This is a genomic window from Vibrio sp. 2130-1, from assembly GCF_033339515.1.
In genome coordinates this window covers 72,118-129,788 of sequence record NZ_JAWOUT010000001.1, presented here as the reverse complement: position 1 = coordinate 129,788, position 57,671 = coordinate 72,118, and the positions used below count along the sequence as shown (strand labels likewise).

General features: G+C 44.4%; 53 protein-coding genes and 1 tRNA gene (1 of these 54 running past the window's edge). 27 read left to right on the top strand and 27 right to left on the bottom strand.

Features of this window, described 5'->3' with window-relative positions:
* Nucleotides 1-471, top strand: the 3' portion of a protein-coding gene (locus R7Q09_RS00610) for an SDR family oxidoreductase (RefSeq protein ID WP_005380732.1). It extends 273 nt beyond the left edge of the window; 471 of the gene's 744 nt are visible here — the last part of the coding sequence; its start codon lies beyond the left edge, outside the window; the stop codon is at nucleotides 469-471.
* 143 nt (nucleotides 472-614) lie between these two features.
* Here the strand turns inward: R7Q09_RS00610 and adhE are convergent, their stop codons facing one another.
* Nucleotides 615-3,317, bottom strand: coding sequence for a bifunctional acetaldehyde-CoA/alcohol dehydrogenase (adhE, locus tag R7Q09_RS00605; RefSeq protein ID WP_005380731.1), 2,703 nt, complete (start codon nucleotides 3,315-3,317; stop codon nucleotides 615-617).
* Between the two features lie 650 nt (nucleotides 3,318-3,967).
* Here adhE and R7Q09_RS00600 point away from each other — a divergent pair.
* Complete coding sequence (locus R7Q09_RS00600) at nucleotides 3,968-4,606, top strand: YchE family NAAT transporter (protein WP_005380729.1); 639 nt, start codon at nucleotides 3,968-3,970, stop codon at nucleotides 4,604-4,606.
* Nucleotides 4,607-4,641: 35 nt separating this feature from the next.
* Entirely contained in the window at nucleotides 4,642-5,505 is an 864-nt protein-coding gene (locus R7Q09_RS00595; RefSeq protein ID WP_005380728.1) for an ion transporter, read from the top strand.
* Between the two features lie 57 nt (nucleotides 5,506-5,562).
* On the opposite strand, the gene asd is transcribed toward R7Q09_RS00595, so the two are convergent.
* Nucleotides 5,563-6,678 carry an aspartate-semialdehyde dehydrogenase gene (asd, locus tag R7Q09_RS00590; RefSeq protein WP_005380727.1) on the bottom strand — a complete coding sequence of 372 codons (1,116 nt, stop codon included), beginning with the start codon at nucleotides 6,676-6,678 and terminating at the stop codon, nucleotides 5,563-5,565.
* A gap of 431 nt (nucleotides 6,679-7,109) precedes the next feature.
* On the opposite strand from asd, the gene nhaC reads away from it, so the two are divergent.
* Nucleotides 7,110-8,543: a Na+/H+ antiporter NhaC gene (gene nhaC / locus R7Q09_RS00585; protein ID WP_005380726.1), complete on the top strand. Its 1,434-nt coding sequence runs from the start codon at nucleotides 7,110-7,112 to the stop codon at nucleotides 8,541-8,543.
* A 90-nt stretch (nucleotides 8,544-8,633) separates the two neighbouring features.
* Here nhaC and R7Q09_RS00580 read toward each other — a convergent pair whose 3' ends face one another.
* The 3 genes from R7Q09_RS00580 to yejK all read right to left on the bottom strand — a co-directional run bounded on the left by R7Q09_RS00580 (nucleotide 8,634) and on the right by yejK (nucleotide 12,311).
* Nucleotides 8,634-9,797 (bottom strand): chemotaxis protein, encoded by a 1,164-nt coding sequence (locus R7Q09_RS00580; protein ID WP_318070787.1) that lies wholly within the window; start codon nucleotides 9,795-9,797, stop codon nucleotides 8,634-8,636.
* A 104-nt stretch (nucleotides 9,798-9,901) separates the two neighbouring features.
* The gene (locus tag R7Q09_RS00575; RefSeq protein ID WP_262655159.1) at nucleotides 9,902-11,230 is read right to left on the bottom strand and encodes an Hpt domain-containing protein; all 1,329 of its coding nucleotides are present in this window, start codon (nucleotides 11,228-11,230) and stop codon (nucleotides 9,902-9,904) included.
* An 82-nt stretch (nucleotides 11,231-11,312) separates the two neighbouring features.
* Nucleotides 11,313-12,311 (bottom strand): nucleoid-associated protein YejK, encoded by a 999-nt coding sequence (gene yejK / locus R7Q09_RS00570; RefSeq protein ID WP_005380723.1) that lies wholly within the window; start codon nucleotides 12,309-12,311, stop codon nucleotides 11,313-11,315.
* An 85-nt stretch (nucleotides 12,312-12,396) separates the two neighbouring features.
* Here yejK and R7Q09_RS00565 point away from each other — a divergent pair, with 85 nt between their 5' ends.
* The 3 genes from R7Q09_RS00565 (at nucleotide 12,397) to R7Q09_RS00555 (ending at nucleotide 14,700) form a co-directional block, all read left to right on the top strand.
* Nucleotides 12,397-12,624 carry a YejL family protein gene (locus tag R7Q09_RS00565; protein ID WP_005380722.1) on the top strand — a complete coding sequence of 76 codons (228 nt, stop codon included), beginning with the start codon at nucleotides 12,397-12,399 and terminating at the stop codon, nucleotides 12,622-12,624.
* 22 nt (nucleotides 12,625-12,646) lie between these two features.
* Nucleotides 12,647-14,455, top strand: coding sequence for a DUF3413 domain-containing protein (locus R7Q09_RS00560; protein ID WP_005380721.1), 1,809 nt, complete (start codon nucleotides 12,647-12,649; stop codon nucleotides 14,453-14,455).
* A 154-nt stretch (nucleotides 14,456-14,609) separates the two neighbouring features.
* A tRNA-Ser gene (locus R7Q09_RS00555) sits at nucleotides 14,610-14,700 on the top strand.
* A 194-nt stretch (nucleotides 14,701-14,894) separates the two neighbouring features.
* On the opposite strand, the gene R7Q09_RS00550 is transcribed toward R7Q09_RS00555, so the two are convergent.
* A complete protein-coding gene (locus R7Q09_RS00550) occupies nucleotides 14,895-15,818 on the bottom strand; it encodes a histone deacetylase (RefSeq protein ID WP_238970013.1) in 924 nt (307 codons plus the stop codon).
* A gap of 271 nt (nucleotides 15,819-16,089) precedes the next feature.
* On the opposite strand from R7Q09_RS00550, the gene R7Q09_RS00545 reads away from it, so the two are divergent.
* Both R7Q09_RS00545 and R7Q09_RS00540 read left to right on the top strand, forming a co-directional pair.
* Nucleotides 16,090-16,779 (top strand): SDR family oxidoreductase, encoded by a 690-nt coding sequence (locus R7Q09_RS00545; RefSeq protein WP_238970014.1) that lies wholly within the window; start codon nucleotides 16,090-16,092, stop codon nucleotides 16,777-16,779.
* 183 nt (nucleotides 16,780-16,962) lie between these two features.
* Nucleotides 16,963-17,169 (top strand): hypothetical protein, encoded by a 207-nt coding sequence (locus tag R7Q09_RS00540; RefSeq protein WP_005380717.1) that lies wholly within the window; start codon nucleotides 16,963-16,965, stop codon nucleotides 17,167-17,169.
* 44 nt (nucleotides 17,170-17,213) lie between these two features.
* Here the strand turns inward: R7Q09_RS00540 and R7Q09_RS00535 are convergent, their stop codons facing one another.
* Both R7Q09_RS00535 and R7Q09_RS00530 read right to left on the bottom strand, forming a co-directional pair.
* A complete protein-coding gene (locus R7Q09_RS00535; protein ID WP_137282282.1) occupies nucleotides 17,214-19,181 on the bottom strand; it encodes a DNA topoisomerase III in 1,968 nt (655 codons plus the stop codon).
* Nucleotides 19,182-19,284: 103 nt separating this feature from the next.
* Entirely contained in the window at nucleotides 19,285-19,833 is a 549-nt protein-coding gene (locus R7Q09_RS00530; protein ID WP_005380711.1) for an NAD(P)H nitroreductase, read from the bottom strand.
* Nucleotides 19,834-20,006: 173 nt separating this feature from the next.
* On the opposite strand from R7Q09_RS00530, the gene R7Q09_RS00525 reads away from it, so the two are divergent.
* Entirely contained in the window at nucleotides 20,007-21,323 is a 1,317-nt protein-coding gene (locus R7Q09_RS00525; RefSeq protein WP_025767195.1) for an MFS transporter, read from the top strand.
* 59 nt (nucleotides 21,324-21,382) lie between these two features.
* On the opposite strand, the gene R7Q09_RS00520 is transcribed toward R7Q09_RS00525, so the two are convergent.
* The gene (locus R7Q09_RS00520) at nucleotides 21,383-23,395 is read right to left on the bottom strand and encodes an NADPH-dependent 2,4-dienoyl-CoA reductase (RefSeq protein ID WP_005380708.1); all 2,013 of its coding nucleotides are present in this window, start codon (nucleotides 23,393-23,395) and stop codon (nucleotides 21,383-21,385) included.
* A 224-nt stretch (nucleotides 23,396-23,619) separates the two neighbouring features.
* On the opposite strand from R7Q09_RS00520, the gene sppA reads away from it, so the two are divergent.
* Together sppA and ansA are read left to right on the top strand one after the other, a co-directional pair.
* Nucleotides 23,620-25,470, top strand: a complete 1,851-nt coding sequence (gene sppA / locus R7Q09_RS00515; RefSeq protein ID WP_238970015.1) for a signal peptide peptidase SppA — start codon at nucleotides 23,620-23,622, stop codon at nucleotides 25,468-25,470.
* Nucleotides 25,471-25,634: 164 nt separating this feature from the next.
* Complete coding sequence (ansA, locus tag R7Q09_RS00510; RefSeq protein ID WP_318070786.1) at nucleotides 25,635-26,648, top strand: asparaginase; 1,014 nt, start codon at nucleotides 25,635-25,637, stop codon at nucleotides 26,646-26,648.
* A gap of 95 nt (nucleotides 26,649-26,743) precedes the next feature.
* On the opposite strand, the gene R7Q09_RS00505 is transcribed toward ansA, so the two are convergent.
* On the bottom strand, nucleotides 26,744-27,028 hold the full coding sequence (locus tag R7Q09_RS00505) for a YeaC family protein (protein ID WP_005380700.1): 285 nt from the start codon (nucleotides 27,026-27,028) through the stop codon (nucleotides 26,744-26,746).
* Between the two features lie 101 nt (nucleotides 27,029-27,129).
* Between R7Q09_RS00505 and R7Q09_RS00500 the strand changes: the two genes are divergently transcribed.
* On the top strand, nucleotides 27,130-27,951 hold the full coding sequence (locus tag R7Q09_RS00500; RefSeq protein ID WP_042522503.1) for a DUF2989 domain-containing protein: 822 nt from the start codon (nucleotides 27,130-27,132) through the stop codon (nucleotides 27,949-27,951).
* 117 nt (nucleotides 27,952-28,068) lie between these two features.
* Here the strand turns inward: R7Q09_RS00500 and msrB are convergent, their stop codons facing one another.
* Nucleotides 28,069-28,476 carry a peptide-methionine (R)-S-oxide reductase MsrB gene (msrB, locus tag R7Q09_RS00495; RefSeq protein WP_042522504.1) on the bottom strand — a complete coding sequence of 136 codons (408 nt, stop codon included), beginning with the start codon at nucleotides 28,474-28,476 and terminating at the stop codon, nucleotides 28,069-28,071.
* Between the two features lie 337 nt (nucleotides 28,477-28,813).
* Here msrB and gap point away from each other — a divergent pair, with 337 nt between their 5' ends.
* From gap to R7Q09_RS00445, 10 genes are all read left to right on the top strand, one after another.
* Nucleotides 28,814-29,809, top strand: a complete 996-nt coding sequence (gap, locus tag R7Q09_RS00490; protein ID WP_005380697.1) for a type I glyceraldehyde-3-phosphate dehydrogenase — start codon at nucleotides 28,814-28,816, stop codon at nucleotides 29,807-29,809.
* 156 nt (nucleotides 29,810-29,965) lie between these two features.
* Nucleotides 29,966-30,850, top strand: coding sequence for a D-hexose-6-phosphate mutarotase (locus tag R7Q09_RS00485; RefSeq protein WP_033907352.1), 885 nt, complete (start codon nucleotides 29,966-29,968; stop codon nucleotides 30,848-30,850).
* Between the two features lie 198 nt (nucleotides 30,851-31,048).
* Complete coding sequence (locus tag R7Q09_RS00480) at nucleotides 31,049-33,085, top strand: methyl-accepting chemotaxis protein (RefSeq protein ID WP_225495499.1); 2,037 nt, start codon at nucleotides 31,049-31,051, stop codon at nucleotides 33,083-33,085.
* 96 nt (nucleotides 33,086-33,181) lie between these two features.
* Complete coding sequence (gene rlmA, locus R7Q09_RS00475) at nucleotides 33,182-34,009, top strand: 23S rRNA (guanine(745)-N(1))-methyltransferase (protein ID WP_206959624.1); 828 nt, start codon at nucleotides 33,182-33,184, stop codon at nucleotides 34,007-34,009.
* Nucleotides 34,010-34,107: 98 nt separating this feature from the next.
* Nucleotides 34,108-35,055 (top strand): ChaN family lipoprotein, encoded by a 948-nt coding sequence (locus R7Q09_RS00470; RefSeq protein WP_213973454.1) that lies wholly within the window; start codon nucleotides 34,108-34,110, stop codon nucleotides 35,053-35,055.
* A gap of 251 nt (nucleotides 35,056-35,306) precedes the next feature.
* Nucleotides 35,307-35,666, top strand: a complete 360-nt coding sequence (locus R7Q09_RS00465; RefSeq protein ID WP_005380688.1) for a hypothetical protein — start codon at nucleotides 35,307-35,309, stop codon at nucleotides 35,664-35,666.
* A 397-nt stretch (nucleotides 35,667-36,063) separates the two neighbouring features.
* Nucleotides 36,064-37,641, top strand: coding sequence for an alkaline phosphatase (locus R7Q09_RS00460; protein WP_258628329.1), 1,578 nt, complete (start codon nucleotides 36,064-36,066; stop codon nucleotides 37,639-37,641).
* 136 nt (nucleotides 37,642-37,777) lie between these two features.
* Nucleotides 37,778-38,077, top strand: a complete 300-nt coding sequence (locus R7Q09_RS00455; RefSeq protein ID WP_171345867.1) for a ribbon-helix-helix domain-containing protein — start codon at nucleotides 37,778-37,780, stop codon at nucleotides 38,075-38,077.
* Nucleotides 38,078-38,217: 140 nt separating this feature from the next.
* Nucleotides 38,218-38,613: a VOC family protein gene (locus R7Q09_RS00450; RefSeq protein WP_005380685.1), complete on the top strand. Its 396-nt coding sequence runs from the start codon at nucleotides 38,218-38,220 to the stop codon at nucleotides 38,611-38,613.
* 17 nt (nucleotides 38,614-38,630) lie between these two features.
* Nucleotides 38,631-38,915, top strand: coding sequence for a putative quinol monooxygenase (locus tag R7Q09_RS00445; RefSeq protein WP_053306679.1), 285 nt, complete (start codon nucleotides 38,631-38,633; stop codon nucleotides 38,913-38,915).
* Between the two features lie 69 nt (nucleotides 38,916-38,984).
* Here R7Q09_RS00445 and R7Q09_RS00440 read toward each other — a convergent pair whose 3' ends face one another.
* Nucleotides 38,985-40,664, bottom strand: coding sequence for a mechanosensitive ion channel family protein (locus R7Q09_RS00440; protein ID WP_005380681.1), 1,680 nt, complete (start codon nucleotides 40,662-40,664; stop codon nucleotides 38,985-38,987).
* A 191-nt stretch (nucleotides 40,665-40,855) separates the two neighbouring features.
* Nucleotides 40,856-41,296 (bottom strand): YcgN family cysteine cluster protein, encoded by a 441-nt coding sequence (locus tag R7Q09_RS00435; RefSeq protein ID WP_005384948.1) that lies wholly within the window; start codon nucleotides 41,294-41,296, stop codon nucleotides 40,856-40,858.
* 188 nt (nucleotides 41,297-41,484) lie between these two features.
* Here R7Q09_RS00435 and R7Q09_RS00430 point away from each other — a divergent pair, with 188 nt between their 5' ends.
* From R7Q09_RS00430 to aqpZ, 3 genes are all read left to right on the top strand, one after another.
* Nucleotides 41,485-41,733, top strand: coding sequence for a GlsB/YeaQ/YmgE family stress response membrane protein (locus tag R7Q09_RS00430; protein ID WP_005380625.1), 249 nt, complete (start codon nucleotides 41,485-41,487; stop codon nucleotides 41,731-41,733).
* Nucleotides 41,734-41,870: 137 nt separating this feature from the next.
* A complete protein-coding gene (locus R7Q09_RS00425; protein ID WP_017820793.1) occupies nucleotides 41,871-42,119 on the top strand; it encodes a YkgJ family cysteine cluster protein in 249 nt (82 codons plus the stop codon).
* 229 nt (nucleotides 42,120-42,348) lie between these two features.
* Entirely contained in the window at nucleotides 42,349-43,047 is a 699-nt protein-coding gene (gene aqpZ, locus R7Q09_RS00420) for an aquaporin Z (protein WP_171344348.1), read from the top strand.
* 51 nt (nucleotides 43,048-43,098) lie between these two features.
* Here the strand turns inward: aqpZ and recR are convergent, their stop codons facing one another.
* From recR to R7Q09_RS00385, 7 genes are all read right to left on the bottom strand, one after another.
* Nucleotides 43,099-43,698: a recombination mediator RecR gene (gene recR / locus R7Q09_RS00415; protein WP_017820795.1), complete on the bottom strand. Its 600-nt coding sequence runs from the start codon at nucleotides 43,696-43,698 to the stop codon at nucleotides 43,099-43,101.
* Between the two features lie 30 nt (nucleotides 43,699-43,728).
* The gene (locus R7Q09_RS00410; protein WP_005380618.1) at nucleotides 43,729-44,058 is read right to left on the bottom strand and encodes a YbaB/EbfC family nucleoid-associated protein; all 330 of its coding nucleotides are present in this window, start codon (nucleotides 44,056-44,058) and stop codon (nucleotides 43,729-43,731) included.
* An 82-nt stretch (nucleotides 44,059-44,140) separates the two neighbouring features.
* The gene (gene dnaX / locus R7Q09_RS00405; protein WP_017820796.1) at nucleotides 44,141-46,246 is read right to left on the bottom strand and encodes a DNA polymerase III subunit gamma/tau; all 2,106 of its coding nucleotides are present in this window, start codon (nucleotides 46,244-46,246) and stop codon (nucleotides 44,141-44,143) included.
* A gap of 8 nt (nucleotides 46,247-46,254) precedes the next feature.
* Complete coding sequence (gene apt, locus R7Q09_RS00400) at nucleotides 46,255-46,800, bottom strand: adenine phosphoribosyltransferase (protein WP_005380615.1); 546 nt, start codon at nucleotides 46,798-46,800, stop codon at nucleotides 46,255-46,257.
* Between the two features lie 162 nt (nucleotides 46,801-46,962).
* The gene (locus tag R7Q09_RS00395; RefSeq protein ID WP_080276930.1) at nucleotides 46,963-47,349 is read right to left on the bottom strand and encodes a YbaN family protein; all 387 of its coding nucleotides are present in this window, start codon (nucleotides 47,347-47,349) and stop codon (nucleotides 46,963-46,965) included.
* A gap of 33 nt (nucleotides 47,350-47,382) precedes the next feature.
* Nucleotides 47,383-47,514: a hypothetical protein gene (locus tag R7Q09_RS00390; RefSeq protein ID WP_005380608.1), complete on the bottom strand. Its 132-nt coding sequence runs from the start codon at nucleotides 47,512-47,514 to the stop codon at nucleotides 47,383-47,385.
* A gap of 223 nt (nucleotides 47,515-47,737) precedes the next feature.
* Nucleotides 47,738-48,844 carry a response regulator gene (locus tag R7Q09_RS00385; protein ID WP_005380606.1) on the bottom strand — a complete coding sequence of 369 codons (1,107 nt, stop codon included), beginning with the start codon at nucleotides 48,842-48,844 and terminating at the stop codon, nucleotides 47,738-47,740.
* 289 nt (nucleotides 48,845-49,133) lie between these two features.
* Here R7Q09_RS00385 and R7Q09_RS00380 point away from each other — a divergent pair, with 289 nt between their 5' ends.
* Nucleotides 49,134-50,009, top strand: a complete 876-nt coding sequence (locus R7Q09_RS00380) for a LysR family transcriptional regulator (protein ID WP_005384959.1) — start codon at nucleotides 49,134-49,136, stop codon at nucleotides 50,007-50,009.
* 66 nt (nucleotides 50,010-50,075) lie between these two features.
* Here the strand turns inward: R7Q09_RS00380 and purF are convergent, their stop codons facing one another.
* The 7 genes from purF to R7Q09_RS00345 all read right to left on the bottom strand — a co-directional run.
* Nucleotides 50,076-51,590: an amidophosphoribosyltransferase gene (gene purF / locus R7Q09_RS00375; RefSeq protein WP_213966707.1), complete on the bottom strand. Its 1,515-nt coding sequence runs from the start codon at nucleotides 51,588-51,590 to the stop codon at nucleotides 50,076-50,078.
* Nucleotides 51,591-51,626: 36 nt separating this feature from the next.
* The gene (locus R7Q09_RS00370) at nucleotides 51,627-52,118 is read right to left on the bottom strand and encodes a CvpA family protein (protein WP_005380590.1); all 492 of its coding nucleotides are present in this window, start codon (nucleotides 52,116-52,118) and stop codon (nucleotides 51,627-51,629) included.
* 61 nt (nucleotides 52,119-52,179) lie between these two features.
* Complete coding sequence (locus tag R7Q09_RS00365; protein ID WP_274342315.1) at nucleotides 52,180-52,773, bottom strand: SPOR domain-containing protein; 594 nt, start codon at nucleotides 52,771-52,773, stop codon at nucleotides 52,180-52,182.
* Between the two features lie 14 nt (nucleotides 52,774-52,787).
* On the bottom strand, nucleotides 52,788-54,050 hold the full coding sequence (gene folC, locus R7Q09_RS00360; protein ID WP_005380586.1) for a bifunctional tetrahydrofolate synthase/dihydrofolate synthase: 1,263 nt from the start codon (nucleotides 54,048-54,050) through the stop codon (nucleotides 52,788-52,790).
* Between the two features lie 46 nt (nucleotides 54,051-54,096).
* Nucleotides 54,097-55,023, bottom strand: coding sequence for an acetyl-CoA carboxylase, carboxyltransferase subunit beta (gene accD / locus R7Q09_RS00355; protein WP_005380583.1), 927 nt, complete (start codon nucleotides 55,021-55,023; stop codon nucleotides 54,097-54,099).
* Nucleotides 55,024-55,220: 197 nt separating this feature from the next.
* Nucleotides 55,221-56,015 carry a tRNA pseudouridine(38-40) synthase TruA gene (truA, locus tag R7Q09_RS00350; RefSeq protein ID WP_005380566.1) on the bottom strand — a complete coding sequence of 265 codons (795 nt, stop codon included), beginning with the start codon at nucleotides 56,013-56,015 and terminating at the stop codon, nucleotides 55,221-55,223.
* A gap of 142 nt (nucleotides 56,016-56,157) precedes the next feature.
* The coding region (locus tag R7Q09_RS00345) for a FimV/HubP family polar landmark protein (RefSeq protein ID WP_318070785.1) at nucleotides 56,158-57,671 on the bottom strand (1,514 nt) is incomplete at its 5' end.

The window sequence follows — 57,671 nt, the reverse complement described above, 5'->3', positions numbered from 1 at the left end:
TTGTTTGACCAGATAGAATCACAGCTACGTGCGACACCAGATGTGATTGTTAATTGCTGGACCAGCTCTCCTATGCCTGGCTTAATGGCGCCAGAACCAATGAGTACTTACATTGATCACTTGTCGTCTGCGGCACGCTTCCTTTATACCTACGGCCAAGTAGGAGCAGAGCGCTTTCGAGCCAGAAACAAGAAAGGCGTCATTGTTAACGTCATTTCTCATGACAACCATGAAGACTTTACGGGAGTTGAAAGCATGGCGGCGTTGGTGTCAGGTTTTACTCACAGCTGGGCAAAAGAACTCACACCATTCAACATTCGAGTGGGCGGCGTTATTCCCTCGGTAAATCATACAAAAGAAGAGCTCAACGAGAGACACTGGGCTGAGATCCAAGACGAACTAGTCCGCAACACAGCATACATCGTCGCGAATGAATACTTCAGTGGCCGAGTAGTTGCGACCGAAGTGTAAGCATACACAGCAACTCTGTTTTCCCAAGCCAGATGTAACTCCTGCACCAAAATAAAAAAAGCCCCAGTCATTTGACTGGGGCTTTAACCTTTTCCCGATTAAGGTTCCGTGCTAGCGAAAACCTTGCTCACTCGATTTTTTAATTACGCGTCAGCTTTTTCTTTCTTTGCTTTAGGTGCTGCTTTTGCTGCTTCTTGGTCTGCTTTCTTCTTGATAACAGTTGTACCTTCGAAAGTTTCGCCTTCAACAAATGCTTTACCGTAGTAAGAAGCCATCAACACATCTTTAAGTTCGCTGATTAGAGGGTAACGTGGGTTCGCACCAGTACATTGGTCATCGAACGCTTCTACCGCTAGCTCATCCAGTTTCGCTACGAAATCTGATTCAGCAACACCTGCCGCTTGGATAGACATTGGGATGTCTAGGTTAACTTTTAGTTCATCCAACCATGCTAGTAGACGTTCAATCTTCTGAGCAGTACGGTCACCTTCTTGGCTTAGGCCTAGGTGGTCAGCAACTTCAGCGTAACGACGACGTGCTTGTGGACGGTCGTATTGAGAGAACGCAGTTTGTTTAGTTGGATTGTCGTTCGCGTTGTAACGTACCACGTTAGAGATAAGTAGTGCGTTAGCTAGGCCGTGTGGCAAGTGGAACTCAGCACCCAGTTTGTGAGCCATTGAGTGACAAACACCTAGGAATGCGTTCGCAAATGCAACACCAGCGATAGTAGCTGCGTTGTGTACTTTCTCACGAGCGATTGGGTCATTTGCACCGTTCGCATAGCTTGATGGTAGGTACTCTTTTAGCATCTTAAGTGCTTGAAGAGCTTGGCCATCTGAGTATTCGTTAGCAAGAACTGATACGTAAGCTTCTAGAGCGTGAGTTACTGCATCGTAACCACCAAATGCTGTTAGAGACTTAGGCATGTTCATTACTAGGTTCGCATCAACGATTGCCATGTTTGGCGTGATTTCGTAGTCAGCTAGTGGGTATTTAGCACCAGTCTTGTCGTCAGTAACAACCGCGAATGGAGTAACTTCTGAACCAGTACCTGAAGTTGTAGTGATACATACAAGCTCAGCTTTTTTACCCATTTTAGGGAACTTGTAGATACGTTTACGGATGTCCATAAAGCGCATTGCTAGTTCTTCAAAGTGAGTTTCTGGGTGCTCGTACATTACCCACATGATTTTCGCTGCATCCATTGGTGAACCACCGCCTAGCGCTAGGATAACGTCAGGTTGGTAGCTAGCCATTTGAGCCGCACCTTTTTCTACTACAGACAGTGTTGGGTCAGCTTCAACATCGAAGAATGTTTGAACTTCCATGCCTTGAGCTTTCAGTAGGCTTACTACGTCATCTGCGTAACCGTTGTTGAATAGGAAACGGTCAGTTACTAGGAATGCACGTTTCTTGCCTTCTAGGTCGCCAAGCGCGATTGGAAGGCTACCACGACGGAAGTAGATTGACTTAGGTAGTTTATGCCACAACATGTTTTCAGCTCGCTTCGCTACAGTTTTCTTGTTGATTAGGTGTTTAGGACCTACGTTCTCAGAGATAGAGTTACCACCCCAAGAACCACAACCTAGCGTTAGAGATGGCGCAACGTTGAAGTTGTACAAGTCACCGATACCGCCGTGAGTAGTCGGGATGTTGATTAGGATACGAGCTGTCTTCATCTTGTCACCGAAGTAACGGATACGGTCAGCGTTAGTATCTTGGTTAGTGTAAAGACCAGATGTGTGGCCGATACCACCAATCTCAACCATAGTTACCGCTTGAGCAACCGCGTCTTCGAAGTTGTCAGCACGGAATAGACCTAGAGTTGGAGATAGTTTCTCGTGAGCGAATGCGTCATCGTGAGATACTTTGCCCAGACCTTCACCAACAAGAACTTTAGTGTCTGCTGGAACTTTAACGCCTGCCATTTCAGCGATTGCTGCTGCTGGCTGACCTACGATTTTCGCGTTTAGCGCGCCATCGATAAGAAGCACTTTACGAACTTTATCAGCTTCTGCTTTACTTAGGACATAAGCTTTGTGAGAAGCAAAACGCTCTTTCACTTCGTCGTATACTTCATCAACTACGATTGCAGCTTGCTCAGAAGCACATACTACACCGTTGTCGAAAGTCTTAGACATAAGGATAGAAGCAACAGCACGTTTGATGTCTGCTGTTTCATCGATAACAACCGGAACGTTACCTGCACCTACACCGATTGCTGGCTTACCAGAAGAGTAAGCGGCTTTAACCATGCCTGGACCACCAGTTGCAAGGATAAGAGCGATGTCATCGTGTTTCATTAGAGCGTTTGAAAGCTCAACAGAAGGCTGGTCGATCCAACCGATGATGTCTTTTGGTGCGCCTGCTGCTACTGCTGCATCTAGAACGAGTTTAGCTGCATCGTTAGTTGAGTTTTTCGCACGTGGGTGTGGTGAGAAGATGATACCGTTACGAGTCTTCAAAGAGATTAGAGATTTGAAGATCGCTGTAGAAGTTGGGTTAGTCGTTGGTACGATACCGCAGATGATGCCTACAGGCTCAGCGATAGTCATAGTACCTAGGTTGTCATCCTCTTCTAAGATGCCACACGTTTGTTCGTCTTTGTATTTGTTGTAGATAAACTCAGAAGCGAAGTGGTTCTTGATTACTTTATCTTCAACAATACCCATACCAGATTCTTCTACCGCTTGTTGAGCTAGCGGGATACGGGCCTGGTTAGCTGCAAGCGATGCTGCACGAAAGATTTTATCTACTTGCTCTTGAGAGTAAGTAGCGAACTCTTCTTGCGCTTTCTTAACGCGAGCAACCATTGCATCTAGTTCAGCCATATTAGTTACAGGCATAGGGAATCTCCTAAAATTAACAAATATTAAAAACTTTTTACTAAGGCTATTACTTATCGTTTTTACTGTTTATCAGTAACTTAGAAAACAAACGTCTTAGTAAATTGCTTTCAGGACTGAGTATAATATTTCAGAGTGTGAAAAAAATTGACTTGGATCAGTTCTCACCACCTAAATACTACCAAAGTGGTGCCTCATCACACCAAAATGACATAAATCACTGATAAACAAATAAATTAACTTTCATTTTTTATTGAGTAAAAAAGAAGCAAATGGACAAATAAATAAAAGAAACTACAACAACCTGTAAAAAAGTTTCATTTTTGACCAACAAAATTACATGTAGGCCCAATTCTGTGTGCTACTGAGAGTATATCGAACCGAATACATCTCTCTACAAACCACCTTGGTTTTTATCAAAAATGTGCGAATGTTAACGTTTATGTAAAACAGTGCAATTTATCAGCAACTTTATACGTAACATTTCCTTTCCAGATTAGATACAGTTTATTAAAGAATTAGTTTTTCTCACTTAAATGGCAGGGAATGCGTTAGTTTTTTTCATTTCTTACAACCTAACTTTTGCCTTACATTACGCCCAAATTACCCCTTCTCCTTTTCACTAATGTGAACTTTGATGAGTACGCAACATGCAAACTTTTGAACTTGCTATCTTCTTGCAGTTTTTTCTCGGTTTGGTCGCCGCAGTAAACCCTGTTGGTATCATGCCTGTGTTTGTGTCACTAACCGGGCATATGACACCAGACGAAAAGCGCAATACGGCAACAACAGCAAATGTGGCTGTTGCGATCATCCTGATCATTTCGCTTTTTGCTGGTCAGTTACTGTTAGACATGTTCAGTATTTCTCTGGATTCGTTTCGTGTCGCTGGCGGGTTGCTATTACTTAGCATCGCATTCTCGATGATGAGCGGTAAACTGGGGGAAGATAAGCAGAACAAACAAGAGAAAACGGAATACGTCAGTCGTGAACAGATTGGTGTGGTCCCTCTTGCAATGCCTTTAATGGCAGGTCCTGGTGCAATCAGTTCGACTATTGTTTATGGTGCACGCTACCCAAGCATGTTCGATACCGTGGGCATTAGTATTACGATTGGTTTGTTCTGCCTTTGTTCATGGCTATTATTCCGTTCTGCCCCATTGATCGTACGATTTTTAGGTCAAACTGGAATCAACGTCATTACTCGTATCATGGGTTTGATATTGGGCGCGCTTGGCATAGAGTTTATTGCGAATGGCTTACGCAACTTATTTCCAGGATTAGCCTGAGTTTCTATAAAATTGTATGATAGAGCGATTCAACAATGGATCGCTTTGTCATGACGACTGACTCTCTTAAACATACTCTATATGTCACCATTTTTGGTACTCATACCAAAGCTGGTAAAACGTTCGATATTGCTCTCATTATCGCGATCATCAGTTCGTTAATCGTACTGGTGTTAGATTCGATACCCTCCGTTCGGGCCGAGTGGGAAAAAGAGCTGAAGTTTATTGAATACACATTTACTGGCCTATTCACGATTGAATACCTTCTAAGGCTTTATTGCTCCCCCAAACCTGCCGCCTACGCAAAGAGTTTTTATGGTGTCGTCGATTTACTTGCGATTTTGCCCACTTATTTAGCACTCTTCTTCCCATCCGCTTCGTTTATGGGTGTGATCAGGGCGCTGCGAGTGATGCGAATATTCCGCATACTCAAGTTAGTCCGATACCTCCAAGAGTCCAATATCCTCTTACGTTCACTGCTTATGGCGCGCAGAAAGATTTTTATCTTCTTTAGTTCCGTCGCCATTATGGTAACGATTTTCGGCTCGTTGATTTTTATCATTGAAGGACCTGAAAACGGATTTACTAGCATTCCTAAGAGTATTTATTGGGCGATCGTGACCATCACAACGGTTGGGTATGGTGACTTGGTCCCTCAAACAGACCTAGGTAAAGGGCTTGCATCACTCACCATGTTACTGGGTTATTCCATTTTGGCGGTACCTACAGGTATTTTCACTGCCGAACTGCACCAAGAGATGCAATCGCACAAAGTATTGGTGAAATGCCCAAACTGCTCCCACGCAGGGCACGACTCTGACGCAATTTACTGTAAACATTGTGGTAGTGAACTGGCCGATCCAGACAAAAGAGTCGTTCGAACGGAAGACGACGCATGAAAAAAGAGCTCCCTACGGAGCTCTTTTATTTTGTCATCAAATAAAGGATTGATGTGATTATGCTTTCTCAGACAGAATAATTCTCAGAGTACGACGCAATGGCTCCGCAGCACCCCAAAGCAGTTGGTCACCAACAGTGAAAGCATTTAGGAAATCATCACCCATTGCCATCTTACGTAGACGACCCACTGGTACAGACATTGTGCCCGTAACTTTTGCCGGCGTTAGCTCTTGAGCAGTGATGTCACGGTCGTTAGGAATCACTTTCACCCAATCGTTATGAGTGGCGATGATTTCTTCGATTTCGTCCATTGGTACATTTTGTTTAAGCTTGATAGTAAGTGCTTGAGAGTGACAACGCATCGCGCCAATACGCACACAAGTACCGTCAATTGGAACAGGTGAACTTTGAGAACCCAAAATTTTATTCGCCTCAGCGCCCGCTTTCCACTCTTCTTTACTCTGACCATTATCGCGCTTCACATCGATCCATGGGATCAACGAACCAGCTAGTGGCACACCGAATTTATCGGTAGGGAAAGAGCCGCTGCGCATTGTATCCGCGACTTTCTTATCAATATCTAGGATAGAGCTTGATGGGTTTGCAAGTTCAGAGCTCACAGAGTCATTGATAACGCCCATTTGCGAGATCAATTCACGCATATTTTGCGCACCAGCACCAGATGCGGCTTGGTAAGTCATTGCGCTTGTCCACTCAACAAGGCCTTTCTCAAATAGACCACCTAGCCCCATTAGCATTAAACTAACCGTACAGTTACCACCGACAAATGTGTTCGTGCCACCGTGGATGCCTTGTTGGATTTGCTTTAAGTTCACTGGATCAAGTGTGATGATCGAATCTTCAGCCATACGTAGCGTAGAGGCCGCGTCAATCCAGTAGCCTTTCCAACCAGCCTGACGAAGTGCAGGGAAAACTTTTTCTGTATAGCTACCACCTTGACAGGTGATTACCGCATCAAGCTGTTTTAAGCTTTCAATATCATACGCGTCTTGCAGTAAGCCTGCGTCTTTTCCTAAGTTAGGAGCAGGAATACCAACTTGAGAAGTACTGTAGAATACTGGTTCGATTAGGTCGAAGTCTTTCTCTTCAACCATACGCTGCATAAGGACTGAACCAACCATACCGCGCCAACCAACTAAACCAACTCTCATCGTATTAACTCTCCATGTATTAAAAAACCTACCCCATAGTTAATTTTTCACAGCAAAATCTCAACCCCTATTTTGTAAATAAGCGCGTTTTTTAACCTTTTCCTCTGAAAAACCGGGTTACACGAGATTTTTTAGTGTTTGGTTTGCGGTTTTAACCATTTTTCAAGTAGGGAAAGTACTTTAGCCCCCTAATTGGTCTTACCACTCAGTGAGAAAATAACACATGAAGCACAATAATTTCACATTACACAACATTTAAAACCAAAAAAGTTAAAACAAACTAACAGTTAATTTCACAAGCAAACGTTTTTACCGACGAACATCAAGATAAAACACCAAATGTTCGAAATATAATTTTTGTTAATGTATGTTATGCGCGATTACAACAAGGAGCGCCTTCCTCTATTGCTCCAAGATTGACAGAGGCACATATGAAGCAAGTTACACCACGCCTACCAAGCTTGATACAGGTATTTATCTCGCTCGGTTTATTTCTCCTGCTGGCATTTTCGTTCACAGCCAAGCTAGACCTACCGATTCAGCTAGCGCTATACATCGGTTGGTTCATTGTCATGATATTGGGCATAAAGCTTGGCCATCAGTATAAAGATCTGGAAAAAGCAGCACTAAATGGCATTTCCAATGGACTTGGAGCCGTTTTAATCCTTTTGGCCGTTGGCGCGCTTGTAGGTACTTGGATCTCTGGTGGTATTGTTCCAACCATTATTTACTACGGCCTTAAAGCAATCCACCCTTCCATCTTTTTGCTCGCGACCATGATCATCTGTTCATTGACTGCGCTAGCGACTGGCACATCTTGGGGAGCTGCTGGCACAGCAGGTATTGCAATGATGGGTATCGGTCAAGGTCTTGGTGTTCCTGCGCCAATCACTGCAGGTGCCGTACTTTCAGGCTGTTACTTTGGTGACAAAATGTCGCCTCTATCGGATTCAGTAATCCTTGCTTCATCTATGTCTAACGTTGAAGTGATGGAACATATTAAAGGCATGTTGCCGATAGCACTCATTAGCTACATTATTACAGGCATTATGTTTACTGCATTTGGCTTCCACTACGCAGGTCAAGTTGACATGAGCCAGGTAGACTCTGTCATTAAAGCGATGGAACAGCAGTTCTACATCACCCCTTACTCATTTGTTCCTGTGATCATCGTATTGTCACTTCTAGCGATGCGTATGCCTTCATTCCCAGTGATCAGTTTTGGTTCTCTGCTAGGTATTATTTGGGCAGTGATGATCCAAGATGTCGATTTCCTAACCGCGTTCAACACGGCTTGGGCTCCGTTTGCAATCTCATCTGGCGTAGATTTCATTGACTCAATCCTTAACCGTGGCGGCATGTCTTCAATGCTTGGGTCGGTAGCGGTTATCGTATTCGGCCTTGGTTTTGGCGGTCTACTAGATAAAGTAGGCGTGCTAGAGACTATCGCGAAGCTGTTTGAAAAACGCGTTCAAAGTGCAGGTTCATTGGCAACAAGCACAATTGGTACGGCCTTTATGGGCAACGTATTTGGTTCAGCGATGTACGTTTCACTTATTCTGACCCCAAAAATCTGTGCGAAGAACTATGACCGTCTAGGCTACAAACGTAAGAATTTGTCTCGTAACGCAGAATTTGGCGGCACGCTAACCTCAGGTATGGTCCCTTGGAGTGACAACGGTATCTACATGGCCAGTATTTTGGGTGTTGCTACACTGTCTTATGCCCCGTTCATGTGGCTGAGTTTTGTATGTATCATCGTAACGATCTTCACTTCTTACATGGGTTGGTTTGTTGATAAGTGCGAACCAACAGCAGAAGCAGTTGAAGAAGCTGAAGGCGAATTAAAGCAGCAAACCGCTTAACTTCGCAGAGATAGGAAGAACCTCCCTTCCGAATTCAATACTAAAAAAGAGCGCTTTAAAGCGCTCTTTTTTTATTTCCAAAACAAATCGTTAGCTTTGTTTGACTGGCGTTTTCACGGCTGCACGCTTCCCAAACCAATAGCCCAATCCAAGCGGTGCAAAGAATATAACGGCAATGAACAGAATAAAGTAGATGATGGTACTTTTGACAAGTTCAATCAGCTTAGTCATGGCGAGATTCACAACCTCTTGCGACACTCGATCCATATCTTGAGCAAACTTCTCGCGCTCATGGGTAATGATCTGTGCGATTTCTTGGCGCTCTCTGGCAACCATCAGCTCTATAGCTTGGCGTTCTTCACCCAACTGAGATAAACGCGCCTCCGTCCTTTGATCGATATCGTCAACCAAAGGTTGTAACTCCAGCGCCATTTGTTCTGCCAAATAACGCATGTACTCTGGGTTGTTATCGATAAAATCCCTCATCGAATCAGCGGTAACTTGCAAACTATTGAGCGCCGCATTGACTTTTTCGATGCTGGCAGAGCTATTCAAGGCCAACAACTGCGCTTTCCACGTCATTATTTTTGGTGTCTGTTCTGATACCAGACTTAGACGATCAGAGACATCCCCAAGTGCTTCTGGCATCGTGCCTAACGTTGTAACGGCTTCCTCTTCGCTAATTTGGTTTGCATCTAACCACTTACGGTAAGCCGGAGTCCTAATCATGCTTAAATCAGCGAATTGATGCTGCTTGGCGAACTCTGCAACAAACGTTTGTGTCTTGATGTATGCTTCTTTCTTCAATAAAGATTGAGCCAGTTTATCTACCTCTTTCGCTAAATAAACGGAAACTAACTTGGCCTCATCAGACGCAAAGAGCTCATTACCAGAAGCGGTAGTAAAGAACTGTTCCATTTGTAGCGTGAAAGTCCATGTATCAATCAGTGCAGCCATTGGGGACACTTGATACGCAGAAGCTTGGATGCCTTCTTCAGCATTTATCTTCCAAAGTAAAATATAAGATTGATGAACTTTATCATGAGGCTCATATTGTTCGTGTAGTGCATCTGCTGCTTGCTCAACCTGAGCAAAAAACTGCTGCGCATACTCACGAGTCAAAAGACGCATATTGAGCTCTTGTTTGGTAAGAGGGACGGTTTGACTCTCGATCTTGACTTCGAGCAGGGAGCACCCTGAAAGCATCATAACCAGCCCTATCAACATCATTGAAGACATTCGGCGAACGGACATGAAAACACCTTTAACAAATTGTATAGAACGGGAATAAAGCGAACTAAGTCATATAGTTCGAGCCTTTATTACCTCAACTCTTATGACATTAAGTCAGAGCAATATCAATCTGTTAGCGCTTCTGTTATCTTTTCACTATTGAGAACATTATTAGCAAAAAGTATGGTTTGTTTTAGGACATCATCTAAACATGCCAACTTCTCTTCCGGCACTTTTTGCCCTTGTTTAATCAACAGTTCAATATCACCCGAAATACAGTGCAATGGCATTGCACCTAAACTCCCTGAGACCCCTTTAAGACTGTGTGCGGCTCTTTGCGCTTGCTCTTTATCCTCTTCTAACAGCTGATACATTTTAGTGCCATCGCCAGAGTGATCCTGAATAAAGACCTCCAGTAACATCCGCACAGCGCCCTCGTCACCAGACAGAGAATCTAACATTTTATTGATATCTATGTACGGCTCACGTTCCACTACTTCCACTTGTGATGAATTCACCTCATTACAACTTTCTTCGTTCATTTGGACGTTTTGAAAATTTTCAGACTGAGCTGAGGGAACAGCGTTAGCTCCATTTTCATCATCGCCAACTTGCTCTGACTTTTTATCATCGGTTCTGGGTAGTGGTATCGGTTGAGTCGTTTTTGGGGAGAAGGCTCCCCATGAAATGAGGAAAAGGAGCAAACCACTGATTACAGACAACCAAACAATAAAAGTCATTAGCTTCTGTTCCAACTGATCATTTATCGAAGTTAACTGGTTCGGGAAATCTGGATTAAGCAGTTGATTGGATAAATAACTGCCCTGTGCCTGAGCAGATAGTGCGCTTGAGGTTTGAGCAAGCTGGCGCTGAAGAGCACTTCGCTCTTCGGGAGAGAGCGTCTCTGATTCAATAAAAAGTCGGTCTAAGTCACGGTAAGTATCGCTATTCGTTGCAGAGTCACTAAAGACAGACTCAAAAACAAGCGCACCTAAGCGATAGTACATTGCCTGAATTTGCTCAGAGTTTTCTGTTCGAGCACGGCTGCTTCGTAACTGTTCTGCTAACGAAACCAATTCACTGTCACTTCTCACAAAAGCTCGAGCACTTTCTAAAAATCGGTCGGTCGTATAAAGCAATTGAGTGATATCTGGTGTGATTTTCCCTTCAGAAAACTCACTTTCAAGCTGTAAGCGAACTGCATAAGCCAACTGAAGTTTCAGTGAAATTTGGTCGACGTGTTTAACACGGTAAGGCAGATCGAAGTTAAAAAAGTGCCTGACTTCTTCAACTTTACTTCCTAACTCATTTACAGTCGAAATCGTTTGAATCGTTTGTTTGGCTTGCAGCCAAATGCCAAGTGCTAAAACACACCACAAAACGAACCAGAACCAAACAAACCGCCGTATTCCTTCTTTTAGCTTCAGCAACACTTGCCCCTCGCATATCTCCATTAATTACAAGCATATACTATGGATGTTTCTTATTCACATAAAAAAAGAGAGCCGTTTGCTCTCTTTATTTAACGATATGATTTTAATTGCGACTTAACTGATCTTTTAGATTTGGAGGCGTCCCTTTAATCGTTAAGGTATCCGTCTCTGGATCATAAAAAATACGCTCGCCAAGTAAGAGACTATCGAAGCTAATATTCAAACCACCACCAGCTCCAACAAATTTAGTCAGTTTGCGAACCGTCGCACGATCACCTGGGAAAGACTCTTCAAGCTCGTACCCTTGCTCTTTGGTGAAATCCATAAAGCTCGTGCCATCTTGGCTTTGAGGAAGCTCTCCGGAAAGCTCTGAGATTTGAACCTCATCACCGGATTTAATTTGCTCATTGCAGTAGTCGTAAACTTGTTTCTTGTACTCGTTCACTTCTTGCTTTTCTAGCTTCGAGTCAGCACAAAAATCATCCACCGCCTGCATCAACACTAAGTTTTGTTGTTTAGTATCTAAGCCAATATCCGCTTGCAGAAAATCTAGGAAGAAGTCCGCCACTTTACGGCCAACGCGTCCTTTAATGTATTGCAGATAACGATTGGATTCCTTGTCGGTCTCGTAGCTCGACAGGTCGATGCGTGCGGCAATATCCATTTTGGTGATATCAAGGTAATCTGTCGCACTGATGTCCAAACCTTCGGTCACTTTTAAACTCTGATTCATTGGTAAGATACCGATGAACAAGTAGTCCGTTGCTAAACTCTGATACTCAGCGAAAACCAAGATACCTTCATCCGCAAATGGGTACTTAATCAACTCTTCTTTCAAGCGATTTGCACTAATTTGTGAGAAGTCGTAAAAATCTCGCTCTCCTTTGCGCATTTCTTGAAGCCAAAATTGAAATTCGCTGTCTGACTGGAAAGCGCCAAAACCTTTACCAGCTTTAGAATGGAATACTCGGTGAAGCTCAGCGACTAAGTTTTCTGTAGATGCATCGTTCTCTAATGATGCTGGACGAAAGTTTACAACCAGCTCGTCCTGATCGTTTTTGCACAGTTGATGCAGAATAACGTTTGAAAGATGAAGACTCATAGTGATTTTATCTTGCTACAAGGTTTTAGTTGATGGGCATTGTAGGTTATCATAAGCCGCTTTTACTATCATTATTAGAGTCTTTATGCCGATTACATCTAAATATACTGACGAGCAAGTAGAAAAAATTCTTGCTGAAGTAGCAACAGTTCTTGAAAAACATGCTGCTTCTCCTGAGTTGACGCTAATGATTGCCGGAAATATCGCAACCAATGTCTTAAATCAACGTGTTGCAGCTTCACAACGCAAAGCGATTGCTGAAAAATTTGCTCAGGCGCTAATGTCTTCTTTAGAAACACCAAAAACACACTAATCACGGACAATAGAACACATACATGGTAGACAGCGGAAACTCATACGGCGAACGTGTATCTCGACTAGTTGGTTGGGGTCACTGGTTTGCATTCTTCAATATCGTTGCATCGATGTTGATAGGCACACGCTACATTGTTCAGTCTCCTTGGCCCGAGACGTTACTTGGTCAGTTTTATCTGGCGGTTTCTTGGGTTGGTCACTTTGGCTTTCTAGTTTTCGCACTTTACTTGCTTGTTCTATTCCCGTTGACGTTTATCCTGCCATCGCGGAAATTGTTCCGTTTGGTGGCAGTGATTTTCGCAACCGTTGGGCAAACCATATTATTAATTGATACCCAAGCGTATCAGTCGATCAATTTGCACTTAACTCCCGTCGTCTGGGAGTTACTATTCAGCGAAGACAAAAGTGCACTCAGCACTGACCTACAACATTTATTTGTTGTGATGCCGCTGATCTTCCTTATTCAACTCGCACTATCCGAATGGGTATGGCGAAAACAGCGCAAACTATCTCATAAGCACGTAGGACGCCCTCTCGCGGCCGTCTTTTTCCTCAGCTTTATGACCAGCCATTTGGTTTACATTTGGGCAGATGCGTATTTTTACAACCCAATTACTAGCCAGCGTTCAAACTTCCCGTTGTCTTACCCGATGACAGCGAAGAGTTTTATGGAAAAACATGGTCTACTTGACCGTGAGGAATACCTAAAACGTTTAGCAGAAAACGAAGGCAACGTAGAGTTAGTCAACTACCCTCTTGAAAAGCTTGAGTTTAACCGCCGAGTTAATAAGCTCAATGTGTTGATGATCAGCATAAACAATTTACGAGCGGATGCGCTGAACCAAGAAGAGATGCCTAACCTCTATGAGTTTGCTGAAAACAATCAGAACTTCCGTAATCATTACAGCTCAAGTAATGATACATACGGGGCCTTTGGTTTGTTCTATGGCTTACCGACCAGTTATGCATCAAGCATCAAGGCGCAAGGTGCTTCCCCAGTATTGCTCGATGTACTGAAAGATCAGGGCTACAACTTTGGTTTATTCAGTGGCAGTGGGTTTGAAGATGATCTCTACTCAGAAATTATTTTCCGCGACTTGAACTTAGCGGAAGACCTAGATGGCACGCAAGCTCATACCGATAAACAATCTATCGCAAACTGGAATACATGGTTAGCAGAGAAAGCAAGTCAGCCATGGTTTAGTTACATCGAAGTCACCACCGTTGATAATTTTGAATCGATTCCTTCAAATAATGACGAAGAAATGCCCGCAAGTGAGCGATTCAAGAAAGCTTATGAATATGCAGTGAAGTCGGCGGATAGAACTATCGCCGGTATTATTGATGAACTAGAAACGACGGGACAACTGACAAACACCATCGTAATCATCACTTCTAATCACGGTAGTGAATTTAACGAAACCAATACGAACAGCTGGGGAGCAAACAGCAACTACAGCCGTTATCAATTACAAGTTCCGATGGTGATCCATTGGCCTGGAATGCTAGCTGGCGAATTTAATCACAGCACAAGTCACTTGGACCTCTCAGTTACACTGTTGCAAGATATGCTCGGCGTATCTTCCAACCCATATGATTACAGTAGTGGTCGCAACCTATTCGATGAAAGTCGTCGTCGCTGGATCTTGGCGGGCGATACTCGCGAGCTTGCCTTAATTACTAGCTCACAAACCACAGTGATCGATAAGTTTGGCAACTACAAGCTGTATGACAAAAACTACAAACGACTTCGAGATGATGCACCGAAGTTGCCAGTTTTGATGCAAGGTTTAACTGAGTTACAGCGTTTTTATTCTAAAAACGATTAATACCTAGCAATCCATATACTATTCAAACTCCCCTTTTTGGGGAGTTTTTGTTTATTTAAACAACACAAACCACAAATTTGCGCAGTAAACATCCAATCAGTTCAACTAGGGGTTTACAACATTTTCAAAGCCTTATATTATGCGCCTCAACAACGGAGAGATGGCTGAGTGGTTGAAAGCACCGGTCTTGAAAACCGGCATACGTTAATAGCGTATCTAGGGTTCAAATCCCTATCTCTCCGCCACTTTTAGAAAAAGCCCGCTAAGAAATTAGCGGGCTTTTTCGCATCTCCAGACTTAAAAAGATTTGTACAAATCACTTATCACTTCTTGAACGCAACTAAGCACTCCGCCACACTCAGAAAGAACCCACAAAAAATTAATGCCCTTTTCGTTCGTTCCAGTGTTGAATCAATTTGATATTTACGTCTAGTTGTATCTACTCATCAATAAAGACTTCTTTAGCGGCATTGATAAGCTGCAAATGAATTGGGACGAGGTCAGCATGATTCGTTCGATATCCACCTCCAACGACAGCTGCGACAGGGATACCTCGAGATTTCACTGTTTGCATTAAAAATCTATCACGTTCTAAAATCCCTTGCGTCGACACATCAAAATATCCAAGCTCATCGTCTTGATGTATATCGACACCAGCATCGTAGATAACCAAATCAGGGCGATGAAGATTAAGTGCCATATCGACCACTTCTTTAAACGCCATTAAAAAATCCTCATCACCTGTTCCTCGCACCAAAGGCACATCGAGGTCAGACTGAGGCTTCCTCGCTGGGAAGTTTTTATCACAGTGGAAAGAAAGCGTGATGATATCTGGCTCATCGTCACATAAAGTTGCTGTTCCATCCCCATGGTGAACATCACTATCAATGATCAATACTTTATCGACATGCTCGACTTCGAGCGCTTGCCTGGCCGCGATCACTAAGTCATTAAATAAACAAAAACCACTGCCAAACTCTTTGTGTGCGTGGTGATACCCACCACTCAAATGAATGGCCACACCGTACTCAAGTGCCTTTTTTGCGGTCAGAGCCGTGCCCGCTGCTGAAGTTAGCGTTCTGGTAATGAGAGACTCACTCCAAGGAAAACCTATTCGGCGCATCTTCGCAGCTGGCATGTTTCCACTAACAAGTAACTCGACGTATTCCTCGTCATGAACACGTTTTACTTCCCCAACAGTTAATGCTTCGGGCTGGAAAAACTGCGCGTGCTCTTTCCAGTTATCTTTCTCTATATGCACCAATACCGATTCATAGAGGTACTGGTATTTCATAATTGGGTAACGATGCCCCTCTGGCAACTCAAGTTGAGAATAAATCGGGTGGTAGATAAGTGGCAGCATGAGAAATTCTTAATAACAATGGTAACGAAATAGTATCAACTTCAAGGGTTGAATAAAATGCAATTTAATTGATAATGATTTTCAATATCAATTAAATTTAATATACATATGAATTCTACTTTCTTTGCTATTCTCGGCGCACTGTTTGGCTCTCTTTGTGCTCTGTCCCTATTTTCATCTCTCGTTGTTGGTGCGTGGTGGTTGGTTGATTTTATTGTGCTTAGCTAACACAATGACTTTCAACTGAAATCAAAAAAACATAGGTGTTTGTATGAGTCAAACCGTCTTTATTACCGGAGCAAATCGCGGCATTGGCCTTAGCTTAACTGAGCTGTACCTGAAGCAAGGCCACCAAGTACATGCTACTAGCCGTTCCTTAGAGAACAGTTCAGAACTACAAACTCTAGCCTCACAATTCAGCAATCTGGTTTTGCACGAACTGGATGTCACTCACTACGAACAAGTCGCTAAGCTTGCCGATAAACTCCCTGCCATCGACTTACTCATCAATAATGCAGGATATTACGGCCCCAAGGGATATGGCTTTGGAAACACTGACGTAGAAGCATGGCGTAAAGTCTTCGAAGTAAACACCATTGCTCCGTTAAAACTGGTTGAGTACTGTTACCCTCGCTTACAACAAGGCAAGATGAAAAAGATTGCTTGTATCTCATCAAAAGTCGGCAGTATGACCGAAAATACGTCCGGCGGCGGCTATGTTTATCGCTCATCGAAAGCGGCGCTTAACTCGGTTGTGAAAAGCTTGAGTAATGATTTAACACCTGAAGGATTTACCGTTTTAGCGCTTCACCCTGGTTGGGTAAAAACGGCGATGGGCGGGCCAAATGCTTTGATAGATACGCAAACCTCCGCGCAAGGCCTAGCGAACGTGATAGAGCTGAGCACACCGCAGCTTTCAGGTCGATTTATTAACTACGATGGTACTGAGTTACCTTGGTAGCAGCATTAAGACACAACCATCACTAAACCAAATACCATCAAAGCCAGGCTTCATAATCGTGACTTGGTTGGCAAACATAATGTTCATCAGTGATCCACCAGCATAATTCGCGCAATCTAACTTGAATTTATCTACATCCAATCCAGACTTAGGAAAAAGTAGAACAAATAAGGAGAAAGCACGATGGCAGCAGATAGGGATTTGGTTAATTTTAGCGAAGAGCACGAACTAAATTACTGCTTGAGAAGTGCTGGTAAACGCCAAACTCAAGCGAATCGAGATACATTAGTTGACTTGGGCAACCAGGTGAAAGAGGTACTGGACAAACGCGTGTTAACTCAAGGTGAAGTAAGAGGTGCGATCCAAAACCACGGTGATCTGTTCGAGTAATCTATTTTCAAGCATGCGCGGAGTTTAATTACGCCGCGCTTGTCCTATGCCTGCTTACCTTTGGTTGCACGAGATTTAGTCGCGCCACCATTCTTTGAATAACTGCGCTTTTTACGTTTAAACGCAGGACGTTCCACCTTGGGTAGATGACGTAATGAATCAGGGATAGGGCCTGCTTTTACTTGTGCCATCAAGCTATCAATGCGTTGTTCCAGTGCTTGCATGAACGGCTGATATGCTTGATTTCTCTCTGCCATACCTTGTAACTGGTGCTCCCAATGAGCCGTCATATCAGGGTATGTTGAATCTTCTGGCAAGGCATGAATGAGACCTCTTCCCGCAGGAGAACTGAGAATTGACTTACCTTGACGCGTAAGCAGTTGGCGTTTGAACAGCGTGTCCAAAATACCAGCGCGAGTCGCTTCCGTGCCTAGCCCATCAGTGTCACGAAGGATTTTTTTCAGTTCTTTATCCGCAACGTAACGGGCGATCCCGGTCATCGCTTGCAACAACGATGCCTCGGTAAAATGCTTTGGTGGCTCGGTTTTTCGGTCTTTTATTTCCCCTTCACGACAAGTTAACACGGTGCCTTCGGGTAGCGGTGGCACGGCATCAATACCTTCATCTTCCTTGTCAGTTTTGCCCATTAGCGCTTTCCAACCCGGCGAAACTAACTGACGACCTTTCGCGACAAACGTACCACCAGCGATATCGAAAACCAATTTCGCTTCTGCGTAAACCGCCGCCGGATAGAACTGCATGAGGTACTGGCGCGCAATCAATTGATACACCTTCATCTCATTGCCGGAAAGCGCATTCACATTAGCTTGCTTCGGTGTAGGGATAATCGCATGGTGCGCATCCACTTTTTTATCGTTCCAGGCTTTGGACTTTAATGTTAAGTCTGCTCCCTGAACCGCACCTTGCAACTCTTTTGCGTTGTTCGCAATAGCAGTTGTCACCGTCCCTGCTTGTGAGTAGTGTTCCATCGGTAAATAGCGACAATCTGAACGCGGGTAAGTGATCAGCTTGTGCTTTTCATACAATGCCTGACAAGTATCTAGTACTTGTTGCGCACTCATACCATAGCGCTTCGCTGCATCGATCTGTAAAGCAGATAATGAATAAGGTAATGGTGCTGATTGCTTGGTTTGCTTTTGTTCCGACTCCGTCACTTTCGCGGGTTGATTTGCAATACGGTTTGCAACGTTTTCCACTAACTTACGGTTTAACACTCGCCCTTCTTCATCCTGCCAAGGCTTGCATGCCTCACTTGGCTTCCAACGAGCACGAATATCAAAAGTACCATTGGCATCTTGATATGGGATCAGAGCATGTAGGGTAAAATAGTCCTTCGGGACAAAGTTTTCGATTTCTTCATCACGACGCACCACTAAGCCAAGAACTGGCGTTTGCACTCGCCCTACCGAGAGAACACCTTGATACCCTGCTTTTTGACCAAGCAAGGTATAAGCACGAGACATGTTCATGCCATACAACCAATCAGCCCGAGAGCGAGCCAATGCAGAAACTGAAAGTGGGATAAACTCGCGATTACTGCGCATAGAACTGAGAGCACGTTTCACCGCAGGTAAGTTCAAGTCGGAAATCAGCAAACGCTGTGTGGATTCCTTCTTGGTTTTAGATAACTTGCAATAGTCCAGAACTTCATCAACTAACAGCTGACCCTCTCGATCTGGGTCTCCTGCATGAATGACTTCTTTAGCTTCTTTGAGCAATTTACGAATCACTGTTAATTGCTTACTTGCACTTTTCCTCGGTCTGAGCTGCCATTGCTGCGGAACAATTGGTAAATCTGCCATATTCCACTTTTTGTAACGCTCATCGTAAGCGTCGGGTTCGACCTGTTCGAGTAAGTGGCCGATACACCAAGTAACGATATCCCCGTTCCCACAGCGGATGAATCCTTGATCTTTCTTTTGAGGGTTTGGCAGTGCAGCGGCAATCGCACGGCCTAAACTTGGTTTTTCAGCAATAAACAGACGAGACATAACGTTTTGGAAATAAATATAATTAGGGCCACATTATCGAATGTAGCCCTAATAAATCAAGAAAAACTGTATAAATAAACAGTCAGTATATTCGAGTTTTCAGTTATAGAAACTCAACAAACTGAGAAAGATCACGCTCAGGAACTTTCATCGGTGTACAACCAGGCGTGCCTAAGTACAAGAAACCAACAATCTCATCGTCACCTTCTAAACCAAATGCTTGATGAACTTCTGGATGGAACATCCACTTACCTGAGCGCCAAAACCCTTGAAAGCCTTGCGCTACGGCTGCCATTTGCATCGCTTGTACAGCACATCCCGCAGATAAGTGTTGCTCTAGTGCTGGTACTTTCTCATGTTCTGTTACTTTAGCAATAACAGTGATCACCATTGGTGCGCGAAATGGGGCATTCTTTACCTTTTCTACCACCGCTTCATCACTATTTTCAGCTTCTGCCGCTTTTACCAAGATATCTGACAGTTTTTTCAAACCATCGCCCTGTGCGATAACGAAACGCCAAGGGGTTAATCCCGCATGGTCAGGCGCACGAAGGCCTGCACGAATGATGTTCTCAAGTGCTTTACCTTCTGGTGCAGGCGCGGATAACTTCGCGATAGATCGGCGATTGAGCAAAAGATCGAGAGCGTCCATGAAAGAATCCTTATTGAATATCGTTGTTATTTTGTTTACGCCACTTTAGCACAATCTGCTCCTGCGAATAACAACCGGTTTTCTGGGGGCTTGATAACGTGCTTCACTTAACATCAAACTGGGTTTAATGTTAATTTATTCGCGAAATGAATAAGTTGAACATAGGCAGGTTGATGAACAAGGACAAACAAAACAGCATTTACGAAAAGATCGTTAATGACGAAGATGCCCGTGCCTGTAAGGCGATTCCTGAATCAGCTTGTCATCAAGTTCCCGGCAACTTTCTTAAAATCATTCTCGCTCAGTTTTTAACGAAGGTCGGCGATGCGTTAATCAACCCTAAAGTCACGTTGCCGTGGATACTACAAAGTCTCGGGGCTCCGGTTTACTTAATTGGTTGGCTGGTTCCTATTCGTGAGTCAGGATCCCTTATCCCACAACTTAGCATCGCGCACTACATCCGACGCATTCCAGTAAGAAAATGGGTCTGGGTAATTGGCAGCATCTTGCAGGCTCTTTCCATATTTGCAATCGGATTGGTCGCATTAACTCTAACAGGAGCAGCTGCGGGTTATGGTGTGATTGCATGTCTTGTGATCTTCAGCCTCTCACGCGGTTTAAATTCCGTCGCATCAAAAGATGTATTGGGCAAAACCATCCCTAAAAACCAACGAGGTCAAGTCAACGGCTGGTCTTCAAGCGCTGCTGGCCTGGTTACGCTGCTTTTCGCTAGCCTTCTGGCACTAGCCTGGTTATGGGACGTAGAGCCGACAGAGCGCTTTTACGGTCTGAGTTTAGGCTTAGCGGGCGTCATATGGCTCATCGCGGCATTCGTCTATGCGCGAATTAATGAGTATGCCGGTGAGGTAGACGGTGGTCGAAATGGCGTCCTCGAAGCATTTAAACAACTCGCGTTACTTAAGACAGACGTGACCTTTCGTCGATTCGTTATCACGCGGACACTATTTTTATGTTCTGCGCTGAGTGCACCGTACTACGTTGTGCTGGCACAGCAATCTCTGGGTGGACAGCTCTGGGTGCTAGCTCTCTTTATGTTTGCGAGTGGCTTAGCCTCCTTTGTGTCAGGTCCTTTCTGGGGAAGAATGTCCGATCGCTCTAGCCGCAGTGTGATGGTCATAGGCGCAATGATGAGCGCGCTACTTGGTGTTGTGTTATTTGTTTACGATACATGGGTCACCGCTAGCCAAAGCTTCCTATTCGTGATTCCTCTGCTTTACTTTTGTGTTTGTATTGCCCACGACGGAATACGAGTCGGACGAAAAACCTATTTAGTTGATATCGCAGAAGGTGACAAACGGACGAGCTATGTAGCCGTGAGTAACACAGTGGTTGGGATAATGCTGCTTCTAATGAGCTCTCTTGGTGTTATGTCGAACTTCTTGAGCCTTTCAGCTGTGGTGTTAGTGTTCTCTTTTATTACTTTTGCTGGCGTGGTAATGGCCAAACAACTGCCAGATATCAGTGACTAGTTCTATACAAAAAAGCTGCGCTCAAAGCGCAGCTTTTATGGTAAACACACATTAAAAGGCTAGAGTTTTACCGCCAATTTAACACCTTGACGAATCGCACGCACAGCATCAAGTTCACCCGCATGGTCAGCTCCGCCAATGATATGAATCTTCTCTCCAAGTTCAGACCATTTATCTTCAAACGGACGTACAGACTCTTGCCCAGCACAAATGATAACTTTGTCTGCATTAAGTACCTGCGCGCTTCCGTCTACATGAATGTGCAAACCTTGATCATCAATTTTATCGTAAGACACACCACCGACTAAATGTACGCCCCGTTTTTCAAGGGTACGTTTATGGATCCAACCTGTCGTTTTACCCGGACCTTTACCTACACGACCTTTACGACGCTGAAGTACCCAGACTTCTTTATCGCTGACCGCATCAGGGTAAGGGTATAAACCACCCGGCTGAGACATCTCCTTGTCGATTCCCCATTCATGCAACCAGTCATCCAACGTTTGTCCAACTGGCTCTGTGAGCATGGTCGCGACATCTACGCCAATGCCACCAGCACCAACGATAGCCACTTTCTCACCGACTGGCGTTTTGTCTCGAATGAGAGTTTGATAGTCGACGACTTTCTCTGGGTTATCAATTCCATCAATATTGACTTTACGTGGCTCAACACCCGATGCCATCACTATCTCATCGTACTCTGTGAGTAAGTCATAGTTCGCTTCCGTCGATAAGTGCAGATTCACGCCTGTTTCATCAATACGGTTAGCGAAATATCGTATCGTCTCTCGAAACTCTTCCTTACCAGGGATCTGCATCGCAAGACGGAACTGACCACCGATGCGGTCGTTCTTTTCGAACAAATCAACCTTATGGCCACGTTCAGCCAGTGTGGTCGCACAAGCCAAGCCCGCAGGTCCAGCACCAACAACTGCAATGTTTTTCTTTTTAAAGGCTGGTTCAACAACAATTTCGGTTTCATAGCACGCTAGAGGGTTCACTAAGCAACTGGCGCGCTTACCTTTAAACACGTTATCTAGACACGCCTGATTACAACCAATACACGTATTAATAAGCTGCGCTTTTTCCTGTTCGGCTTTAGCAACAAAGTAAGGATCGGCCAAGAATGGGCGCGCCATCGAAACCATGTCGGCATGACCTGAAGATAAAATACGTTCTGCTTCATCTGGCGTATTTATACGGTTGCAAGTGATAATAGGAACCGAAACGTGAGGTTTAACTTTTTCCGTAACCCATGTAAACGCACCGCGTGGTACTTGAGTCGCAATTGTCGGAATTCGAGCCTCATGCCAACCGATACCCGTATTAATAATCGTGACGCCAGCCTCTTCAAGTGCTTTCGCCAATTCGATAACGTCTTCAAAAGTGCTGCCCTGCTCGACAAGATCCAGCATAGAAAGACGGAAGATGATGATGAACTTGTCACCTACCGCCTTGCGTACCGCTTTAACAATTTCTAGCGGAAAACGCATACGTTTTTTATAGCTGCCACCCCATTCGTCGTAACGCATATTAGTACGTTTACATAAGAATTGGTTTATCAAGTAACCTTCCGAGCCCATTAACTCGACGCCATCATAACCAGCAAGCTGTGCTAACTCCGCACTATTAGCAAACGCGTCGATGGTTTTCTTTATCTGGCGGTCGCTCATTTCACTCGGAGCAAACTTTGCAATTGGCGCTTTAATGCCAGATGCACTTTGCGAGAATGGATGCATTGCATAACGCCCAGCATGGAGAATTTGCAACGCAATTTTACCACCGTGCTTGTGCACCGCTTCTGTCACAACTTTATGGGCTTTAGCATGTTTTGGCTTGCTGAATTCAGCACTCAACGGGTGTAAACGACCGCGTAAGTTAGGAGAAAAACCTCCGGTTACAATCAGTCCGACACCGCCTTTCGCGCGTTCTTCATAAAAAGCCGCGAGCTTCTGTAATCCTTCTTTGTGCTCTTCTAAGCCCGTGTGCATTGATCCCATCAGAACTCGGTTTCGTAATTGTGTGAAACCGAGGTCCAGTGGCTTTAATAGGTTTGGGTACATGGCAGACATCACTTAACATCCATTGTTATTATCATGGTCTGACCAGATTAAGCCTGCTCAACCAAAAAATCAAACAAGCGTTTACATTTTTGTAACACCGATCAATCTCGTGTGAAAATATGCCAATTGTTGAGTGGTCGTGATAAGCTAAAAAAATGTTATCTTTTGAGATCTTAGAGATAAGAACCCATACTTTGTTAGACTCGGCGTAACTATCTCGTTATGGAGACAAGATGAAAAAACTCTTCAAATTTATTGGTTTGATATTTAAAGGGATATGGAAAAGTATCACTTTCATCAGACTCGCACTGGCAAACCTAATTTTCTTGCTGATGATTGCCGTTTTCTACTTTGCCTTTACTTATACCGGAGACGGTCAACCTGTCGTCGAAAAAGAATCGGCATTGGTGATGAACCTTTCAGGCCCAATTGTCGAACAAAGACGTTATGTAAACCCAATGGACTCTTTTGCTGGTTCCCTTTTGGGTAATGAGCTACCGAAAGAAAACGTCCTTTTCGATATCGTTGATACTATTCGCTACGCGAAAGACGATCCTAAAGTGTCTGGATTAGTGCTAGCACTGCGAGACATGCCAGAAACAAATCTCACGAAACTACGTTACATCGCGAAAGCGTTGAACGAATTTAAAGCGTCAGGCAAACCCGTTTACGCCGTAGGTGATTTCTACAACCAAAGCCAATATTACTTGGCAAGTTACGCCGATAAAGTTTATCTGGCACCTGATGGTGGTGTATTGATTAAAGGTTACAGCGCTTACTCAATGTACTACAAAACGTTACTTGAAAAGCTTGACGTTTCTACTCATGTTTTTCGCGTAGGTACTTATAAATCCGCTATCGAACCGTTTATTCGTGATGACATGTCCGATGCGGCGAAAGAGTCAGCAACACGTTGGGTTACTCAATTATGGAGTGCTTTTGTTGATGACGTAACAACAAACCGAAACATTGATGCGAAAGTGCTTAATCCAACCATGGATGAGCTGATTAACGAGATGAAGTCTGTAAATGGAGATATTGCTCAGCTCGCAGTCAAACTGGGGCTAGTGGATGAACTTGCGACACGCCAAGACATTCGCACTCTATTTGCAAAACAGTTTGGTAGTGACGGCAAAGACAGCTACAACGCGATTGGTTACTACGACTACCTTGCAACGATTCGTCCCGATTACACACTACCTCAGCACGACATCGCCGTTGTTCTAGCAAGTGGCGCGATTATGGACGGTCAACAACCTCGCGGAACTGTTGGTGGTGACACGGTCGCAAGCTTGCTGCGTCAAGCACGCAATGATGAAAAAGTGAAAGCGGTCGTGTTACGAGTAGATAGTCCAGGAGGCAGTGCCTTTGCTTCTGAAGTGATTCGTAACGAAGTAGATGCTCTGAAGCAAGCAGGTAAGCCGGTTGTTGTATCCATGTCGAGTTTGGCCGCTTCTGGTGGTTATTGGATTTCAATGAGCGCAGACAAAATCGTTGCTCAGCCAACAACCCTGACGGGCTCCATTGGTATATTTAGTGTCATCACCACGTTTGAAAAAGGCTTTAGCAAGTTAGGTATTAACACTGATGGCGTTGGCACATCGCCGTTCTCAGGTGACGGTATTACCACTGGCCTTTCTGAGGGCGCGTCTCAAGTGTTCCAATTAGGTATCGAGCACGGTTACAAGCGCTTTATTTCTCTAGTTGGCGAGAATCGCGATATGTCTCTAGAGGAAGTTGACAAAGTTGCTCAAGGTCGAGTTTGGACTGGCCAAGATGCACTATCCTTTGGTCTTGTCGATCAAATGGGTGACTTTGATGATGCTGTAGAGCTAGCGGCGAAACTAGCGAACGTAACCGATTACGGCATTTACTGGGTAGAAGAGCCTCTTTCACCTACTGAACTATTTCTACAAGAGTTTATGAAACAGGTGAAAGTCTCTCTAGGTATTGATGCAACAAGCTTGCTACCAAAAAGTCTTCAACCCGTAGCTCAACAATTCGAACAAGACGCAAGCTTGCTCCAAAGCTTCAACGATCCTAAAGGTCAATACGCATTTTGTTTGAACTGCCAAGTGCAGTAGTTTTTCCATCAATATTACAAAGGGCACTTCTACTTGAAGTGCCCTTTTTATTAGGCTTTGCATCTCCTCAGATGACTTTCTGATGCTGTGCGTATAGCCTCGCATCTCAAGGTTATTTAGGTATATAATCCCCGCCTCTGTTCCCCTACACGAAAGAAAAAACGATGACTGGAAAACACATCTACATCGCTTACACCGGTGGTACCATCGGAATGCAAAAATCCGACCACGGCTATGTGCCTGTTGCTGGCTTTATGGAAAAGCAATTAGCAAGCATGCCCGAATTCCATCGTCCTGAAATGCCGGATTACACCATCCACGAATACGACCCTCTGATTGACTCATCAGATATGACACCTGCTGACTGGCAGCAGATTGCGAATGATATTCGTGACAACTATGACAAATACGATGGTTTCGTTATCCTACATGGTACTGACACCATGGCGTACACAGCGTCCGCATTGTCTTTCATGCTTGAAAACCTTGGTAAGCCAGTGATTGTAACGGGTTCACAAATCCCTCTCGCAGAGCTGCGTTCTGACGGCCAAGCAAACCTATTAAACGCGCTACATATTGCGGCAAACTACCCGATCAACGAAGTAACTTTGTTCTTCAATAATCAATTGATGCGTGGTAACCGCAGTACAAAATCTCATGCAGACGGTTTTAATGCCTTTACTTCACCAAACCTTCCTCCACTATTGGAAGCTGGGATCAATATTCAAGTTAGCAACAGCGTAACCGTTGGTGCACAACCAGAAGGTGAGTTTAAGGTTCACAACATCACGCCACAACCAATCGGTGTGATCACCATGTACCCTGGTATTTCACACGAAGTTATCCGCAACACGCTTCGTCAGCCCGTGAATGCGATGATTCTTCTGACTTTTGGTGTCGGTAATGCTCCTCAGAACCCTGAGCTGCTTGGTCACCTGAAAGAAGCCTCTGAGCGCGGCGTTATTGTCGTAAACCTAACTCAGTGTTTGGCAGGTAAAGTGAATATGGGCGGATATGCCACAGGTTGTGCGCTCGCAGACTCTGGTGTTATCAGTGGCTTTGACATGACGCCCGAAGCGGCGCTGGCAAAACTACACTACCTTCTAAGCCAAAACCTTTCTTACGAAGAAGTAAAAGAGAGAATGCAACAAGTACTGCGTGGTGAAATGAGCCTGTAAGTTCAAGCTTTCTGCGATCTAAAAAGCCCAATACAATTTGGGCTTTTTTCTTTCAAAATCAAAATAATAAAATTTTGAGAAATAAGGCGTAAGGATTAATCAATGTTCGGATTCACACGAACAATATCGCTCTCTTCTCCGCTGAATTGTTTTTTAAGCTCTTGTTTTGATTTAAAACTGATTTCACCACCGGCTGCAACCGTCATATGCTGCGCATCAGTATTATGTTTTGATTGATACAACATCACAGCTTGCATACACGAATCTCGCTGCTCTTTAGAAAGTGTTGTACCCTCAGGCCATCTTCCCGTTTCTACTGCATAGACTAAGCGATCATAAACTTCTGGAGTCATCGCTTGTAATAGTTGTTCTGCGTCCATAGTGTACCTTCTTATTACATTCTATTTACAGAACATAACGGGTTAAGAAACTGAGTCAAGAATACGAAAATGAATTGGTGTAACGGATCACAAGCAAAGCCATGAAAAGAACAAACTGGTTACTTCTCAGCCTCGCATGTTTTGTGCTATCGGGCTGTTTTGAAGGTAACGTGACAACCGAAGAGTTGTGCCAAAAAACACCAGAACTGCGTTGCGAGCAGCTCAATATGGATGACGGCCAATGTCGAATTCCAAGAACAAATTTGGTTTGGCATCGGTTTGAGCAATTGAAAAACCCATCGGAAGCAAACCAAATCATCGAATACGGTCTGGTCGCTGAATATAGGAAATGCTTAGAACTCGCCTCCCAGATCACCCCTATTGATCAAAGTGCTCTCAAAAGACAACGCTTTAATGCATTGGTACACAGTATTGATGAGCTAGAGCGCATTGTAAACGAGTTAAAAGGTTCAGAAGACCCGGCTACTTTGTATTTCTTATGGTCTCAAACGGGAGATACTCAAGCTCGGCGCGCATTTTTACAAATGGAAGGGTCTCCCCAATTAAATAATGCTGAGATGCAATATGCATTAGCCACTTTTTATACCAACCGAGATACCAAGAAAACCCTGGAGCTTCTTAATAACGCGTTGTCTTTATCTGATGAAGACAACATCAATCCGGTCATTCTCAAGTCAATGGCAAGTATTCATCAAGGGCTTGGAGACAAAGAGCAAGCGTATCTATGGGCAATGGTCGCGAAGAGATTCGACGTACCGCTTGCTGATGAAAAGCAGCTCCAACGTATGTTCAATTTCAGTCATCCAGAGCGATATAAGCAGTTGGATGAATTAGCCGAATCGGTGGCGAAAGCCATAGAGAAAGGTATCTATTCCCCAACAATGATACCCAGTGAGATATAAACGAAAAACTCCCGCAATGAGCGGGAGTTTTTATTTAAGTCGAGCGACACTCAGATCACTGTTGAGCTTGAATCATCCTGAAAGGATAAAACAATCTCGAGCACAATTTTGTCGTTATTATTCTGATTTGTTGAAAATTAACGACACAGAATTAACACAAAAACGCTCTCCTGTGGTCTGTGGGCCATCTTCAAAAACGTGCCCTAGATGGCTATCACACGTTGCACAACGAATCTCTGTACGTACCATTCCGTGACTTAGATCTTCTAAATAGCGCACCGCTTGATCGTTGATAGGCGCATCAAAACTTGGCCATCCGCAGCCAGAGTCATACTTGTTATCAGAGACAAAGAGAGGGGCATTACAACAAGTACAAGCATAAACACCAGTTTCCTTATTATGCAGTAGCTTACCGCTGAAAGGAGGCTCTGTACCTTGCTCTCGGCAAATACGGAACTCTTCATCAGACAGTTGCTCACGCCACTGTTCATCTGACTTCGTCACTTTTTTCCCGCTTTGTTCCACGACTTTCGGCTCCTTATTTACTGTTCTTGGTATTGACTTTTTTAGCAAAAAACTTGCTTCTCTTAACAGTTGTAGCACATACTTTCTCACCAGGACACCATGAGTAATTAATTTGATAAGAGCACTTATCTCACCAGTTATATTACGCCAACTGGGCTACAGAAGAATCAGTTAAAAGTTTAAAAAACGTACATTTGCAAAGAATTGTTAAAAAAAGCGTCGCTTTTTTTTGACTTTAAACAAGTTAAGTCCGATTATCACTTGCAGATGTTTACTGGATTCTGTAATTTTACTACCAGTTATCTTTAATCAGAAATTAAGTTGTGGAGCAACTATAATGACTATCAAAGTAGGTATTAACGGTTTTGGCCGTATCGGTCGTTTCGTATTCCGTGCAGCGCAAGAGCGCAACGACATCGAAGTAGTAGGTATTAACGACCTTATCGATGTAGATTACATGGCATACATGCTTAAGTATGACTCAACTCACGGCCGTTTCAACGGTACTGTTGAAGTTGAAGGCGGTAACCTAATCGTTAACGGTAAAACTGTACGTGTTACTGCAGAGCGCAACCCTGAAGACCTAAAATGGGACGAAATCGGTGTTGACGTTGTAGCTGAAGCAACTGGTCTTTTCCTAACTGACGAGACTGCACGTAAGCACATCACTGCTGGCGCGAAAAAAGTTGTACTAACTGGTCCTTCTAAAGACGCTACTCCAATGTTCGTTAACGGCGTAAACTTCGACACTTACGCTGGTCAAGACATCGTTTCTAACGCTTCTTGTACTACTAACTGTCTAGCGCCTATCGCTAAAGTTCTTAACGACAAGTTCGGTATCGAATCTGGTCTTATGACTACAGTTCACGCAACTACAGCAACTCAAAAAACTGTAGATGGTCCTTCTGCTAAAGACTGGCGCGGTGGTCGTGGTGCTTCTCAAAACATCATCCCATCTTCAACTGGTGCTGCTAAAGCTGTAGGCGTTGTACTTCCAGAAGTAAACGGCAAACTAACTGGTATGGCTTTCCGCGTACCAACTGCTAACGTTTCTGTAGTTGACCTAACTGTTAACCTAGTTAACGGTGCTTCTTACGAAGACATCTGTAAAGCGATGAAAGAAGCTTCTGAAGGCGAACTAAAAGGCGTTCTAGGCTACACTGAAGATGCAGTTGTATCTCAAGACTTCATCGGCGAAGTTTGCACTTCAGTATTCGATGCTAAAGCTGGTATCGCGCTAACTGACAAATTCGTTAAGGTTGTATCTTGGTACGACAACGAAATCGGTTACTCAAACAAAGTTCTAGACCTAATCGCTCACATCTCTAAGTAATTAGAAAGTTAGCAATTAGCGAATAACTTCGTTAAAGAAAAGGCGGCTCTAGAGTCGCCTTTTTTGTATCTGGAATTTGAGAGAATGCAGGCTCGATGTTGCATTTAATGTGCGAAGCGCGTCTAAAAGCTCTCCCCCAGCGATAGGAAACTACACATGGATTTAAAAACTCTCCCAGCCCTAACGGTGCTATCTGATAACGTCACTATCGTTGAAGTTGATCAGATAAAAATCGTCCGCGTGATTCATGACAAAGCAACGGCAGGCATCTCGCTACACGGTGGTCATGTCGTGTCGTTCACGCCTGAAGGTCAAGAAGATCTGATCTGGATGAGCGAAAAAGCTGTCTTCGATGGTAAAGCTGCTCTTCGCGGTGGTATTCCGGTTTGTTGGCCTTGGTTTGGGCGTATTGCTGCTCCAGCTCACGGCTTTGCCCGCACCGCAGAATGGGAGTTGGTTGAACATCGTGAGAACCATAACGGTGTGATTGTTGAACTTGCTCTGTTCCCGACAGAAGAAATCCACGATATTTGGCCCCATATGTTTGACGCTCGTTTGGTGATTGAAGTGGGCGATGAGCTAAAAGTGACGCTCAAAGTCATGAACATTGATGACGAGGCTTGGACCTTCTCTGGCGCATTACATACTTACCTAAACGTTGGAGACATTAAGCAAGCACAAACGACAGGCATGGGTGCCGAGTACATTGATAGCTTGAAAGCTGATGCGGTATGCCAAGGTGGTAATGTTCTACAACTAACTGACACGATTGATCGCGTTTACACGCAACCAGAAGCGAAAATTTTGGTAAAAGACCCGGTATTGGATCGTACGCTAAGCGTACACAACCAAGGCCACAACTCAGCAGTATTATGGAACCCTTGGGCAGAAGGTGCGCAAAGCATGGGTGACATGGCTGACGATGGTTATCAAACCATGTTGTGTGTGGAGTCTGCTGTTCATGCACCAAGTATTGAGCAAGGTCAAACGCTCCAACCAGGTGAGACACATGAACTTGTCACTGTCATTTCAGCGCAGTAAGAATCACCATATAAAGGCCGGGGATACCCGGCTTTTTTTGTAATAAAAGCTCTGCTTAGATGGTCCTATCTTTACTAACTTATTGGTTACTGGTCACTTTTGACGGTTTCATTAATAAATATCAAAAAAATTGATCATATAAACCGATAGCATACCGATACAAAACTCATAAATAATAAAAATATCAGGAATTAGTCTATGTTAGAGAGATACCGAAATCAAAGTGTCGGATTCCAGTTGAAACTGGTGATTACTTTGTGTCTATTCATTGCTTTCAGCAGTATTGCAGCGCTTGTTTACCGCAACGCTTCCGATGTTCTATTGGAAAGCACGCTGAAAGAACACCAATCTAAAGTAGAATCAATGGCAAAAACCATTGCTGGCCAATTCGATGCTTACCTGCACACCGCTAAAGTCCTCGAATCTACTTTTCGCAATGGCTACCTTGCCGGTGTCTATGTCGAAAATTACACGGTTGACTTCATGGGACATGAAGTACCAAACATCACTCAATACAGTGAAAGCTTAATTAATGACACCAAGTTGGTCGACAGTTTCACACGTGATACCGGCGCTATAGCAACGCTATTCGCACCATTGGGTGACGACTTTATTCGGGTGTCCACCTCCCTAAAAGATCCACAAGGTCAACGAGCGGTCGGAACCACGCTAGGCATCAACCATCCTGGTTATCAGCAACTTAAAGCAGGGCAACCGTATTACGCTCAAATTAAATTGTATGGCGAGCGCTACATTACCTACTATGCCCCAATCAAAGATGCGACAGGAAAGGTAGTAGGCCTATCGTTTATTGGTTTACCAGTAGACCAAGCGACACAAACCTTATTCGATGCACTCGAAGAGATAAAATGGGGCGACACTGGTTACACCATTATCGTTGATAACGACGAAAACAATCTTGGTAAATACCTACTTCATCCAGCAAAAAGCGGCTCAGATTCGTCAATACTAGAAGTCGCCGACTACAATGGTCACAAGCCTTTTGGTCAGATTTTCGAACAATCTAGTGGATTAATTCGCTACCCTTTCGAGTACCAAGGTAACGTAGGCGAAAAGTATCTTGTCTACACAGAGGTTCCAGGTTGGAATTGGAAACTGCTAGGCGGTACGTTTATCAAAGAAGTTACAAAAGGTAGCGACACGCTTCTCACACTCATTGCCATCATTTCTTCGGTAGCGGCAATCATTACTTTTGTTGTACTGACGCTTTTCTTGAATCGCAGCTTACAACCTCTCACGACTCTAAACTCATACATGACTCGCTTAGCGGGCGGCGAAGTCAGCTTGAACATTCCAGCGTCTCGTAAAGCATCAAAGAATGAAATTACGAACCTGAGCTCGGGTGTCGCCAGTATGGCAAGTCAGCTCAATGAACTTGTTGGTAAGATCCGTTCAACAAGCGACTTAGTGGAGAGCAACTCCACCAGCGTTGCCAACGATGCACATAGCAATTTGACCCAAGCCGACCGACAACAACAAGAAGTCGAGCAAGTTGTGACAGCGATTGAAGAAATGGCCTCTTCCGCTCAATCTGTCGCACAACAAGTCGAAAGCATTGCGGAAAACGTACGCTCAGCAAATACTGATAGTCAGTCTGGTCTCGCGATTGTTGAAGGCGTATGTATCGACGTTGCTCAACTTAACGATCAATTGGATCAATCAGCAACGGCTATCGAGCAAGTAAATCGCGATAGCGAGAGTATTCAAACCGTCACTAAAATGATTGATGAAATTGCTGAGCAAACCAATTTACTTGCCTTGAATGCCGCCATTGAAGCAGCACGAGCAGGTGAGCAAGGCCGTGGCTTCGCTGTTGTAGCAGATGAAGTGCGCACACTTGCGCACCGAACCCAAAGCTCAGTTCAGGATGTCGTGGAAATTATCGAGAAACTAAAAGGGTCGACTCATAATGCAGTTAATATGATGACAGACAGCCAACGCAGTGCAAACCAGGTCTTGGACAAAGCACAAGACGCGGGCACAGCATTAGAAGCCATCGCAGTACAAGTGCAGTCGATAGCCTCTCAAGCCGACGCCATTGCAGCGACTTCAGAAGAACAAGCTCAAGTTTCACAAGAAATTGCAGCAAATGCCCATTCTATCAGTGAACTTAACCGAGAAAGCCGCAACACGAGCGCAAAAACCTCGCAAAGTGCCATTGAACTTCAACAACAAGCACGAAACTTGAAAGAGCAAGTCGACTTCTTCCACTAATACTTAATAAGAGCCGACCCAGTCGGCTCTTTTTGTTTCACTTGAGACCATGCTTTTTGATAGAATTTGCCGCCCTACTTTCTGTTCGAGATCGTCATGAACTATCAATGCCCTCTATGCCACCAAGCTCTAGCGTTAAATGAAAAAACGTTTAAGTGCGAAAACAATCATCAGTTTGACTTAGCAAAAGAAGGCTACGTTAACTTGATGCCAGCGCACCACAAACGTTCTAAAGATCCTGGTGACAACAAAGAGATGATGCAAGCTCGTCGTCGATTCCTTGAAGGAGATTACTACAACCCAATGCGCCAAGAAGTGGCGCAGCTGTGTGCAACATACACTGAGGGGAGCACCCATCAATTATTAGATATTGGTTGTGGTGAAGGTTACTACACAGATCAAGTACAAAAGACGATAGAAACACAAGCGAACCATGCCACGATTTATGGCTTAGACATTTCCAAAGTTGCCATTCGTTACGCGGCGAAGCGTTACACGCACTGCAACTTTAGTGTGGCTTCTAGTCACCGACTTCCCTTCGCAAATGAATCCTTAGATGCCATTTTGCGCATTTATGCCCCGTGTAAAGCTGAGGAGCTGCAGCGCGTTGTAAAAAACGACGGCGTTGTTGTCACGGTTACTCCTGCTAGCCGCCACTTATACCAACTGCGTGAGCGCATTTATCAAGAAGTTCGTCTTCACAATGAAGAACCAGAACATATTGCAGGGTTTGAATTAGAGCACCAGCAGCATCTTAACTATGTTATGGACTTGAAAAACGGAGCCGCAATCGATTTATTGCAAATGACGCCATTCGCATGGAAAGCAACCGATGCTCTTCGTGAAGAGTTGAAATCCGCTACACTTTTCCAATGTGAGGCTGATTTTATGTTGCGTGTATATCGCAAAAAAACACTCAATTAATAAGTCAAAAAAAACAACAAACGCAAATAGTTATCATTTATATTGATTCATTGCTCAGCCTCCATTAATATCATCCGGACATTTTTGGAGGCTTTTCAATGCGCTTTTCTACTTTGAGCTTGCTCTTTGCAGGCTTACTTACTGGTTGCTCTTCATATACGCACACCAACTCTCACGCAACCTCAGCGGAAGTCACTAGTTTTTACGACTACCAACTATACACCCCTTCTGGCGAGCACATCGCTCTAAGCAAACTGCCAATTGAGCTGCAACAAGCAGATGTCATTCTTATTGGTGAATGGCACACACACGCCGGCGTTCATCGCTTTCAAACCGATATGCTCAAACAACTTACGTCCTACAACCGCTCACTCGCGTTATCTATGGAACAATTTACCCGCGACAAACAACCTGTTGTTGACGCTTACCTACGTGGGGAGATCGGCGAACAGTACTTAATGAAACAAGCCAACGCTTGGCCCAATTATGAAAGCGACTATCGCCCTCTCGTGGAGTTTGCTAAGCAGAAAAATCTCCCGGTCATTGCAGCAAATGCACCAAAGAGCATTGTTCGATGCATTGGTCGACAAGGGCTAGATTACATTAACAAGCTCGATGATGATCAGCGGATGTTCATTGCACAAGCCATCAACACTGGTAGTAGTCCGTACAAAGAAAAGTTCATGGCATCCATGCATCACGGTAAGCCAGAGCAGACGGAAAAACAGTTTGCAGCTCAAGTTACTTGGGATGAAACTATGGCGGAATCTATCGTTAGCTATCTAGACGACAACCCAGGCGTTCAGATTGTCCATGTTGCGGGCAAGTTTCACACCGAGCAAGGGTTGGGTACGGCAGCATCAATCTTAAGCCGCAACCCGAGCTTAAAAGTGATTGTAATTAGCCCAACAGATAACGTGCTTTCTGATAATACAGACTATCAGTTAGAGGTTCTCGCACCACCAGTACGGTATGTACAAGATGCTCACCGCATGGCGGCATATCAACATCTAACTAAACGCAATAACGATCTTCAATGTAAGTAGCTGGTCTTCAATTTAAGTTACTACCTTGTCGTTGCGTTGCATCATCACACCGCTCCGAGTTCATCGAGTGACAAGGGTCTGCTTCCTGCTGGTCTATTTTTTGCTAATGATCACCAATAGAAACTAGAAGCGGCAAAAGCAGACCTGTTTTTATCCAAATAGCTTCAGAAATAAACTTTGCCGCCGATAAAAATATAACTGCTTTTTACCCGCACTCAGTGACCGAGTGTCGATGTTCCAAGGAGTATTCGATGAATCCAGTAGGAAGCACTTCTGTTAATAGCTATGCCAAACAATCTGTCGCCTCTAAACAAGCAAGTATTGCACAAGAAGAAACTAGTGCTTCGCCGCTGAAAGTCGAACACAATAAGGTGACGCTTTCGACCGAAGGCAAAGCGCTACTTGCCGCTCTGCAACAAATCGAGCACGACAGCAAGAAAATAGAAGCAGAAGATAAATCTGTTGGTGAAAAGGTCGAATCTTTCACGCATGGTGCGCTTGGCATGGATCACCCCGATAAAATCGAGAAAGAAGAGGATGGCTCATATTCTGCGGGTCAATACCTTTCTGCGGCACTTACCGTTGGTGGCATCATACTGGCATTAGTCTGATAACCAGTCTGATAATCGTCACGACAACAAATCCTATTTGAACCAAACACTTACTGCAGCCCATAATTTAATAAGCCAAAGAACGATATGATGCAAACGTAAGTGAATTCGACCGCTCTTGTGGCCCGATAATACATGCTCGTTTATTGCTCCCTAAACTAGGTTTCTTGTGAAGGCACTGAATGGATAACTTTAGTCCATGCTTTCAACTCCTAAGCGTAATCCAAGCCCACGTTTGTGGGCTTTCTTCTTTCCAAACTAACGAACGTTAGAGAGCGACTCATTTTTTCTGCAAAACCAAACAAAAACGACAATTTGGTTAAACTTTTATTACCGACACAAAACCTTCATAAATCATTGCTTTAATGCCTGCGCTTCAATAAACAAGGAAAATATAATGAAGCGCTTAGTATCTCCAATCGTTACGGCAGTGGCTGCATCTACCCTCTCTTTCAACGCACTCTCAGCTGAAATCAAAAACGTCATTTTGATGATCGGCGACGGCATGGGTCCTCAACAAGTTGGTTTACTCGAGACCTACGCAAAACACGCACCTAACTCGGTTTACAAAGGCGAAAGCACAGCGTTATACAAACTCGCTCAAGAAGGTGTGATTGGATCATCACTGACCAATCCAGAAGACGCAATTGTCGTCGACTCTGCGTGCTCAGCTACGATGCTAGCGACAGGAATCCCTACCGCTTCTGAAGTCATTGGCGTTGATAGCCAAGGCAACCATGTCGAAACTATTTTGGAAAAAGCCAAAAGTAAAGGTAAAGCGACAGGGCTCGTCTCTGATACGCGTATGACCCACGCAACGCCAGCAGCATTTGCCGCTCATCAACCACATCGCTCCCTAGAAAACAATATTGCGGCGGATATGCTCGAAACAGGCGTAGACGTGATGATGTCTGGTGGACTTCGTCATTGGATTCCAAAGTCGACAAACGACAAGGGAGAGACATACGAGCAACTTGAAAAGCTCACTCAAGGTAATGTCTACCTAAAATCGAAACGCAAAGACGAACGCAACTTGCTTGCCGAAGCGCAAGACCAAGGCTATAGCTTAGCTTTCAGCCGCGATATGCTCACACAAGCTAAAGGTGACAAATTACTTGGACTTTTTGCTTACTCGGGCATGAACGATGGTATTGCCTACAGTCAAAGCAAAAACGATCCAAAACGCACGCAGCCATCGCTGAAAGAAATGACCACCAAAGCAATCGACATTCTTTCAAAAGACAAAGACGGTTTTTTCTTGATGGTTGAAGGCGGCCAAATTGACTGGGCTGGTCACAGTAACGATGCAGGTACGATGCTGCATGAAATGCTTAAATTCGATGAAGCGGTAAACTCAGTTTATGAGTGGGCAAAAGGCCGTGATGACACCCTGATCATTGTTACTGCTGACCACGAAACCGGCTCTTTTGGCTTTAGCTACTCATCAGCAAACTTGCCTAAACCACAAAAACGCGACGGCGAAGCATTCAAAAATCAGGATTACGCGCCAAACTTCAACTTTGGTCAGTTCGAGATCCTCGATGGTTTATACAACCAAAAGAAAAGTTACTACGGCATGATCAGTGAATTCCAAGCGCTTGATAAGAAAGAGCAAACTCCAGAGAAGTTTGCGGAAGTCGTGAACGCAAATAGCGATTTTTCGATTACGCCTGAGCAAGCAGAACGCGTATTAGCAAGTAAACCAAATCCATACCGACTCGCTGGACACAAATACTTAAGCGAAGAGAACGTTCCGACAATCAATGACTTTGATGCTTTCTTTCCTTACAACGACCGTGGCAACTTGCTAGCGCGTGAGCATGCAACAAAGCAAAACACAGTATGGGGGACGGGTACTCATACGCATACTCCAGTCAACGTATTTGCTTGGGGACCTGCAGAAACTATCCTTCCGGTATCAAAAATCATGCACCACTCGCAACTAGGCGAGTACTTGAAACAACAAATTAAATAATCAACTTGCACCCACTTCACAACTCGTGATGTTTCAACGCTCTCGCAAGGGAGCGTTTTTTTATGCATGAAAACAGTTGACGTTTTAAATCGTACACCACAATAATTATGGGTCTTTAATTATATGAATAAAGAAAATGTGCGAAATCTTTGCTAAGCAACCCCAAGACAACTATCAGTTCATCACCCGCTCTATCCGTATTGATGGTCACGCGACCAGTGTAAAACTTGAAGCTAGCTTTTGGACAATTCTTGAGGAAATCGCTAGTGCTCAAAACATGACGGTTCCTAAATTCATAAGCACTGTTTATCAAGAAGCACTCGAATACAATGGTGAAGTGAACAACTTTGCCTCCTTACTTCGATGCGCTTGCCTCACGTACGCTCGCCAACCTCAAGAGACCACTCGTCAAGCACTTGCGCAACTTGACAGTTAATAGCAACCAACCGACCAATAACCATCCTAGGCTGTGCATCCGTATTATAAACCCTTGAACATCTTCTAATTTGTCGTACTAGAGTACTACCCAGACTCCTTTTGAAATCGCTAACCTATGCGGACTATCAAGGAGTACCCATGACAAAAATGATTCACACCATGATCCGAGTAAGTGATCTGGACCGCTCTCTACAATTTTACTGTGACGTACTTGAACTAGAAGTCGCTGATCAATACATCTTTGATGGCTTTTCTCTAACCTATCTAGCCAACCAAGAAACTGGCTTTGAATTGGAACTGACGCACAATCACGATCAAAGTGAGCCCTACACTCACGGCTCAGGCTACGGCCACCTTGCCGTCAGCGTGGAGGACATTGAACAAGCCCACAAACGCATTAAATCTCTCGGCATTGAAACTGGTGACATCAAAGCCTTTGACCATCAACAAAAGCATTTAGCAACGTTCTTTTTTGTAACCGACCCTGATGGTTACAAAATTGAGTTCCTGCAACGCCAAGGGCGTTACCTATAACAAAAAGAGTAAACATTATGATTCACTTGACGGCTACCTTTCATGCACAACCGGGAAAAGAACAAGAGTTGAAAGAGGTACTTACCCAAGCGCTCGAACCTACTCGCAATGAAGAAGGTTGCGTTCGTTATCAATTGTTCCAAGATAAAGACAATGCATGCCACTTCGTTTTTCAGGAGCAATTTAAAGACCAACAAGCATTTGAGCTTCATGGTAAAACAGAACACTTTGCTCTTTTGATTAGCCAGATCGACAACTTGTTAGAATGCGAGCCAAAACTGGTGTTCTTTAACGAACTGTAACTATAGCGCTAACCGAAGATCAAAAAAGGCACTCTATCTAGAGTGCCTTTCACTAGTTGGGAGCTGTGATTAAGCGTCTTGCTTCTCCACCATATGCAAATGCACATCTTGTTGTGGGAAAGGAATCGAAATACCTTCTCGGTCGAAGCGTAGTTTCACTTCTTTTGTCACATCCCAGTATACATCCCAGTAATCATCCGTTTTTACCCAAGGACGCACAATAAAATCTACAGAAGACGTATTTAATGTATGAACTTTGATCATTGGCTCTGGAGTGCGAAGTACCGAAGGGTGAGAGGTAATGATATCAGACAATACTGACTCCGCTTTTAAGAGGTCATCCGCATAGCCAATGCCAAACACCATATCCACGCGGCGAATGCGTTCATGCGTGACGTTCTTAATAACATCTCCCCAGATTTTGCTGTTAGGCACAATAATAATTTGGTTATCAAACGTACGGATTGTGGTGTTCACCAAACTCATATGGCTTACCTTGCCATCCACACCGCCAGCATACACAAAATCACCAACATCAAATGGGCGATAAATAAGCAGCATCATACCCGCCGCGAAGTTGGATAACGTGTCTTGCAACGCGAAACCAATAATCACACCAGCAATACCGAAACCGGTTAGGATTGGCGCTAGGTTCAAACCAAGCTGAGATAAGCCCACCATGATACCGATCACCCACACGAATTTGCCGGACATCGAGATAAAGAAGTCCTGCATCAAGTGGGAAAGTTTTAAGTTTTTCGATGCAACTGCTTTACGGACGACTTTGCGAGTTAACTTAGCCAGTCCGCGAGCGATCAATAAAATCAGCGCAAAAACAAACAACTGGAAGATATGCTGCGGTGCATTCTCGGCAAACCAATCCAGTGCCGAGTTGGACCAGTGACTCAGTATTGACCACACAACTTTGGTATTCAGTAAATCATGGGTGATATTACCCGTCACTTCAAAAATTTGGCGTTTGTATTCAGACGTTTCTAAACCGACTTTATCACCAATTGAAATCAGGTTGCGTAAGCTTTCTGTCGCAATATTTAGCCTTTGTTTAGTAATGAGCTGACTAAGTTGCAACGACGCTTTTTCCGACTCTGGGCTAGACGAAAGTTGGGAGCCAATGATCTCACTTTGCTGACTCAAGTACTCAATTGAAGCAGACAGTAAGCGCATACGTTTATCAATTTTATCTTTTAGTTCCGCTTCTGCGCGCTCGTTTTGGGCCCCTAGCTCCTTCAACCAAGCGAGATTTTGCCAGCTCGAATCGAAGCTAACATCAAGATAACGCTGTAGCTCTCGATAATCATTAACAAGAGCAAGCTTCTCTTCATCCTTAGCCTTATTTAAATCCTCGACGACTTTCTTTATTTTTTCCGATAGATAGTTCGTCGCATCCTCAGAGTATTGTTCTTGTTTTTTAACTAGCAAGATCAGCTTGTCGCGAGAGATAGTTTCACGTTCAATCGCTGACGCTAACTGGCTTCTTAATTCTTCATTCTTTTGGAATAGTTGCAGTTGAAGGGCATCACGCTCGTCGCCACTCGCTTGCGAGAGGCTTTGGGATAAATCCACAATCTCTCGGTTCAAGTTGTCAATCGAGATTTCGGCAGCAGAAGGCTCTTGGATATCGTCAGTAGCAGTCGCATGAACAGCCATTGGGGAGAACATAATGACGGCAAGTGCGAATAATGTCACCCAAGATGTCAGGCGCAGTTTCTGGGGGAAATGAAACGTCATGTTTACCTCATAGGAAACAATCCTGATCAAAACAATCAGGAATAGAAGTGTAAAGCGTTGAAATCATACTCCTAAGTTTACAACACTAAATAATAAACTGAGCAGCATTTCGTTAGCGAGACGTCAAAGTTGGGAGCCCCAATAGCAAACAAGCCTTTCATTGATTAAATGAAAGGCTTGTTTTTATTCGACTAAGGACGGTTGGGATGATTTAAAATGTGGTCTTCCCAATCCACCACATCAATCTCGTAAACAACTTTGTTACGGACACTTTCCCCTGCCGCATGCATTGCGGACTTAGAGCCGGTAATCAACGGATGCCATTCTGGTAAAGGCTGCTTTTCAGCCAACAGACGGTAAGCGCACGTGTGTGGCAGCCAAGTAAAATCGTCGATGTCTTCTCGGGTCAGCTTGGTGCACTCTTCACCCGAAGTGAAACGGTTTGGGTAATCCTTACATGAACACGTTTTACTGTTCAGCCAGCTACAAGCCACATTGGTATAGTAGATTTCATCGGTATCTTCATCCATCAGCTTATGCAAACAACATTTGCCACAACCATCACAGAGAGATTCCCATTCCTCTTCTGTCATCTGCTCTAACGATTTACTTTGCCAAAATGGAGTGCTCATACTTCAGGTCTCACCAAGGGAATTTAGGGGGCGATTTATACTCTTCTCAACGCAAAAGTTCAAGTTTTGAGAAGATCTTGCATCCTTCCCACATAACGGTGGAGATATTCAACTACTTTCGTTTTACTGTTCTATCCTTAAACAAGTTTCCATTACTCAATTGATCAAGAAGGCATTAAGGAGTTTTCATGGGTATTATTTCTTGGATTATTTTGGGCTTAATCGCCGGCGCACTTGCTAAATGGCTCATGCCAGGAAAAGATGGGGGCGGTTGGATTGCAACAATGTTACTTGGTATTGCAGGGGCATTTGTAGGTGGCTTCCTTGGCGGCATTCTCGGTTTCGGCGGAGCCACTGGCGTCAACATTGGTAGTATCATTACCGCAACACTAGGCGCATTTATTCTGTTGTTTGTTTATAACCGTTTCTTAAAATAATCACGATGATTTAAAAGCAAAAAACCAAAAAGGGAGCGTAATGTTAAGCGCGCCCTTTTATTTTTTTCTTTCTTCACTCTTCCAATCCACGTCAAAATGACCATAATTGCCCCCTTAATTTTTAAGAGGTTTACATTATGGATTGTCGATTAGGATGTGGAGCGTGCTGTATTGCGCCAAGTATCTCTTCACCAATACCAGGAATGCCCAAGGGCAAACCTGCAGGTGTTCGTTGTGTGCAACTCAACGACGACAATTTGTGCAAGCTATTTGGTAAGCCTGAACGCCCTAAAGTCTGTCACGATTTTAAACCGTGTCCGATTGTATGCGGCAACACCAATCAAGAAGCACTCGACAACATCACTGAATTAGAACAATTGACGTAATGCGACTCTAGACCACACGTTTAAAGTTAGTACCTCGGTTGTTTCTCTCAGAGGCAGTAATCAAAGCAAACTCAAGATTTAGCACTTTCCCCCTCTGCTTTTTATCTCACCCTTGAGAACTCTTGCCACATAGCGTTCCATTTGCGGTTTTCGCGCGATCTCCCTCACAATTTATTGACAATTCTCGACTATGTTCAGCGGGTCATTTAATTAAAGATCAGGAAAGAACATGAATAAGTATTTGGCTGAGGCTGTTGGCACGTTCTGGCTAGTGTTAGGCGGCTGTGGTAGCGCGGTGTTGGCTGCGGGTTTCCCTGAAGTGGGTATTGGTCTGTTGGGCGTTTCTTTGGCATTCGGTTTAACCGTTCTGACGATGGCATTTGCTATCGGTCATATTTCAGGTTGTCACTTGAACCCTGCAGTGACAGTTGGCCTTTGGGCAGGCGGTCGTTTTGAGACAAAAGACGTTGCTCCCTACATCATCTCACAGGTGATCGGCGGGCTTATCGCAGGTGGCGTGCTTTACGTTATTGCATCTGGACAAGCAGGATTTGATGTTGTGGGTTCTGGCTTTGCCGCCAATGGTTATGGTGAACACTCTCCAGGCCAATACTCGATGATCGCTGCACTTGTGACTGAAGTTGTCATGACGATGATGTTCCTGATTGTCATTATGGGTGCAACAGACAAACGTGCGCCACAAGGCTTTGCACCTATCGCAATTGGCCTGTGTTTGACTCTCATTCACCTGATCAGCATTCCTGTCACCAATACGTCAGTAAACCCTGCTCGTAGCACGGCAGTCGCAGTATATGTGGGTGAATGGGCGGTTTCTCAGCTATGGCTGTTCTGGATTGCTCCTATTGTGGGTGGCGTGCTTGGTGCGGTTATCTACAAAAACCTTCTTGGTAAAGAATCGAACGATTAATCGTTCCTAACTCCCAAAATCAAAAAAGCCGCTGAATTCAGCGGCTTTTTATTAAATTCTGTGTCGACCTAATAGCGAATGTGACAACGTCGTGCCATCAACAAGCTCTAGCTCCCCACCGACAGGCACACCATGCGCGATGCGGCTGGCATCAACTTGGTGCTCTTTACATAGCTCTGCGATGTAGTGGGCAGTGGCTTCACCTTCAACTGTTGGGTTTGTCGCCAAAATCACTTCGGTAATATCACCGCGACGTAAGCGGTAATCAAGGACATCCAATCCAATATCACTTGGACCAATACCATCTAATGGCGACAAATGCCCCATAAGAACAAAATACCGACCAGAATATTGGCCTGTTGCTTCAACGGCTGCGATGTCTGCCGGGCTTTCTACCACACAAATTTGACCATTTTCTTGGCGTTTTAGGTTGGTACAAATGTGACAGACTTCTTCTTCGGTGAAGGTTCGACACTCAGTACAATGACCTATTTCTGTCATTGCCTGACTAAGCGCATCTGCAAGCTGCAAACCGCCTTTTCTATCGCGCTGTAACAAATGAAAGGCCATACGCTGCGCTGACTTGGGGCCAACCCCAGGTAGACAACGTAAGGCCTCCATCAATTGCTCCAGCATATGACTGGTACGCATTAAAAGTCCGCTTAATTAAATATCAGCAGATTAGAATGGCATTTTCATGCCTGGTGGTAGTTGCATACCGCCAGTTACAGAAGCCATTTTCTCTTTTTGAGTTTCTTCAACACGACGGGCTGCATCGTTGAACGCCGCAGCGATCAGATCTTCAAGCATTTCTTTGTCGTCTTCCATCAAACTTTCATCGATGTCAACACGACGTACGCTGTGACTACCAGTGATAGTAACTTTAACTAGGCCAGCACCAGACTCGCCAGTTACTTCCATATTCGCGATTTCTTCTTGAAGCTTTTGCATGCGATCTTGCATTTGCTGGGCTTGCTTCATTAGGTTGCCCATACCGCCTTTACCAAACATGTTTATCTCTCTGGTTTAATGAGGTGTTGCATCAATTAATGGGGTTATACCTTTGGGTTTTCAACCCCATTCCATTCGATTATTAGATAGGGCGCACACTATCTTTATCAAGCTCTGCAGCAAAACGACGTTCAATAAATTGAACATTTGGATCGTTTTCTAAACTGTTCAGCGCTTGCTGTAATTTCTCTTGGTAGAGCCTATCTCTCAGTTCAAGTGGTGTTTCTCCACTCTCCCCTATTTCGATGCTCATGTGGCACTCTTCACCCAACACGGTATTAAGTGCTTTAAGCAATTCGGCTTGAGCTCTATCAGTATTCAAATGAGCTTGGCTGCTTCTCAATAGTAACGAAACGGTTGTTCCTTCCTTACTATAATGAGAGTTTAGCGCAAGTTGCTCTACCAGCTTAGGGATCTCCATTAAGCTGATTAGCTTCGCCCATTCATTATGTTCTAATGACTCATCGATGAGCTTTTGTGCCATTTCAGGCGTTTTCTCATGCTCAAGTGCCTGCTTGAGCTGCGTAGGTGTCAGTTTTGTATTTACTTTTGTCTCAACAGGCTTGCTTGGACGCCAGCGATACGCTTCCTCAACTTGTGGCTCCGTCGACTTCGGAGCTGAGTTTGGCGACACCTGCGCGGAATTGCCATGCAATTGCGCTACTCGGTCGATAACCGATTCTGGTTGTGCAGATGCCGCTTTAGGCTTTTTTGAGCCACCATTTTGAGGAGTGTTCTGTTGTAGGCCTTGACGCTGAGAACGTAATTGGTGACGCAAACCGCTTAGACCGCCGCGCGCTGGTGTTGAAACGCTCTCTTGCACTTGTTGAGGTGGCGTTTCATGTTGCGGCGCTGGGTTTTCGCTCATCGGCGGCGCCATATCATACTGTGGTGGAACCGTCTCATATCCACTCGCTTGATACTCAGGTTGCGAACTGGATGAAGGTTGAGGCGCCGCTTGTGGTGTGCTTTGTGCTGGACTCGGCTGCTGAGCTCGAGGAGCCGCGGCTGTCTGAGCTGGCGCAGCCTTTGGTTGACTGGTACTTTGAGCCGGAGATGACGCTGGCTCGCAGTTACTAGAAACAACATTTGCCCCACTGTTATTTGATGGGCGGAACGCCATCATACGCAGCACAATCATTTCCAAACCGACTCGCCCATTTGGCGAGAGGGTCAAATCTTCACGACCTTTCAATGCAATTTGATAGTAAAGCTGAACGTCTTGCGGGCTTAGAGCTTTACTCAACAGCTCAATTTTCTCTGCATCTGGTTGGGCTCGGTCTAACGATGCGGGCAACGCTTGATACATCGCAATTCGGTGTAACTGTGTTGCGACTTGCTGCAACAAACCATCCCACTCGACACCATTTGCTGCTAATTGCTGGATTTTATCCATGGCTTGTTGAGGTTGCTTGCTGCTGATTGACTCTAGTAAGTGAATCGCTTGGTCGGTATCAATCGTCCCCAACATGTGGCTGACAATATCGGTTTGCACCGCACCGTTACCTAAAGCAATTGCTTGATCAGTCAAGCTAAGAGCATCACGCATACTGCCATCTGCAGCATGTGAGATCATACCCAACGCTTTTGGCTCTGCTGAAACTTGCTCTTGACCTAGGATGTAATCAAGTTGCTGGTGAATATCATCAACGCTGATTGGTTTCAGATGAAACTGAAGACAACGCGACAATATAGTGACAGGCAGCTTTTGTGGATCAGTTGTTGCGAGTAAGAACTTCACATACTCTGGCGGCTCTTCCAGGGTTTTCAACAACGCATTGAAAGAGTGACGCGATAGCATGTGCACCTCATCGATGAGGTACACTTTAAAACGTCCACGAGCAGGTTTGTATTGAACGTTGTCTAACAGTTCACGAGTGTCTTCAACTTTAGTACGTGATGCTGCGTCGATTTCAAGAAGATCGACAAAACGACCTTCATCAATTTCACGACAAGTATCACACTTACCACAAGGTGTCGCGGTAATGCCGGTTTCGCAGTTCAAGCCTTTGGCAAACAGCCTACCGATACTCGTTTTACCCACACCACGAGTCCCGCTGAACAGATAAGCATGGTGTAAACGGTTTTGCGCCAGTGCGTTTTCCAACGCCGTCAGGACATGTTTTTGTCCGACAACTTGGTCAAACTGATTAGGACGCCATTTTCGCGCTAAAGCTAAATAACTCATTGAATGTATTAATGTCCTTCAAAATCGCAGATGCTGTACACGTTTAGACCTAGTGCTTCTAAACGTTTATCGCCACCGATTTCTGGTAGGTTGATAACGAAGGCAGCGTGCTCAACTTCACCACCCAGTTGGCGAATCAGCTTAGTCGTCGCTTCAATAGTACCGCCCGTTGCCAATAAATCGTCGACAACCAGTACTTTGTCGCCTTCAACGATGGCATCTGTATGGATTTCTAGTGTATCAACGCCGTATTCAAGCTCATAAGATTGAGCAACAGTAGGGCGTGGTAGCTTGCCTGGTTTACGCACTGGTACAAAACCAACACCTAGCTCAAGCGCTAAAGGCGCGCCAAATAGAAAGCCACGAGCTTCCGTACCCACAACCTTGGTAAAGCCCATATCTTTGTAACGTTCAACAAGTAAGTTGATCGTCGCTTGGTATGCTTTCGCGTCTTCAAGAAGGCTCGTCACATCACGAAATAGAATGCCTGGCTTTGGGTAGTCTTGGATGCTTTTGATGCTAGATTTGATCAGTGAAATTGTTTCTGTAGTCATAATACCGATTTACTTAGATTGGCTCATCGCCCTCTCTAATCGCAGTATCACGAGGGCAACGAACAATAGGTTTTCACCACTATGTGCTTATTTTCGTAAAAGTCACAGGCGCTGAAAATACAAACGCCCACTCGAAGAGCGGGCACACTATTCTCTACAATCTTAGTGATTTTCTTCTCGGTCAGCAACCAACTCAATCACAGGCAGACGCATAAACCAGCTGAGTAAAACGATTAGCATCACTAAAAGACCAATTTTTACCCAAACGAGGGGGACAACAACGATTGAAACCATGAAACTAAGCGCAATAAAAATCGCACCACGCTTTTTTACTTTTGAAGTAACAGCCCGATGCTTATGCCAATTGTCGAGAATGGGTCCAAACGTTTTGTGGTTATGTAACCATTGATGAAATGCGGGGCTACCACGCATAAAACATGCGCTAGCAAGCAAAATAAAAGGTGTGGTGGGTAAAAGTGGAAGGGCTATGCCGGCTATGCCGAGCACAATACAGAGTCCACCAACAGTATTGAAAAAGTAACGCTTAATACGAATGGTGAACTCCGGTACAAAATAGCTAGATTAAAAGCCTGCGTAACCATTCATTACACGAAGCCAGGTTAGCGTTGCAGGAAGTGTTGGTATCAAAAGAACTGCAATAAAACCTAAAAAGTAAAAAATATTATAAGGCTCTTTAAAATCTTTGTCTGCCATGATGTGTCTTCTCACTAGTTGACTTTGCTTCTCCCAAGGCACAGCGTTAAATTATCGTTGCACAAATGGGTCATTATTGTTTTAAGCGCTGACTATACATTAAACAGCCAAATCTAAACACCAGTAAAAAGTAAGGTTATTGAACTAAACGTATGTTGTTTTGGTGGTTCTAAAAAGATAATAAGCAGCGTAAGGACGCTGCTTATTGGTTTGCAAGTCATAATTATACTAGTCGGGATTTCCGGGTAATACTTAAACTAAAACTTGAAGAACCTAAACACCCGATAGACAACTGTCCTGCAACACTAAGCGGTAAATCGCGGGTGATGAAGTTTTTCATACTTCCTCCCCCTAAACGGTTACCTGCTGCGATGTGTTGATTCGTATTTCCGTCAGACCAATGGCTATCTAAACCCGCAGGCAATATAGAGACCGAGGATGAAGCGAGGTCGGCGACACCAAACACAGCATTGACTGCACCCGCACACTCCGAACACTCAATTCCTTTTTCAATGATCCCTACCATGTCCTTGAGATCAGCACTGAAACTTTTCAAGTTACGGAGATAATCGTCAAACAATGCCCTAACGAGCAATGTCGTCGCAACTCCATCATTAGCTTGGGAAGCAGAATCAACGAGATAAAACGCAAATTGACCATTCATTAACCAACGATAATCGAAAACCAAGGGCATCACATCCGTCGATTGCAATAAACGGTACGAGCAGCGCCAATCTCCCTGAGCAGCATCCTTCTCTGGCAATAGCGCTTGCAGTAAATCTCTTGCCGCACTCGGATTCTGTTGTAAATATTCCAGATGCCAATACAGCTCTTGTTCATCTGGGATTTCACCACCATCATCAACCCTGAACCACTGACTTGAAAAGTCACGTTGTTCTGAGAAGTGGCTATCGGTATCTTCTAGCGTATTCTCTATCGCCTGAGATAGGTGCTCATAATTACCTATCGGTTTAGGAAGAAAATCTTTAATACCAAATCGCAACGCTTTCGCGACATCGGACATTTCATCCGTGCCTGATACCACGATAAGCGGCATATATGGGTATTCGAGACTAACTTCTTCGACGAACTCGATACCATCTAAGACCGGCATCGATAAATCACATAAGATAAGATCGGGTTGGCATTCCCTGAGTTGTTGAAGCGCTTCTAGGCCGTTTTCTGCTTCTACTACTTTAAAACCCTGACTTTCTAAATAGGCATTGGTTACTTTACGAAATATTGGATCATCGTCCACCAACATTATTAGTTTTTGATTAATCACTTCCTGTGCCGAGACCATTGCCGTTTGACTGTGAGTCTTAAACATACCTTTATCCCTCACAAAGCTCAGTCAAAAAAACAGATTTATTATTAAGTCATTATTTTTGTTGTGTTTACTTCCAGCAAAACGTGTCACAGCAAGACCTGAGGCCGCTTCGCCTTGTTATAAAACTTAGCTCGGAAACTGCATTAATACAAATATTACGGCGTATAACAGTATTTACTCAAACAGGGTTGCTGTGTTCAAATGATGCAACATGTTGACTTAAAGCAAGCTTTGATCACAAAGTTAATTATAAATTAACCGTAATCGGTAATTTAATGTGTCTGGAAATATGAAATTAGATGACTTAAACCTGTTTCGACTGGTTGTCGAAAATGGGAGCTACACCGCAACTTCGCGAAAAACCATGATCCCGGTTGCGACCATCACCCGACGCATTCAAGCGCTAGAAGACTCTGTCAATCTTCGACTATTGAACCGTCATGCTCGCAAACTTTCGCTCACTGAAGCAGGGGAACGTTTTTACCATGAGTGCTCTCCTTTACTACAAAGGCTAACAACTGCGGCAGAGGAAATCACTGACGACTGCCGAGGAGCATCCGGCAAGATTAAGATATCCGCGCCTTATAACTTAACTAAACGAATGATGATGCCGATGTTCAACAGCTTTATGAAGCAGTACCCGGACATCAACATTGAGCTAACGACAGAGAATAATGCGGACAAGCTTGACCCTACTGAATGGGATGTAATTTTTCGAGTGGGACCGCAACGCGACTCTAGCCTCATCGCGCGTAAGATTGGCGAAGTGAAGGATATTCTCGTTGCAAGCCCTGACTATCTAACCTCGAATCCTGCGCCTCATCATGCAGAAGAGCTCTCTAACCATTCATTGCTAAAAGGGTACCCGCTTATTAAGTGGACCTTGATTAATAGCAAAGGCGAGTCTGTGGTGAATGTTGATCGTGGTCGTTTTCAAGCAAACGCGCTCAATGTGGTGCGCAGTGCTTGCTCCGAAGGTTTAGGCATCACACTAATGCCAGATGTCATGATCAAAGAGTACATCGAGAGCGGCGATTTGGTACGCGTACTGCCAGATTGGAGTGCAAACCCGCGCGACATTTATATGCTTTACAACCACAAAGACCACCTGCCAGAGAAAGTTCGCCTCTTTATTGACTTTGTGATCGCTTATAACATTCACTAACTAGATAGCGAAAACAAAAAACCAGAGCCGAAGCTCTGGTTTTTTTACGACTTAAGAAAGCGCATCCTATGCGCCTTCGTTATGAAGCTCTAGATTTGCTAAGTCCTGTTGGATTTCAAGTTGTGTTTTCGCATCATCGTTACGAAGACCATCTAAAAAATCTAGGTATCGTTGGTCAATATCACCCGTTACATATTCCCCGTTAAACACGGATGTATCGAACTGAGTAATATCTTGGTTTCCAAGACCGACTGCCTCTACCAAATCTTCTAGACGTTGATAAATAAGCGCATCGGCACCAATCTGCTTACAAATTGTATCGTTGTCACGGCCATGGGCAATAAGCTCTGTAGCACTTGGCATATCAATGCCATATACGTTCGGGAAACGAACTTCAGGAGCCGCTGAGACCATGTACACTTTCTTGGCACCAGAATCACGAGCCATCTCAATAATCTGCTCTGACGTTGTACCACGAACAATAGAGTCATCCACCAGCAACACATTCTTACCTTTGAATTCCGAACGAATAGCATTCAACTTGCGACGTACTGATTTCTTACGTTGTTGCTGGCCAGGCATGATAAAGGTACGTCCAACATAACGGTTTTTCACGAAACCTTGGCGATAAGGGATATCGATCGCTTGAGCGATTTGCAGTGCAATGTCGCAAGACGTTTCAGGGATAGGAATGACAACATCGATATCAAGGTTTGCGTAATCTTCACGAATACGTTCGCCCAGCTTTTTACCCATTTCAACGCGAGCGCTGTATACCGAAATTTTATCGATGAACGAATCTGGACGAGCAAAGTACACGAACTCGAAAATACAAGGGTTAAGCTTAGGATTATCTGCACACTGCTTCGTGTAAAGCTCACCGTCAAACGTTGCGTAAATCGCTTCACCAGGTGCAACATCACGGACGAAATCAAAACCGACCGCATCCAATGCCACCGATTCAGACGCAACCATGTACTCTGCTCTGCCGTTAACTTCACGCTTACCTAAACACAGCGGGCGAATACCGTGTGGGTCACGAAATGCAATCATACCATGACCAATGATCATAGCTGTCACAGCATAAGCACCGCGAATTGTGCGATGAACATTGGTGACTGCGCGGAATACGTCTTCGGTCGTGACATTTCCTTTTACTGAGTCAATTTCGTGCGCCAGTACATTTAGTAATACTTCAGAGTCTGAAGTGGTATTGATATGACGGCGATCTTTTTCAAACAGCTTCTGACGAACTTCGTTAGCGTTGGTCAAGTTACCGTTGTGGGCAAGTGTAATACCGAAAGGAGAGTTTACGTAGAAAGGTTGAGCTTCTGAAGCGCTTGAACTGCCTGCTGTAGGGTAACGAACATGACCAATTCCGACCTCGCCTTGCAGGCGCTGCATGTGTCTTGCTTCAAATACATCCTTGACTAAACCGTTCGCCTTACGCAGACGAAAACGATTGCTTTCTATGGTACAAATACCAGCGGCATCTTGGCCACGATGCTGTAACACCGTTAACGCGTCATAAATAGACTGGTTTACAGGCGTTGTGCCCACGATTCCAACAATACCACACATGTCCTAATCCTCGATTTGCGACAGTAGCTGGCACTACTAGATAGTGCCAGACAGAAAACTTGATGTTGCTTGTAAATGCTCGAAGAATGGGGCGATGATACGGCTGAACTCAGGGATCAACTGTGAATCTTTCCACCAATCCGAGCTTGGGAATGCAGTAAACGCATCCATAAAAAACAGCACCGCAGAAACAATTAAGACTCCGCGTAGACCACCAAATACAATCCCGAGAATTCGGTCCGTACCTGATAGCCCTGTTTTTTGTACCAGTTGACCAATGACGTAATTCACCACTGCACCAACTACCAAGGTTGCGACAAATAACGCCGCAATCGCCGCTCCGTTACGAAACATATCATCTTCGATGTTGGTGAAGTACACCGCCAATTTGGCATAGTAATTACTGGAGATAAAAAACGCTCCGAACCAAATCACCAAAGACAAAGCTTCTTTAGCAAAACCGCGAACTAAACTGATCAGAGCTGAAAATCCGATCACACCTAAAATGATAAAATCTATCCAATTCATCTTTTCTTCATCTTAAGTTGGCGCGCATTTTAACAGAAAAAATGCCGACGCAAACGTTTTCTTATGGATTTAATGGCTTAAATTTAAGCAATTGACCTTTTGATCCTGTAATTTTTTGTAATTCTTGAACTTGTCGTTCAAGTTTACTTTTTGACACATCAGGGCCAACAATCACTCTCGTAAACTCGTTTTCTTTCTTTGTGTGTGCTTGATAACCACGCTTTTGCAAATCCGCGACAAGCGCGACAGCATTTTCGTGATTCTTAAGTGCCATCAACTGAATGATCCAAGCTGAATCTTCATATTGATTTTTCTCTTGAACAGGACGAGTGACGACCTCAACTTGATCTGGTTGTTTGATGACCTCAGGTTTAGATGTTGGCACTGGCTCGGGCTCAGAAACGGCTACTTGAGCATCCTCACGTTCTTGCACTACAGCTTCAACCGGAGAATCCGGTAACGTAATGTCGTCTTCCACTGGCTCTAATATTTCGAAGTTTTCCACATCACTATCAAGTTCTGGTTTGATAGGAATACTGGCAAATTCTTCTTTGTAGTGCAGTTTCTTACCATCTAGCACATCGGGAAGAACAATGACTCCGACTGCGACTAGAATGATGGTGCCGACTAAACGACTTTGGAATTTACTTGCCATCAAAATACCTTTACTTATTTATTATTTGATTGCCAATGTTCCAATACCTCTCCGACGGTATGGAATGAGCCAACCACCAGAATAACGTCTCCTGCCTTTGCGTGGCTTCTCGCACTCTCGAAGGCGTCAACAGGGTTTTCAAAATGAACTTGCCCATCAGGTAAGTATTGGCACAATTCATCAGCGGTCGCCGCTCTCGGTCCAGTAAGCGACGCTGGATACCATTGTGTTGCAACTGGAGTTAGCGCTTCAATGGTTGCTTTAATGTCCTTGTCATGCAGCATTGCAACCACAATATGGATATTCTTACCCAGATATTGTTGCTTCACTCTTTCTACCAAATACTCAGCAGAGTGCGGGTTATGAGCGACATCAAGGACTATTTCAGGTTCGTGATGCAGTACTTGCATACGCCCCGCCAAACGAGCATTATTCAAGCCATTGACAATATTTATGTCAGTGATTTGCAATTCCGAAGCCCCTAGTGCCATCAGTGCAGTGGCTGCATTTTGTAATGGTAGCGATGGGATTGGTAAATCCTCTAACTCAAATGCCCCACTGCTCCATTTCCAACCATTATCAGTTAGTTGGTAATCGTACTGAATACCTACTTGGAAGAACTCAGAACCAATATCGTCAGCATGAGCCGCCACGGTCGCTGGTGGCGTCGGTTGACCACAAATTGCTGGCTTCCCTGAACGGTAAATGCCCGCTTTTTCAAAACCAATAACATTGATGTCATCACCAAGCCAATCCACATGATCGATCGCTAAGCTCGTAATAACAGAAACATCATGGTCAACAACGTTAGTGGCGTCTAGACGGCCGCCAAGTCCTACTTCAAGTAAGACAACGTCAACTTTCTCTACTTGGAAAATACGTAGCGCAGCAAGCGTACCGAATTCAAAGAGGCTAAGGCTAACATCACCACGCTGCTTTTCTACATAATCGAATGCTTCACAGTGCTTGGCATCTACAACGTCAACGCCATTAATGCGTACACGCTCGTTGTAACGAATCAGGTGCGGAGAACTATAAACACCGACTGAATAGCCAGCATCAAGTAAAATGGCTTCCATTAACGCACACGTTGAGCCTTTGCCATTGGTTCCGGCAACGGTGATTACGGTTGGAGCTGGTTTGGTAAGATTGGCTTTGTTTGCTACCGCTTGGACACGGTCTAAGCCTAGATCAATTGCTGAGGAATGAATATTTGCTAAATAATCAAGCCACATCTCTAATGAAGATGTGGCTTGAGGAATTGGGTTTTGGGTCATCTAACTTTAACCATTAAATTCTTTGGTTTTTATGTTAGTTGATACTTTACCCTTTTTCGTCCGCTTCTGGTACAGAATATGGCTCTTCATTTGGAGATTCGTTAACCGAAACCACCAAAGGAGACTTGTGGTTAGTCATCTTAGCGATAAGACCACCCACACGCTGACGCATTTCACGACGGTCAACGATCATATCAATAGCACCGTGATCAAGCAGGAACTCACTACGCTGGAAACCTTCAGGAAGATCTTCACGTACAGTTTGCTCGATTACACGACGACCAGCAAAGCCAATGAGGGCCTTAGGTTCACCGATGTTGATATCACCCAACATAGCCAAACTTGCTGATACACCACCCATTGTAGGGTCAGTTAGAACAGAAATAAACGGCAGACCTTTTTCTGATAAACGCTCAAGCGCAGCACTGGTTTTTGCCATTTGCATAAGAGACATTAAAGCCTCTTGCATACGAGCACCACCACTTGCTGAGAAACAAACAAGCGCACAGTTATTTTCAATGGCTGCATCCACTGCTTTCACAAAGCGAGCACCAACGACTGAACCCATTGAACCACCCATAAAGGAGAATTCAAACGCACACGCCACAAGCGGCAGACCAAGCAATTCACCCTGCATCACAACTAGCGCATCTTTCTCACCGCTATTTTTTTGTGCAGCAGAGATACGCTCTTTGTATCGCTTAGAATCTTTAAATTTCAGTTTATCCTGTGGCTCAAGTTCAGAACCTAATTCAACTCGATTACCTTCATCTAAAAATGTTTCCAAACGACGACGCGCTTTCATACGCATGTGATGGTTACACTTTGGACAAACTTCTAAGTTACGCTCTAGTTCAGCATGGTATAAAACCTGTTCACAAGAGGTACATTTAGTCCACACACCTTCTGGGATAGAAGCTTTGCGTGAACTTACTAGATTGCTTTTCTCTAAAATCTTTTCAAGCCAACTCATGGAAGACCTTTTCTCTCAACTCTTCCGCTTCATTGCGAAAGATATAAATTCGACATAATACCGACGGATTAAACCATATCTTGCAGCTACTGTAGATAAAAAACTGGTTGTACCTATTTTTGATATCGTAAATAGCGTATGTTTTCCGTTCACATTCAATGTAAACACTACCGATATTTTGAAATAAGTTTGTAAAATTAGTTCAAATTATCTGGTAAAAACAGTGGACCGATCGGCACTTCAGGTAACCCAAACTCTTCTGGGTAGTCTACATCTACCAGGTACAGACCTTCCGCTTTCGCTGTCGCACCCGCTAGTTTGCGATCTTTGGCTTCTAATAACCACTTGATCCATTCAGGACTCTCTTCGCCACGTCCAACTTTTATCAAGCTACCCGTGATATTACGAACCATATGATGCACGAACGCATTGGCTTTAATATCAATAACCACATAGTTTCCATGGCGCGTAACGTTCAGATGCATCAAGTTTCGAAATGGACTGCGAGACTGACAATGCGCCGCGCGAAACGACGTAAAATCATTTTCGCCGAGTAGGAACTGCCCTGCTTCATGCATTTTTTTCTCGTCGAGCTCACCATGATAGTGACTAACCCCCGAGTTTAAGATGCCTGGACGTAAAGCATGATTGAAAATAATGTAACGATAACGGCGCGCTGTCGCTGAGAATCTTGCATGGAAATCATCTGAAACTTCCTTAGCCCAACGAACCGCTATATCGCTTGGCATGTTCGCGTTTGCGCCCATGGTCCAAGCTACCATTTTTCGAGTAACGTTGGTATCAAAGTGCACAACTTGTCCCGTGCCATGCACGCCTGCGTCTGTCCGACCAGCACACTGAACTTCAACTGGGTGATTAGCGACGACGGACAATGCTTTCTCTAGCTCTTCTTGGACACTTTTCACTTCTCTTTGGCGCTGCCAACCAAAGTAGTTTGTACCGTTGTACTCGATACCTAATGCGATTCTCATCTTAACCTTCGAACTCTAAAATGGGGCGGGAAGTATATACTCAAGTCACCTCAAGTTGCCAGTTTCACCAAGGGTGATATAAAGGTAGCATCATACTAACGGGACACAAAAAGGGTAGCAAACGCTACCCTTTTGTTTCAGTTTATCGGCCATTAATTGCATCAATCAGGCTTTTTGCTTCGCGGCGAATATCATCCTCACCGTAAACAATCGCCTCTTCTAGTAGTTTAATCGCCCCTTGAGAATCGTTCATCTCGAGATAGATTTTAGCCAAATCCAGTTTCCCAGCAGCTTCAGCATTGCTATCTACGTCAATATCGCCGATCTCGCCGATAACATCTGGAAACTCGTTCAATCCGACATCGAGCTTAAGGTCTTCTTCTTCGAACTCACCTCCTTCTCTGTCGACCTGAGCCATCAATTCATCAATCGTCATAAATTGATTTTTCTTCGGGTCGAAGTCATCCAAGTCGCTTTGCTCTGCCCAGTTTTCTTGCGCGATCTCTGGCTGACTTAGTGCATCACTCGAATTCCAAACATCACGCTGGTCCTCAGGCACTTCTTCAGTAGAACTTACGTTATCAGCAGCGGGTTTAAAGCCATCCCAATCATCTCCAACATCAAGCATGGTTTCAAAATCCATACCTGCACTTGCGATGGTGTCACTGTCTAGTTTACCTTCAAATACTTCTGAGTTTGCGTCTTCCGCAAGAAGGTTAGCCATTGATGATTCATCATCCAAATTACTGAGCGGCTCACCCTCTGTCGCTGTTGACTGCACTTCTGGGTCAGTATCAAAGCCGTTTTGCTGCGCAAATACTTCAAACAAAGCATCATGATCGTTATCGGCTTGAATAGCTGGTCTCGATGTCTCTGCTTCAACCTTAGGGCTCTCTGGCGCACCCTCGTTCATTGACGCGAGAACATCTTCCTCATTGAACTCTGGAAGATCTTGGTCGTCAAAACTTAACTCTTCATCCTCACCGGAGATTGGTTCTATATCTGCAGTCTCAGAGCTCGGTAATTCTGGCTCTTCTTCCATCGACGCCAAGGCATCTTCTTCGCTGAACTCTGGCAAATCGAGCTCATCAAAATTGAACTCTTCTTCGGACTCAGCTGGCAAGTCGGCTTCAACCTGTTCTGGCTCAACGGACTCGGACGTTTCTAACGCAGGTCCGCCAGCCATAGACGCCAGTGCATCTTCTTCACTGAACTCTGGCAAATCGAGCTCATCAAAATTGAACTCTTCTTCGGACTCAGTTGGCAAGTCGGCTTCAACTTGTTCTGGCTTAACGGACTCGGACGTTTCTAACGCAGGTTCGCCAGCCATAGACACCAATGCGTCTTCTTCGCTGAACTCTGGCAAATCGAGCTCATCAAAATTGAACTCTTCTTCGGACTCAGCTGACAAGTCGGCTTCAACTTGTTCTGGCTTAACGGACTCGGACGTTTCTAACTCCGGCTCATCCGCCATAGACGCCAATGCGTCTTCTTCACTAAACTCAGGAAGATCCAGCTCGTCAAAATTGAACTCATCTTCTGATTCAGTTGGTAAGCCTGCTTCAACTTGTTCTGACTCAACGGACTCGGACGTTTCTAACTCCGGCTCATCCGCCATAGACGCCAATGCGTCTTCTTCACTAAACTCAGGAAGAT

What these genes read in the sequence shown, in the direction of transcription:
- adhE (WP_005380731.1), bottom strand. Translation starts at nt 3,317, where the DNA reads ATGCCTGTAACTAATATGGCTGAACTAGATGCAATGGTTGCTCGCGTT.
- R7Q09_RS00600 (WP_005380729.1), top strand. Translation starts at nt 3,968, where the DNA reads ATGCAAACTTTTGAACTTGCTATCTTCTTGCAGTTTTTTCTCGGTTTG.
- R7Q09_RS00595 (WP_005380728.1), top strand. Translation starts at nt 4,642, where the DNA reads ATGGATCGCTTTGTCATGACGACTGACTCTCTTAAACATACTCTATAT.
- asd (WP_005380727.1), bottom strand. Translation starts at nt 6,678, where the DNA reads ATGAGAGTTGGTTTAGTTGGTTGGCGCGGTATGGTTGGTTCAGTCCTT.
- nhaC (WP_005380726.1), top strand. Translation starts at nt 7,110, where the DNA reads ATGAAGCAAGTTACACCACGCCTACCAAGCTTGATACAGGTATTTATC.
- R7Q09_RS00580 (WP_318070787.1), bottom strand. Translation starts at nt 9,797, where the DNA reads ATGTCCGTTCGCCGAATGTCTTCAATGATGTTGATAGGGCTGGTTATG.
- R7Q09_RS00575 (WP_262655159.1), bottom strand. Translation starts at nt 11,230, where the DNA reads ATGGAGATATGCGAGGGGCAAGTGTTGCTGAAGCTAAAAGAAGGAATA.
- yejK (WP_005380723.1), bottom strand. Translation starts at nt 12,311, where the DNA reads ATGAGTCTTCATCTTTCAAACGTTATTCTGCATCAACTGTGCAAAAAC.
- R7Q09_RS00565 (WP_005380722.1), top strand. Translation starts at nt 12,397, where the DNA reads ATGCCGATTACATCTAAATATACTGACGAGCAAGTAGAAAAAATTCTT.
- R7Q09_RS00560 (WP_005380721.1), top strand. Translation starts at nt 12,647, where the DNA reads ATGGTAGACAGCGGAAACTCATACGGCGAACGTGTATCTCGACTAGTT.
- R7Q09_RS00550 (WP_238970013.1), bottom strand. Translation starts at nt 15,818, where the DNA reads ATGCTGCCACTTATCTACCACCCGATTTATTCTCAACTTGAGTTGCCA.
- R7Q09_RS00545 (WP_238970014.1), top strand. Translation starts at nt 16,090, where the DNA reads ATGAGTCAAACCGTCTTTATTACCGGAGCAAATCGCGGCATTGGCCTT.
- R7Q09_RS00540 (WP_005380717.1), top strand. Translation starts at nt 16,963, where the DNA reads ATGGCAGCAGATAGGGATTTGGTTAATTTTAGCGAAGAGCACGAACTA.
- R7Q09_RS00535 (WP_137282282.1), bottom strand. Translation starts at nt 19,181, where the DNA reads ATGTCTCGTCTGTTTATTGCTGAAAAACCAAGTTTAGGCCGTGCGATT.
- R7Q09_RS00530 (WP_005380711.1), bottom strand. Translation starts at nt 19,833, where the DNA reads ATGGACGCTCTCGATCTTTTGCTCAATCGCCGATCTATCGCGAAGTTA.
- R7Q09_RS00525 (WP_025767195.1), top strand. Translation starts at nt 20,007, where the DNA reads ATGAACAAGGACAAACAAAACAGCATTTACGAAAAGATCGTTAATGAC.
- R7Q09_RS00520 (WP_005380708.1), bottom strand. Translation starts at nt 23,395, where the DNA reads ATGTCTGCCATGTACCCAAACCTATTAAAGCCACTGGACCTCGGTTTC.
- sppA (WP_238970015.1), top strand. Translation starts at nt 23,620, where the DNA reads ATGAAAAAACTCTTCAAATTTATTGGTTTGATATTTAAAGGGATATGG.
- ansA (WP_318070786.1), top strand. Translation starts at nt 25,635, where the DNA reads ATGACTGGAAAACACATCTACATCGCTTACACCGGTGGTACCATCGGA.
- R7Q09_RS00505 (WP_005380700.1), bottom strand. Translation starts at nt 27,028, where the DNA reads ATGGACGCAGAACAACTATTACAAGCGATGACTCCAGAAGTTTATGAT.
- R7Q09_RS00500 (WP_042522503.1), top strand. Translation starts at nt 27,130, where the DNA reads ATGAAAAGAACAAACTGGTTACTTCTCAGCCTCGCATGTTTTGTGCTA.
- gap (WP_005380697.1), top strand. Translation starts at nt 28,814, where the DNA reads ATGACTATCAAAGTAGGTATTAACGGTTTTGGCCGTATCGGTCGTTTC.
- R7Q09_RS00485 (WP_033907352.1), top strand. Translation starts at nt 29,966, where the DNA reads ATGGATTTAAAAACTCTCCCAGCCCTAACGGTGCTATCTGATAACGTC.
- R7Q09_RS00480 (WP_225495499.1), top strand. Translation starts at nt 31,049, where the DNA reads ATGTTAGAGAGATACCGAAATCAAAGTGTCGGATTCCAGTTGAAACTG.
- rlmA (WP_206959624.1), top strand. Translation starts at nt 33,182, where the DNA reads ATGAACTATCAATGCCCTCTATGCCACCAAGCTCTAGCGTTAAATGAA.
- R7Q09_RS00470 (WP_213973454.1), top strand. Translation starts at nt 34,108, where the DNA reads ATGCGCTTTTCTACTTTGAGCTTGCTCTTTGCAGGCTTACTTACTGGT.
- R7Q09_RS00465 (WP_005380688.1), top strand. Translation starts at nt 35,307, where the DNA reads ATGAATCCAGTAGGAAGCACTTCTGTTAATAGCTATGCCAAACAATCT.
- R7Q09_RS00460 (WP_258628329.1), top strand. Translation starts at nt 36,064, where the DNA reads ATGAAGCGCTTAGTATCTCCAATCGTTACGGCAGTGGCTGCATCTACC.
- R7Q09_RS00455 (WP_171345867.1), top strand. Translation starts at nt 37,778, where the DNA reads ATGTGCGAAATCTTTGCTAAGCAACCCCAAGACAACTATCAGTTCATC.
- R7Q09_RS00450 (WP_005380685.1), top strand. Translation starts at nt 38,218, where the DNA reads ATGACAAAAATGATTCACACCATGATCCGAGTAAGTGATCTGGACCGC.
- R7Q09_RS00445 (WP_053306679.1), top strand. Translation starts at nt 38,631, where the DNA reads ATGATTCACTTGACGGCTACCTTTCATGCACAACCGGGAAAAGAACAA.
- R7Q09_RS00440 (WP_005380681.1), bottom strand. Translation starts at nt 40,664, where the DNA reads ATGACGTTTCATTTCCCCCAGAAACTGCGCCTGACATCTTGGGTGACA.
- R7Q09_RS00435 (WP_005384948.1), bottom strand. Translation starts at nt 41,296, where the DNA reads ATGAGCACTCCATTTTGGCAAAGTAAATCGTTAGAGCAGATGACAGAA.
- R7Q09_RS00430 (WP_005380625.1), top strand. Translation starts at nt 41,485, where the DNA reads ATGGGTATTATTTCTTGGATTATTTTGGGCTTAATCGCCGGCGCACTT.
- R7Q09_RS00425 (WP_017820793.1), top strand. Translation starts at nt 41,871, where the DNA reads ATGGATTGTCGATTAGGATGTGGAGCGTGCTGTATTGCGCCAAGTATC.
- aqpZ (WP_171344348.1), top strand. Translation starts at nt 42,349, where the DNA reads ATGAATAAGTATTTGGCTGAGGCTGTTGGCACGTTCTGGCTAGTGTTA.
- recR (WP_017820795.1), bottom strand. Translation starts at nt 43,698, where the DNA reads ATGCGTACCAGTCATATGCTGGAGCAATTGATGGAGGCCTTACGTTGT.
- R7Q09_RS00410 (WP_005380618.1), bottom strand. Translation starts at nt 44,058, where the DNA reads ATGTTTGGTAAAGGCGGTATGGGCAACCTAATGAAGCAAGCCCAGCAA.
- dnaX (WP_017820796.1), bottom strand. Translation starts at nt 46,246, where the DNA reads ATGAGTTATTTAGCTTTAGCGCGAAAATGGCGTCCTAATCAGTTTGAC.
- apt (WP_005380615.1), bottom strand. Translation starts at nt 46,800, where the DNA reads ATGACTACAGAAACAATTTCACTGATCAAATCTAGCATCAAAAGCATC.
- R7Q09_RS00390 (WP_005380608.1), bottom strand. Translation starts at nt 47,514, where the DNA reads ATGGCAGACAAAGATTTTAAAGAGCCTTATAATATTTTTTACTTTTTA.
- R7Q09_RS00385 (WP_005380606.1), bottom strand. Translation starts at nt 48,844, where the DNA reads ATGTTTAAGACTCACAGTCAAACGGCAATGGTCTCGGCACAGGAAGTG.
- R7Q09_RS00380 (WP_005384959.1), top strand. Translation starts at nt 49,134, where the DNA reads ATGAAATTAGATGACTTAAACCTGTTTCGACTGGTTGTCGAAAATGGG.
- purF (WP_213966707.1), bottom strand. Translation starts at nt 51,590, where the DNA reads ATGTGTGGTATTGTTGGAATCGTGGGCACAACGCCTGTAAACCAGTCT.
- R7Q09_RS00370 (WP_005380590.1), bottom strand. Translation starts at nt 52,118, where the DNA reads ATGAATTGGATAGATTTTATCATTTTAGGTGTGATCGGATTTTCAGCT.
- R7Q09_RS00365 (WP_274342315.1), bottom strand. Translation starts at nt 52,773, where the DNA reads ATGGCAAGTAAATTCCAAAGTCGTTTAGTCGGCACCATCATTCTAGTC.
- folC (WP_005380586.1), bottom strand. Translation starts at nt 54,050, where the DNA reads ATGACCCAAAACCCAATTCCTCAAGCCACATCTTCATTAGAGATGTGG.
- accD (WP_005380583.1), bottom strand. Translation starts at nt 55,023, where the DNA reads ATGAGTTGGCTTGAAAAGATTTTAGAGAAAAGCAATCTAGTAAGTTCA.
- truA (WP_005380566.1), bottom strand. Translation starts at nt 56,015, where the DNA reads ATGAGAATCGCATTAGGTATCGAGTACAACGGTACAAACTACTTTGGT.